This is a genomic window from Halomonas salsilacus, assembly GCF_051216275.1.
Lineage (GTDB): Bacteria > Pseudomonadota > Gammaproteobacteria > Pseudomonadales > Halomonadaceae > Halomonas.
In genome coordinates this window covers 56,471-109,992 of the sequence record NZ_JBPKAQ010000004.1, presented here as the reverse complement: position 1 = coordinate 109,992, position 53,522 = coordinate 56,471, and the positions used below count along the sequence as shown (strand labels likewise).

45 protein-coding genes (1 of these 45 cut by a window edge) are annotated in these 53,522 nt (G+C 67.3%); 24 read left to right on the top strand and 21 right to left on the bottom strand.

The genetic code is table 11. The annotated features are described in order from the left end of the window. Positions 1 to 48 precede the first annotated feature (48 nt). Positions 49 to 1,227, bottom strand: a complete 1,179-nt coding sequence (gene pdxB, locus ACR80S_RS07615) for a 4-phosphoerythronate dehydrogenase PdxB (protein ID WP_435402940.1) — start codon at positions 1,225 to 1,227, stop codon at positions 49 to 51. Positions 1,228 to 1,320: 93 nt separating this feature from the next. On the opposite strand from pdxB, the gene ACR80S_RS07610 reads away from it, so the two are divergent. Further along, a complete protein-coding gene (locus tag ACR80S_RS07610) occupies positions 1,321 to 1,602 on the top strand; it encodes a hypothetical protein (RefSeq protein WP_435399986.1) in 282 nt (93 codons plus the stop codon). A 53-nt stretch (positions 1,603 to 1,655) separates the two neighbouring features. On the opposite strand, the gene ACR80S_RS07605 is transcribed toward ACR80S_RS07610, so the two are convergent. Then, positions 1,656 to 2,003: a glutaredoxin family protein gene (locus ACR80S_RS07605; protein ID WP_435402939.1), complete on the bottom strand. Its 348-nt coding sequence runs from the start codon at positions 2,001 to 2,003 to the stop codon at positions 1,656 to 1,658. Continuing rightward, positions 2,000 to 4,213, bottom strand: coding sequence for a bifunctional 23S rRNA (guanine(2069)-N(7))-methyltransferase RlmK/23S rRNA (guanine(2445)-N(2))-methyltransferase RlmL (rlmKL, locus tag ACR80S_RS07600; RefSeq protein ID WP_435402938.1), 2,214 nt, complete (start codon positions 4,211 to 4,213; stop codon positions 2,000 to 2,002). The genes ACR80S_RS07605 and rlmKL overlap by 4 nt, the downstream gene beginning before the upstream one ends. 244 nt (positions 4,214 to 4,457) lie before the next feature. Here rlmKL and rmf point away from each other — a divergent pair, with 244 nt between their 5' ends. Then, entirely contained in the window at positions 4,458 to 4,664 is a 207-nt protein-coding gene (gene rmf, locus ACR80S_RS07595; RefSeq protein WP_435399989.1) for a ribosome modulation factor, read from the top strand. Positions 4,665 to 4,765: 101 nt separating this feature from the next. Here rmf and ACR80S_RS07590 read toward each other — a convergent pair whose 3' ends face one another. Further along, positions 4,766 to 5,791, bottom strand: coding sequence for a quinone-dependent dihydroorotate dehydrogenase (locus tag ACR80S_RS07590; RefSeq protein ID WP_435399990.1), 1,026 nt, complete (start codon positions 5,789 to 5,791; stop codon positions 4,766 to 4,768). A gap of 91 nt (positions 5,792 to 5,882) precedes the next feature. Between ACR80S_RS07590 and mgtE the strand changes: the two genes are divergently transcribed. Then, positions 5,883 to 7,235 carry a magnesium transporter gene (gene mgtE, locus ACR80S_RS07585; RefSeq protein ID WP_435402937.1) on the top strand — a complete coding sequence of 451 codons (1,353 nt, stop codon included), beginning with the start codon at positions 5,883 to 5,885 and terminating at the stop codon, positions 7,233 to 7,235. A 96-nt stretch (positions 7,236 to 7,331) separates the two neighbouring features. Here mgtE and ACR80S_RS07580 read toward each other — a convergent pair whose 3' ends face one another. The 4 genes from ACR80S_RS07580 to ACR80S_RS07565 form a co-directional block, all read right to left on the bottom strand. Beyond that, complete coding sequence (locus tag ACR80S_RS07580) at positions 7,332 to 12,170, bottom strand: NAD-glutamate dehydrogenase (protein WP_435402936.1); 4,839 nt, start codon at positions 12,168 to 12,170, stop codon at positions 7,332 to 7,334. 180 nt (positions 12,171 to 12,350) lie between these two features. Continuing rightward, positions 12,351 to 13,472 carry a tRNA (uridine(54)-C5)-methyltransferase TrmA gene (gene trmA, locus ACR80S_RS07575; RefSeq protein ID WP_435402935.1) on the bottom strand — a complete coding sequence of 374 codons (1,122 nt, stop codon included), beginning with the start codon at positions 13,470 to 13,472 and terminating at the stop codon, positions 12,351 to 12,353. A gap of 47 nt (positions 13,473 to 13,519) precedes the next feature. Then, positions 13,520 to 14,299 (bottom strand): glutamate racemase, encoded by a 780-nt coding sequence (gene murI, locus ACR80S_RS07570; protein WP_435402934.1) that lies wholly within the window; start codon positions 14,297 to 14,299, stop codon positions 13,520 to 13,522. Between the two features lie 156 nt (positions 14,300 to 14,455). Further along, positions 14,456 to 14,998: a hemerythrin domain-containing protein gene (locus ACR80S_RS07565; RefSeq protein WP_435403023.1), complete on the bottom strand. Its 543-nt coding sequence runs from the start codon at positions 14,996 to 14,998 to the stop codon at positions 14,456 to 14,458. Between the two features lie 183 nt (positions 14,999 to 15,181). Between ACR80S_RS07565 and ACR80S_RS07560 the strand changes: the two genes are divergently transcribed. Next, positions 15,182 to 16,510, top strand: coding sequence for a replication-associated recombination protein A (locus tag ACR80S_RS07560; protein ID WP_435402933.1), 1,329 nt, complete (start codon positions 15,182 to 15,184; stop codon positions 16,508 to 16,510). Between the two features lie 126 nt (positions 16,511 to 16,636). Here ACR80S_RS07560 and lolA read toward each other — a convergent pair whose 3' ends face one another. After that, positions 16,637 to 17,278 carry an outer membrane lipoprotein periplasmic chaperone LolA gene (gene lolA / locus ACR80S_RS07555; RefSeq protein WP_435402932.1) on the bottom strand — a complete coding sequence of 214 codons (642 nt, stop codon included), beginning with the start codon at positions 17,276 to 17,278 and terminating at the stop codon, positions 16,637 to 16,639. 161 nt (positions 17,279 to 17,439) lie between these two features. Continuing rightward, positions 17,440 to 20,616: a DNA translocase FtsK gene (locus tag ACR80S_RS07550; RefSeq protein WP_435402931.1), complete on the bottom strand. Its 3,177-nt coding sequence runs from the start codon at positions 20,614 to 20,616 to the stop codon at positions 17,440 to 17,442. A gap of 151 nt (positions 20,617 to 20,767) precedes the next feature. Here ACR80S_RS07550 and aat point away from each other — a divergent pair, with 151 nt between their 5' ends. The 3 genes from aat to infA all read left to right on the top strand — a co-directional run bounded on the left by aat (position 20,768) and on the right by infA (position 22,621). Then, positions 20,768 to 21,511 carry a leucyl/phenylalanyl-tRNA--protein transferase gene (gene aat / locus ACR80S_RS07545; RefSeq protein ID WP_435402930.1) on the top strand — a complete coding sequence of 248 codons (744 nt, stop codon included), beginning with the start codon at positions 20,768 to 20,770 and terminating at the stop codon, positions 21,509 to 21,511. 28 nt (positions 21,512 to 21,539) lie between these two features. Further along, positions 21,540 to 22,277 (top strand): arginyltransferase, encoded by a 738-nt coding sequence (locus ACR80S_RS07540; RefSeq protein ID WP_435402929.1) that lies wholly within the window; start codon positions 21,540 to 21,542, stop codon positions 22,275 to 22,277. Between the two features lie 125 nt (positions 22,278 to 22,402). Further along, the gene (gene infA, locus ACR80S_RS07535) at positions 22,403 to 22,621 is read left to right on the top strand and encodes a translation initiation factor IF-1 (RefSeq protein ID WP_027961652.1); all 219 of its coding nucleotides are present in this window, start codon (positions 22,403 to 22,405) and stop codon (positions 22,619 to 22,621) included. A gap of 97 nt (positions 22,622 to 22,718) precedes the next feature. Here the strand turns inward: infA and clpA are convergent, their stop codons facing one another. The 3 genes from clpA to ACR80S_RS07520 form a co-directional block, all read right to left on the bottom strand. Next, positions 22,719 to 24,995 (bottom strand): ATP-dependent Clp protease ATP-binding subunit ClpA, encoded by a 2,277-nt coding sequence (gene clpA, locus ACR80S_RS07530; RefSeq protein WP_435400000.1) that lies wholly within the window; start codon positions 24,993 to 24,995, stop codon positions 22,719 to 22,721. A gap of 145 nt (positions 24,996 to 25,140) precedes the next feature. Then, positions 25,141 to 25,464 (bottom strand): ATP-dependent Clp protease adapter ClpS, encoded by a 324-nt coding sequence (gene clpS / locus ACR80S_RS07525; protein ID WP_435400001.1) that lies wholly within the window; start codon positions 25,462 to 25,464, stop codon positions 25,141 to 25,143. Positions 25,465 to 25,664: 200 nt separating this feature from the next. Beyond that, entirely contained in the window at positions 25,665 to 27,902 is a 2,238-nt protein-coding gene (locus ACR80S_RS07520) for an NADP-dependent isocitrate dehydrogenase (protein WP_435402928.1), read from the bottom strand. Between the two features lie 288 nt (positions 27,903 to 28,190). On the opposite strand from ACR80S_RS07520, the gene ACR80S_RS07515 reads away from it, so the two are divergent. The 8 genes from ACR80S_RS07515 (at position 28,191) to ACR80S_RS07480 (ending at position 36,092) form a co-directional block, all read left to right on the top strand. Next, positions 28,191 to 28,793, top strand: coding sequence for a pseudouridine synthase (locus ACR80S_RS07515; RefSeq protein ID WP_435402927.1), 603 nt, complete (start codon positions 28,191 to 28,193; stop codon positions 28,791 to 28,793). Next, positions 28,790 to 29,239, top strand: coding sequence for an NUDIX domain-containing protein (locus ACR80S_RS07510; RefSeq protein ID WP_435402926.1), 450 nt, complete (start codon positions 28,790 to 28,792; stop codon positions 29,237 to 29,239). Before ACR80S_RS07515 ends, ACR80S_RS07510 begins: the two co-directional genes overlap by 4 nt. 73 nt (positions 29,240 to 29,312) lie before the next feature. Then, entirely contained in the window at positions 29,313 to 30,443 is a 1,131-nt protein-coding gene (gene mnmA / locus ACR80S_RS07505) for a tRNA 2-thiouridine(34) synthase MnmA (RefSeq protein ID WP_435402925.1), read from the top strand. After that, positions 30,440 to 31,081 carry a high frequency lysogenization protein HflD gene (gene hflD / locus ACR80S_RS07500; RefSeq protein ID WP_435400006.1) on the top strand — a complete coding sequence of 214 codons (642 nt, stop codon included), beginning with the start codon at positions 30,440 to 30,442 and terminating at the stop codon, positions 31,079 to 31,081. Before mnmA ends, hflD begins: the two co-directional genes overlap by 4 nt. A 61-nt stretch (positions 31,082 to 31,142) precedes the next feature. Then, on the top strand, positions 31,143 to 32,507 hold the full coding sequence (gene purB, locus ACR80S_RS07495; RefSeq protein ID WP_435403022.1) for an adenylosuccinate lyase: 1,365 nt from the start codon (positions 31,143 to 31,145) through the stop codon (positions 32,505 to 32,507). A gap of 2 nt (positions 32,508 to 32,509) precedes the next feature. Further along, positions 32,510 to 33,685 carry a JmjC domain-containing protein gene (locus tag ACR80S_RS07490; RefSeq protein WP_435400102.1) on the top strand — a complete coding sequence of 392 codons (1,176 nt, stop codon included), beginning with the start codon at positions 32,510 to 32,512 and terminating at the stop codon, positions 33,683 to 33,685. A gap of 46 nt (positions 33,686 to 33,731) precedes the next feature. Then, positions 33,732 to 34,169 (top strand): GNAT family N-acetyltransferase, encoded by a 438-nt coding sequence (locus ACR80S_RS07485; protein ID WP_435402924.1) that lies wholly within the window; start codon positions 33,732 to 33,734, stop codon positions 34,167 to 34,169. A gap of 327 nt (positions 34,170 to 34,496) precedes the next feature. Further along, positions 34,497 to 36,092, top strand: coding sequence for an isocitrate lyase (locus tag ACR80S_RS07480; RefSeq protein WP_435400008.1), 1,596 nt, complete (start codon positions 34,497 to 34,499; stop codon positions 36,090 to 36,092). 184 nt (positions 36,093 to 36,276) lie between these two features. Here ACR80S_RS07480 and ACR80S_RS07475 read toward each other — a convergent pair whose 3' ends face one another. Next, positions 36,277 to 36,759, bottom strand: coding sequence for an FKBP-type peptidyl-prolyl cis-trans isomerase (locus ACR80S_RS07475; protein WP_435400009.1), 483 nt, complete (start codon positions 36,757 to 36,759; stop codon positions 36,277 to 36,279). A 255-nt stretch (positions 36,760 to 37,014) separates the two neighbouring features. On the opposite strand from ACR80S_RS07475, the gene ACR80S_RS07470 reads away from it, so the two are divergent. Beyond that, positions 37,015 to 37,296, top strand: a complete 282-nt coding sequence (locus tag ACR80S_RS07470) for a hypothetical protein (RefSeq protein ID WP_435400010.1) — start codon at positions 37,015 to 37,017, stop codon at positions 37,294 to 37,296. 121 nt (positions 37,297 to 37,417) lie between these two features. On the opposite strand, the gene ACR80S_RS07465 is transcribed toward ACR80S_RS07470, so the two are convergent. The 4 genes from ACR80S_RS07465 to ACR80S_RS07450 form a co-directional block, all read right to left on the bottom strand. Further along, positions 37,418 to 37,885 (bottom strand): outer membrane lipoprotein, encoded by a 468-nt coding sequence (locus tag ACR80S_RS07465; protein ID WP_435400011.1) that lies wholly within the window; start codon positions 37,883 to 37,885, stop codon positions 37,418 to 37,420. Positions 37,886 to 38,428: 543 nt separating this feature from the next. Next, positions 38,429 to 39,607 (bottom strand): MFS transporter, encoded by a 1,179-nt coding sequence (locus ACR80S_RS07460; RefSeq protein WP_435400012.1) that lies wholly within the window; start codon positions 39,605 to 39,607, stop codon positions 38,429 to 38,431. A gap of 35 nt (positions 39,608 to 39,642) precedes the next feature. Beyond that, a complete protein-coding gene (locus ACR80S_RS07455; RefSeq protein WP_435400013.1) occupies positions 39,643 to 40,257 on the bottom strand; it encodes a C40 family peptidase in 615 nt (204 codons plus the stop codon). Between the two features lie 224 nt (positions 40,258 to 40,481). After that, on the bottom strand, positions 40,482 to 42,947 hold the full coding sequence (locus ACR80S_RS07450) for a DUF1266 domain-containing protein (RefSeq protein ID WP_435402923.1): 2,466 nt from the start codon (positions 42,945 to 42,947) through the stop codon (positions 40,482 to 40,484). Between the two features lie 240 nt (positions 42,948 to 43,187). Here ACR80S_RS07450 and ACR80S_RS07445 point away from each other — a divergent pair, with 240 nt between their 5' ends. From ACR80S_RS07445 to ACR80S_RS07435, 3 genes are all read left to right on the top strand, one after another. Beyond that, positions 43,188 to 44,633, top strand: coding sequence for an NAD-dependent succinate-semialdehyde dehydrogenase (locus tag ACR80S_RS07445; protein WP_435400015.1), 1,446 nt, complete (start codon positions 43,188 to 43,190; stop codon positions 44,631 to 44,633). Between the two features lie 29 nt (positions 44,634 to 44,662). After that, positions 44,663 to 45,955 carry a 4-aminobutyrate--2-oxoglutarate transaminase gene (gene gabT / locus ACR80S_RS07440; protein ID WP_435400016.1) on the top strand — a complete coding sequence of 431 codons (1,293 nt, stop codon included), beginning with the start codon at positions 44,663 to 44,665 and terminating at the stop codon, positions 45,953 to 45,955. Between the two features lie 119 nt (positions 45,956 to 46,074). Beyond that, complete coding sequence (locus tag ACR80S_RS07435) at positions 46,075 to 46,680, top strand: hypothetical protein (protein WP_435402922.1); 606 nt, start codon at positions 46,075 to 46,077, stop codon at positions 46,678 to 46,680. A gap of 81 nt (positions 46,681 to 46,761) precedes the next feature. On the opposite strand, the gene ACR80S_RS07430 is transcribed toward ACR80S_RS07435, so the two are convergent. Both ACR80S_RS07430 and ACR80S_RS07425 read right to left on the bottom strand, forming a co-directional pair. Beyond that, positions 46,762 to 47,004 carry a GlsB/YeaQ/YmgE family stress response membrane protein gene (locus tag ACR80S_RS07430; RefSeq protein WP_435400018.1) on the bottom strand — a complete coding sequence of 81 codons (243 nt, stop codon included), beginning with the start codon at positions 47,002 to 47,004 and terminating at the stop codon, positions 46,762 to 46,764. Positions 47,005 to 47,080: 76 nt separating this feature from the next. Beyond that, positions 47,081 to 47,632 carry a DUF924 family protein gene (locus ACR80S_RS07425; protein WP_435400019.1) on the bottom strand — a complete coding sequence of 184 codons (552 nt, stop codon included), beginning with the start codon at positions 47,630 to 47,632 and terminating at the stop codon, positions 47,081 to 47,083. Between the two features lie 83 nt (positions 47,633 to 47,715). On the opposite strand from ACR80S_RS07425, the gene ACR80S_RS07420 reads away from it, so the two are divergent. From ACR80S_RS07420 to ACR80S_RS07405, 4 genes are all read left to right on the top strand, one after another. Beyond that, positions 47,716 to 47,904, top strand: coding sequence for a hypothetical protein (locus ACR80S_RS07420; protein WP_435400020.1), 189 nt, complete (start codon positions 47,716 to 47,718; stop codon positions 47,902 to 47,904). A gap of 20 nt (positions 47,905 to 47,924) precedes the next feature. Continuing rightward, positions 47,925 to 49,316 (top strand): YcjX family GTP-binding protein, encoded by a 1,392-nt coding sequence (locus tag ACR80S_RS07415; protein WP_435400021.1) that lies wholly within the window; start codon positions 47,925 to 47,927, stop codon positions 49,314 to 49,316. Continuing rightward, positions 49,313 to 50,368: a TIGR01620 family protein gene (locus ACR80S_RS07410; protein ID WP_435402921.1), complete on the top strand. Its 1,056-nt coding sequence runs from the start codon at positions 49,313 to 49,315 to the stop codon at positions 50,366 to 50,368. Before ACR80S_RS07415 ends, ACR80S_RS07410 begins: the two co-directional genes overlap by 4 nt. 100 nt (positions 50,369 to 50,468) lie before the next feature. Further along, positions 50,469 to 50,912 carry a universal stress protein gene (locus tag ACR80S_RS07405; protein WP_435400023.1) on the top strand — a complete coding sequence of 148 codons (444 nt, stop codon included), beginning with the start codon at positions 50,469 to 50,471 and terminating at the stop codon, positions 50,910 to 50,912. A 20-nt stretch (positions 50,913 to 50,932) separates the two neighbouring features. On the opposite strand, the gene ACR80S_RS07400 is transcribed toward ACR80S_RS07405, so the two are convergent. After that, entirely contained in the window at positions 50,933 to 51,481 is a 549-nt protein-coding gene (locus tag ACR80S_RS07400; protein ID WP_435400024.1) for an NUDIX hydrolase, read from the bottom strand. A gap of 194 nt (positions 51,482 to 51,675) precedes the next feature. Between ACR80S_RS07400 and ACR80S_RS07395 the strand changes: the two genes are divergently transcribed. Beyond that, positions 51,676 to 53,522: the 5' portion of an exoribonuclease II gene (locus ACR80S_RS07395; protein WP_435403021.1), read on the top strand. The gene runs 94 nt beyond the window's last position; only the first 1,847 of its 1,941 coding nucleotides appear in the window; it begins with the start codon at positions 51,676 to 51,678; its stop codon lies beyond the right edge, outside the window.

Genomic DNA, 53,522 nt, shown 5'->3' with positions numbered 1-53,522 from the left:
TGGCGGGCCCGCTTGCGTCTGGGCATCAAAGGGGCAAACGAAGTGAGTTCAGCCTCGGATTACGCGAAAACCCGCACCGCACAGCAGAGCGGCATTTTCGTCGCCAGCGTCCGTCAGGGCCACCTCCAGGGTAGCGAACTCGCGGCGCAGGGGGTACGCCCTGCGGCAGGCGTCGAAGCCTTTCGCCATGCCCTGCCGGCGGCTCTCGCGCAGCAGGCTATCGTGGTCGCGGCGCACGTCATGGACGGCGCGCAGGCAGAGCCTCAGCGCCTCTTCCCCGCCGAGACCCGGGCCCAGCGCGAGGCGGCGCAGGGGCGGGGCCGTCAGCAGCTCGTCGAGGCCCACCCGGGCGGGCAGCCCGTGTTCCCGACACAGTGCCCGGTAGATCATGTGGGTGCCGCGCCGCTTGCCGTCCAGGCTGTGGCCGGCGATATGCGGCGTCGCGATCTCGGTGAGATCGCGCAGGGCGCCGTCGATGGCAGGCTCGTGCTCCCAGACGTCGAGCACTGCGGAAATGTCCCCCTCCCCGGCCAGGCGCTGGCGCAGGGCGGCACCGTCCACGCAGTCGCCGCGGCCGGCGTTGAGCAGCACCGTGCCGGGCGCCAGCTCGGCGATGGCCTCGGCCCCCATCAGGTGATGGGTGGCATGGGGGCCCTCGCGCACCAGGGGGGTGTGCAGGCAGAGCACGTCGCATGCCTCGATCAGGGCATCGAGCCCTACGAAACCGGGCAGGGACTGCCCCGCAGCGCTTTCCGCCACGAGGCTCCCAGCCGCGACCCGGGGCGGGTCGCAGGCCAGGCAGTCGATGCCCATGGCGGCGAGGCGGCCCAGCAGGCGCCCGCCCACGTTGCCGGCGCCCACCACCCCCACTCGACGTTCGGCAAGCCGCCAGCCCTGGCGCTCGGCCAGGGTAGCGAGGCTGCCCAGCACGTAGTCCACCACCGCCTCGGCGTTGCAACCCGGGGCGCTGGCGAAGGCGATGCCGCGTTCCGCCAGCGCCGCGAGATCGACATGGTCGGTGCCGATGGTGCAGGTGCCGACGAAGCGCAGCCGATTGGCCTCGGCGATCAGCGCCGCGTCGACCCGGGTGATGGAGCGCACCACCAGGGCATCGACGTCGCGCAGCGCCGCGGCATCGATCTGGCGTCCGGGCAGACGCACCATCTCGCCCAGGGCACCGAAACAGGACTCGGCGGCGGGCACATCGGCATCCACAAGGATTCGCATGGTCTCTTGTTCCCGTTTCTCAGGCGATTACAATACCCACCAACCTACCACTCCCCCGCCAACGCGGAGAGACGCTGTACGCCAGGAGCCTTGATGATCGTCCGCTGGGAAACCGACCATGACTATGTGCTGGTACACATCCACCAGGACATGTTCGGCGACTGGATCTTCAGCCGCGCCTGGGGACAGATCGGCACCCAGTTCGGGGGCCTTAAGCACCAGCTGGCGGACGACCATGATCAGGCGCTGATGTGGCTAGGCGACGAGGCCACCATCCAGGCCTCCCGGGGATTTCGCAAAGTAATGGAGGTGGAAGACAACAGCCCTCAGGGCCGCCAGGCGGTCAGCCAGCTGTCGCTGCTGGACGCCATCTAGACGCTGTCTCGGGCTCAGTTCAGGTTCAGATTCAGATTCAGATTCGGACCGGATTATCCCAGGTAGCGGCGCCCGCCACGCCTCTGCGCCCCGCGCACCTCGCGGGGCGCCTCCTCGCCCTCCCACTGGCGGCGCAGCGCCTCCCAGGCCTCTTCGTCCAGCCACTCCCGCTCGGCCAGCCAGGCCACCAGCCGCGACGCCTCGAAGCCGCGATCCAGCTCGTGGCCTTCGCCGTCGGCCAGCACCGGGATGCGCACCCCGTAGCGCGCCATGAGGGCCTGGTCCTCGCTGATCTCGACCCGATCGAGTGCCACCGGCTCGCGACAGAGCAGGCCCAGCAGGCCTTCGAGCTGGCTGCACAGGTGGCAGCCCAGGGTGGTGTAGAGCGTCAGCGGGATCATGACGCATCTCCTCCGGTCTCCCGATGCCGAATCAGGAAGACATGGTGAAGATCCGGGTTCCTGGTGAAATCCGGGTCGAAGCTCTTCGCCGAGACCTCCTCCACCGCGAAATGCTCGGCCAGGTCGGCGTCCAGCTTGAAGCGGCGCTGGTTGTTGGAGAACACCAGGGTGCCGCCGCTTGCCAGACGCGCCATCGCCAAACGAACCAGGCGCCCGTGGTCGCGCTGCACGTCGAGGGTCCCCGCCATCTTCTTGGAGTTGGAGAAGGTGGGCGGGTCCATGAAGATCAGGTCGAACTCGGCCCCGGCCGTCTGAAGCCAGCGCAGGCAGTCGTCGCGCACCACCTGGTGACGGCTGGGGTCGAGGCCGTTGAGGGCGAAGTTGTCCCGCGCCCACTCCAGGTAGGTATTGGAGAGATCCACGCTGACGCTATCGCTGGCACCGGTGTCCTCCCCGGCGACGCGGGGCCCCAGCGCCGCCTGCACGGTGGCGGTGGCGGTGTAGCAGAAGAGGTTGAGGAAGCGCTTGCCCGGCGCCATCTCGCCCAGCATCCGGCGCACCGGGCGGTGGTCCAGGAACAGGCCGGTGTCCAGGTAGTCACGCAGGTTGACCCACAGCCGGGCGCGCCCCTCCCGCACCTCGAAGCGCTCGCCGCTGGCGCCCTGTTTCTGGTACTGGGCGCTACCGCTCTGGCGCTCGCGACGCTTGACCACCACCCGCGTCGGGTCGACCTCGAGCACCTCGGGAATCACCGCCAGCGCCTCGAAGAGGCGCTTCTGGGCCTGGCCGGCATCGATGGTGCGGGGGGCGGCATACTCCTGCACGTGGACCCGCTCGCCGTATACGTCCACCGCCAGGGCGTATTCCGGCATGTCGGCGTCATAGAGCCGATAGCAGCTTTCGCCGCTCTGCTTGAGCCATTTCTTCAGGCGCTTGCGGTTCTTCTCCAGACGGTTGGCGAACATCTGTGCCCCCTCGGAGCGGCGAGGGGCGGCGGGCTCCCGGCGGGCATCCCCATCGACCTCGGGCACCTCCATCAGCAGCAGCTTTGCCTCCAGGGGGCCGTTGCGCAGGGCATACTGCCTGTGGGCGCGCAGGCCGATACGGTGGCCGAGGTCCGGATTGCCGGTGAAGACCGCCAGCCGCCAGCCGGGGAAGGCCGCGCGCACCCGCTCCCCCAGCCGCGCATAGAGGCCGACCAGTTCCGGCAGCTCGCCGAGCCGTTCGCCGTAGGGCGGATTGGTGATCACCAGGCCAGTTTCCTCTAAGGCCAGCCCCTCGGGGCGCGACAGCTCGGCCAGGCCCCCGCCGGTGAGCGTGATCAGTGACGGTATGCCGGCGCGCATGGCGTTGGCCTTGGCCGCGGCGAGCGCCGCGGGGCTCTGATCGATGCCGTGGAAGCGCGATCGGCAGCGCTTTCGGCCGATGCTCGCCCGCGCCTCGGCCTCGCGTTTCACTTCGTGCCAGGTCGACTCGTCGTGGCCCGCCCAGCCGTGGAAGCCGAAGCGCTCCCGGGCCAGCCCCGGGGCCACGTCGGCGGCCATCATCGCCGCCTCGATCAGCAGGGTGCCGGCGCCGCACAACGGGTCCACCAGCGGCGACCCCTTCCGGGCAAGGGCCGGCCAGCCGGCGCGCACCAGCAGTGCCGCGGCCAGGTTCTCCTTGAGCGGCGCATGGCCCACGTCGCGACGATAGCCGCGGCGGTGCAGGCTGTCGCCGGAGAGGTCAACGCCGATGATCAAACGCCCGCGGTGCAAATGGGCGTAGAGGCGCAGGTCGGGCGACGCCAGGTCGATGTCGGGGCGCGGCAGTCCCGCGGCCTGCAAGCGATCGACCACCCCATCCTTGACCGTCTGGGCGCCGAAGCGGGTGTGGCGGATCGCCTCGGAACGGCCATGGAAATCCACCGCCAGCGTCGCTCCCGCAGCCAGGTGCCGCGACCAGTCAATGGCGGCCACGGCGGCGCGCAGCTGCTCGGGGGTCTCGATGCCCTCGTCGCGGGCCACGCAGAGCACCATCCGGTTGGCCAGCCGCGACCACAGGCAGGCACGGTAGGCGCCGGCCAGATCGGCCTTGAGGTTCACCCCACCCACCGTGGTCTTGCCGGGCTCGGCGCCCAGGGCAGCGAGTTCTTCGGCGAGCAGCAGTTCCAGCCCCTGGGGGCAGGTGGCCAGGAGATCCAGCGTGGCGTCGTGTCGTGGGGATGTCATCGCGTCGATACCGCTTGGCAGATTCTTGGGGCTCACCGTGTCAGACCGGTGAACGGGTTGTTACAAATCGGGGGTCGACAAGCCCGATCGAAGTGGGCTATCAATACCCAAGTAGCTACTGAAACACGCATGCGTTTCCTGTCATCGGGCTCGATATTCAACTGAAGAGCCCGTGGCATGTTAGGTATGGCCCGAGCCTTGTGTTCGAGCCTGCTAGATCGATACCTTATCAAGAGGTAGTCCAATGAAACGACAGAAACGTGATCGCTTCCAGCGTGCCTATGTTCATGGCTACAAGGCAGGTATTTCGGGTCGCTCTCGCGATGACTGTCCGAGCCAGGACGTCAATCTTCGCGAATACTGGATGAGCGGTTGGCGTGAAGGTCGCGGGGATCAATGGTCCGGTATGACGGGTGTCTCCGGTATCCACAAGAACCCCATGGTGATGTGAGCTCCTCCCTTTTCAGGTTCACACCCACTTTAATTTTAATACATTCTTGATCCGATAGAGCCCGTGGCAATCACCACGGGCTTCTTGCATGTCTCGCCCTATCACCGCACGACGGTCTGTGCCTTCAGGGCCCGAGTGCACTCGCCCACCAGCGCCGGGCCGCGATAGATGAAGCCCGAATAGAGCTGCACCAGGTCGGCGCCGGCCTCGCGCTTGGCGAGCGCCGTCGCGCCGCTGTCGATACCGCCCACGCCGATGATCGGCATCTCGGGCAGCTGGCGGCGCAGTTCGCGGACCACCGCGTTGGAGGCCTCGAACAGCGGGCGGCCGGACAGCCCGCCGGCCTCCTCTGCGTTGGGCAGGCCCGCCACCGCCTCACGGGAGACCGTGGTGTTGGTGGCGATCACCGCGTCGATGCCGTTGCTGGCCAGGCAGTGTGCCACCAGACCGACCTCCCCAGCGTCCATGTCCGGGGCGATCTTCACCGCCAGCGGCACCCGACGGCCGCTGTCGCGGTCGAGACGACTCCCCTCCTCGCGCAGCGCCGAGAGCAGCCCATCGAGCTGCTCGCCGAACTGCAGGTTGCGAAGCCCCGGGGTGTTGGGCGAGGAGATGTTCACGGTGATGTAGTGGGCATGGGCGTGCACCTTGCCGAGACAGGCGAGGTAGTCGTCCACCGCCTTCTCCACCGGGGTGGTCAGGTTCTTGCCGATGTTGATGCCGATCACGCCATCGAAGCGGCTCGCGTTGACCCTCTCGACCAGGTGGTCAACCCCGGCGTTGTTGAAGCCCATGCGGTTGATGATGCCGCCGACCTCGGGCAGCCGGAACATCCGTGGGCGCGGATTGCCCGGCTGGGGCTGCGGGGTCACGGTACCCACCTCCACGAAGCCGAAGCCCAGCGCTCCCAGGGCGTCGAGGTGATCGGCGTTCTTGTCGAGCCCGGCGGCCAGGCCTACCCGGTTGGGAAAGCGCAGCCCCATGAGCTCCACCGGATCCTCCACGCGCCCGCCCCCCAGGCGCCCCGCCAGGCCCAGATGGCCGGCCAGGTCGAGCCCCTTGAGCGCGACGCCGTGGGCGGTCTCGGCATCGAGACGAAAGAGGAGCGAACGGGCAAGCGAATACATGGCATCTCCGGAAGTGGCGGTCGCGGGCGGCGCAGAGTATAACAGCGCCTCAGCCCCGACACGACGCCGCCCCACCGCCAGGGAGACCCAGATGGCCGAGACCACCGAAACCATGGAGGACCGCCTGTCGCGGATCCACCGCGCCATGGGCGAAGAGCGGCTGGACGCCGTCGATGCCGTCATCGCCGATCTGGAGCCCGCCGAGATCGCCCTGCTGCTGGAGTCGCTGCCGCCGGCGGCCCGGGTCCGGCTGTGGCAGCGCGTGCCCGCCGAGGTCGACGGCGAGGTGCTGCTGCACGTCCACGACGAGGTGCGTGGCACCCTGCTCGAGGACATGGACCACGAGGAGATCGTGGCCGCCGCCGCCGCCCTGGACACCACCGACCTGGCGGAGATCTTCGAGGACCTCCCCCAGCAGGTCGCCGAGGACATGCTGCGCTCCATGGACGCCCTGCAGCGTACGCGTCTCGAGGAGACGCTGGCCTTCAACGAGGACAGCGCCGGGCGCCTGATGCGGCTGGATACCATCGCGGTGCGAGCCGACGTCAGCCTGGAAACGGTGGCACGCTTCCTGCGCTGGAAGGAGTCCGTGCCGGACAACACCCATCAGCTGATGGTGGTGGACCGGGACGCCCGCTTCGTCGGCGTGCTGCCCATCGCCCGTCTGGTCAGCCACGACCCGGAGATGGCGGTGGCCGACCTGATGGATCGTGAGGTCGACAGCATCCGGGTCGACATGAAGTCCCGGGACGTGGCCACGCTGTTCCAGACCCACGACCTGGTCTCCGCGCCGGTGGTAGACGAGTTCGGCCTGCTGCTCGGACGCATCGTCATCGACGACATCGTCGACGTCATCCGCGAAGATTCCGAGCAGGCGCTGATGAACATGGCCGGCCTGGACGAGGAGGAGGACCTGTTCGCCCCGATCTTTTCCAGCGCCAAGCGACGCGCGGTGTGGCTGGGCATCAACCTGGTCACCGCCTTCCTGGCGGCCTGGGTGATCGGTCGCTTCGAGGACGCCCTGGACAAGATCGTCGCCCTGGCGGTGCTGATGCCCATCGTGGCCAGCATGGGCGGCATCGCCGGGAGCCAGACCCTGACACTTGCCATCCGCGGCATGGCGCTGGGGCAGATAAGCCGCACCAACAGCAGCTGGCTGCTGCGCAAGGAGGTGGGGATCGCCGCGCTCAACGGGGTGGTCTGGTCGCTGGTGGTGGCGGTGCTGGCGGTGGTGTGGTTCGGCAACGTGGCCATCGGTGCCATCATCGCCGGCGCCCTGGTAATCAACATGCTGGCCGCCGGCATCGCCGGCATTGTCATCCCACTGCTGCTCAAGCGCGCCGGTATCGACCCGGCACTGTCGGGGTCGGTGGTGCTGACCACCGTCACCGACGTGGTCGGCTTCATGGCCTTCCTGGGCATGGCCACTTTCTTCCTGCTGTGAGCCCCTGCCCGACCTGACCCGCCGGCGACGATCCGTTCGAAAGGACGAACCCCGCCGATTGGCGGGGTTCGTCGTTTCGGAAGGCCACGGGCGGGATCAGATCTCCTGGCTGCTCTCCGCCAGGTCCACCAGCTCTCGCACGGCTACGGCAAACTGCGGGAAGCCGCCCTGGACACCGCTGCCCACCTGCTCGAGCAGCTTGCACCAGCGGCTGTGCATGCCGGCGTGCAGCTCCAGCCACTGGTTGACGCGCTCGCCGGCCTCGCGGGCGCCGCCCTCCATGCGCAGCACGCTGACGGTAAGCGCCAGCTGCTGGCGGTCGACATCGTCGCGGAAGGTGTCGCGGGCCTGGGCCTGCCAGCTGTCGCGCACCTTGAGCGCGGTGATCTCACCGATCAGCCACGGCAGCTCCAGCCGGTCGCCGATCTCGTAGTAAACCTCGGACACCCGCTGGGGCTTCTCGTTGGCCTGACGAGCCGCCTGGATGATACCGAGCCCCGCATAGAGGCTGGCGGCCGCTGCGGAGGCACCGGCCAGTGCCTCGGGCACGCCGGCCTCGATCAGCTCGCCGCGACGAGCCTCCCAGGCCTCGAGCTCCTCGCCGCGCAGGCGCTTGCCGATGCCCTCCTGGATCTGGACCAGGCGCGGGGCGAAGTACTCGATGGTGTCGCGGGTATCCATCCCCACCCGGGCACGCAGGAACCAGCGAGTCGCGCGGCGGATCAGGCGCATCAGGTCGAGCATCATGCCGTACTGCACGGCGCTCGGCACCCGATTGTCCAGCGCCTCGATCTGGTGCCACAGGGTGCCAAGCTGGAACACCTCTCGCGCGATCACGTAAGCCCGGGCGATCTCGGCGCGGCCCGCGCCAGTGGCGTCGATCAGCCGACGCACGAAGACGACCCCCATGTGGTCGACCAGGTCGTTGGCCACCTGGGTGGCGACGATCTCGCGCTTGAGGCGGTGCTCATATATCTCGTCGCGGTAGCGCTCCACCAGCACCCCCGGGAAGATCCGCTCCACGTGGCGCTCCATGACCGGATCATCGGGCACCTCGGAGGCGATCAGGTCGCCCTTGAGCACGCTCTTGGCATAGGAGATCAGCACCGAGAGCTCCGGCAGCAGCATGCCCTGCTGGTTGGCGGCTCGCTCCTCGAGGACCTCGTCGACCGGCAGGAACTCCAGTTCCCGGTCGAGCTGCCCGGCGGCCTCCAGCTCGCTGATGAAGCGGCGGAAGGGACCGATCCCTCCCCGCGAGAGAATCTCGGCCAGGTCCAGCGCCTGGGTTTGACGGTAGTTGCCGATCAGCACCAGCTCGGAGATTTCGTCGGTCATCTCGGCAAGCAGCCGATTGCGCTGCTTGTCGGTCATGTCGCCGCGCTTGACCACCTCGTCGATGAGGATCTTGATATTGACCTCATGGTCGGAGCAGTTGACCCCGCCAGCGTTGTCGATGAAGTCGGTATTGACCCGCACGCCCCGGGCCGCTGCCTCCATGCGGCCCCGCTGGGTGAAGCCGAGGTTGCCGCCCTCGCCCACCACCCGGCAGTTGAGCTCGCGGCCGTCGATGCGCAGGGCGTCGTTGGCCTTGTCGCCCACCTGGGCGTCGCTCTCCTCGCTGCCCTTGACGTAGGTGCCGATACCGCCGTTCCAGATCAGGTCGACCTTAGACTTGAGCATGGCGCGAATCAGCTCATTGGGGGAGAGCTTGCTCTCTTCGATCCCGAAGGCGCTCTTCATCTGCGCCGAGATCGGAATCGACTTGGCGCTGCGCTTGAACACCCCGCCACCCTCGGAGATCAGGCCTCTGTCGAAGTCCTCCCAGCTGGAACGCGGCATTTCGAACAGGCGCTGCCGCTCGGCGAAGGTGGCGGCGGCATCCGGCGTGGGGTCGACGAAGATGTGCAGGTGGTTGAAGGCCCCCACCAGGCGGATCCTGTCGGAGAGCAGCATGCCGTTGCCGAAGACGTCACCGCCCATGTCGCCGATGCCCACGACGCTGAACTCGTCCTCCTGGGTGTTCACGCCCAGGTTGCGGAAGTGGCGCTTGACCGACTCCCAGGCCCCCTTGGCGGTGATGCCCATCTTCTTGTGGTCGTAGCCGTTGGCGCCACCGGAGGCGAAGGCATCACCCAGCCAGTGGCCGTACTCGGCGGAGATCTCGTTGGCGATATCGGAGAAGGTGGCGGTGCCCTTGTCCGCCGCCACCACCAGGTAGGGGTCGTCCTCGTCGTGACGCACCACCGCTCGCGGCGGGACCACCTCGCCGCCCTTGAGGTTGTCGGTGACGTCGAGCAGCGCGCGAATGAAGGTCTTGTAGCACTCGATCCCCTCGCGCTGGAAGGCCTCGCGGTCGCCCTCGGGCAGGCGCTTGCAGACGAAGCCACCCTTGGCGCCCACCGGCACGATCACCGCATTCTTGACCTGCTGGGCCTTGACCAGGCCCAGCACCTCGGTGCGGTAGTCCTCCTGGCGGTCGGACCAGCGCAGGCCGCCGCGGGCCACCTTGCCACCGCGCAGGTGAACGCCCTCGAACCGCGGCGAAGAGACGAAGATCTCGAAGACCGGCCTCGGCTTGGGCATGCCGGTGACCTTCGACGGATCCAGCTTGAAGGACATGTAGTCCTTGGGCTGGCCATCCTCGCGGGTCTGGTAGTAGTTGGTACGCAGGGTGGCCTGGATCAGCTCCACGTAGCGGCGCAGCAATTGATCGTCGTTGAGGCTGGCCACGTCGTCGAGCAGGCGCTGGATGCGATCGAGGCACGCCGCCACCTCGCCCTCGGCGGGGTGCTCCTCGGGATCGAAGCGCAGCTCGAACAGGGTCACCAACTCGCGGGTGATCTCCGGCTGGCTGGTGAGGGTATTGGCCATGTACTCCTGGGACACGCCGAAGCGGATCTGCTTCAGGTAGCGCGCATAGGCACGCAGCATGGCCACCTCGCGCCAGGTCAGGTTGGCGCCGATGATCAACCGGTTGAAGCCGTCGTTGTCCGCCTCCCCGGCCCAGATGCGCTGAAACGCCTCGATGAAGGGCTCGCGCATCTCCTGCAGGTTCACCTCGACGCTGGTGTGGTGCTCCAGGTCGAAGTCGTGGATCCAGTAATTGGCATCGGTGGCCTCGATCTCGTAGGGGCGCTCGCCGATCACCCGCAGGCCGAGGTTCTCCATCATCGGCAGCACGTCGGAGAGCGGGATCGGCTTGTCGCGGTGGAACAGCTTGAGGTTGACGCCGCTGCCCTCCTCCTCCACCAGCCGGTAGAGCGACAACGAGAGCGGCGCGCCCTCGTCCAGCTCGCCGATATGCTGCAGGTCATAGACCGCCATGCGGGCGTTGAAGTCGTCACGGTAGCTGGCGGGGAAGGAATCGCGGAACCGATCCATCAGGCGATTGGCCTGCTCCTCGCCGAAGCCCTCGATGCTGGCGCCCTGCAGATCATCACGCCAGTTGCGGGCCAACTGGCCCACCTTGGCCTCGAGCCGCCTGACGTCATACGCCACGGGGCGGTCGCCCTGGAAGCGCAGGATGAACTGGATGCGCGCCAGCACCGACTCGGAGAGGTAGGTATTGAAATCACCGAAGGTGGCATCGAGCTCCTCGCAGAGCAGGTTCTGGATGCGCACGCGCAACTCGGTGGAGAAGACGTCCCGCGGGATGTAGGCCAGGCAGGAGTAGAAACGCCCGGGGCGGTCTTCGCGGATGAACAGCCGCACCCGCCGGCGCTCGCGGATGCTGAGGATCCCCAGCGCGGTCTCGGCGAGCTCCTGGGTATCGATCTGGAAGAGGTCGTCGCGGGGATAGACCTCGAGGATCTGCAACAGCTGCTTGCCGTTGTGGCCCTTGGGATTGAAGCCGGCGATCTCCATCACGGTCTTGAGCTTGCGGCGCAGGATCGGCACGTTGCGCGGTGACTCGTTGTAGACGGTGGCGGTGAACAGGCCCAGGAAGCGATGCTCGCCGATCAGGTTGCCCTGTTGGTCATAGCGGTCGATGGAGATGTAGTCGGGGTAGGTCGGGCGGTGCACCCGGGCGTGGTGGGCGCTCTTGGCGAATGACAGCAGCTCAGGCACCAGCACGAACTCGCCGTTCTCGACGCCGAGCTCGGTGCGAATGCGCTCGCGATAGCGCGGCTGGTCGAGCCGGAAGACCCCCAGTTCGCTGCCCTTGGCCTTGGCGAGCTCCTGCTTGCCCCCCTTCTCGGCGACCTCATAGGCGTCGTAGCCCAGGAAGGTGAAGTTGTCATGCAGCAGCCACTCGAGGAAGTCGATGGCCTCCTGGTGGTCCCCGGGGTCGGTCTGGGGCGGGCAGCCGGCGCGCAGCCCCTCCAGGGCGAGACTGACCTGTTCGCGCATCGGTTCGAAGTCGGTCACCGCGGTGCGCACGTCCACCAGCACCTCATGCAAGCTGGTCTGCAGCTCCGCCAGGATTCTCGGATCGGAGTGGCGATCGATCTCGATCACGATCAGGGATTCACGACCGCTCGAGGCGTCGGGATCGCGGGGCGAGGCGACTCGCTTCAGCCGATCCTGGCCGTCGCGTTCCGTCGCGAGCACGGCATTGTGGATGGCGTGCACGGTGATGCCGCGACGATTGAGCTCGATGCGGACCGAATCCACCAGGAAGGGCATATCCTCGTGTAGCACCGCCACGAAGGTGTGGGGCGACTGCCAGCCGTGCTCCTCGAAATCCGGGTTGAAGACGCGCACCTTGGGGTGGGTCGGATCGAACTCCTGCAGGAAGTGCCAGACCGACAGCGTCGCCCCGTAGAGGTCGTCGAGGCGTCGATCCTCGAGGTCATCGAAGGGCACCGTGGAGTAAAAATAACGGGCGAAGGCCTCCACCCCCGCCGCCTTCCTGTCATCCAGCCGCGCGCTCAATCGCTCGGAGAGTTGCTTGAGAAAGTCCTGTCTGGCGTCTTTGTTCGCAACATGCTGCATCCATCACCTCGTGACCTGGGCCGCGGCTGCGACCGGGAAGTGTTCACCATGGCGTCCACTAAGGACGCCCAGCGGTCAGCTTACGTGACTCTCCGGTCCCCCCGCACCTCGGATGACAGGATGCTCATGGAGCATGTCGGTTGGGCATCGCCACTTGACACCCTTCGACAGGCATCGCGCTCAGTCGCGGCGTTCCAGCAGCACACCGCATTCGCAGTGGTGGGTCCAGGGAAACTGGTCGAACAGGGCGAAACGCGTGATCGCGTGGGTCTCGCCGAGAATCGCCAGATTGTCCGCCAGCGTATCCGGATTACATGAAATATAGACGATGCGGGAATAGTCGCCGAGCTGGCGGCAGCTCGCCTCGTCCAGTCCGGCCCGCGGCGGATCCACCAGCACAGTGGAGAAGTCATAGTCGTCCAGTGCCCACTCGGCGACCCGGCGGCCGCCCTTCTCGCCCTTGAGCGCCGCGGCGAACTCCTCGGCGGACATGCGCCCCACGGTGACATTGTCGATGCCGTTGGCGACCAGGTTATTGCGGGCGCTGGCCACCGAGGTGCGCGAGTTCTCGGTGGCGAGCACGCGGCGGAAGTTCTCGGCCAGCGCCACGGTGAAGTTGCCGTTGCCGCAATAGAGCTCCACCAGGTCGCCGGCCTGACTGCCCCGGGTCACGTCCCGCGCCCAGGCCAGCATGGACCGGCAGATCTCGGCGTTGGGCTGGGTAAAGCTGTTCTCCACCTGCTGATAGACGAACTCGCGCCCCTCGACCGCCAGACGCTCCCAAACGTGGTCGCGCTCCAGCACCAGGCGCTGCTTGCGGGCGCGGCCGATGATCATCACGCCCAGCGCCTCCTGCAGGCGGCGCGCCTCGTCCTCCCACTGTTCGTCGAGCTGGCGGTGGTAGACGAGGGTCACCAGCGCCTCCCCCGCGAGGGTGGTGAGGAACTCGACCTGGAAGAGCTTGCGGCGCAGCAGGGGCACGTCGCGGATGGCGTCGAGCAGCGCCGGCATCAGCGCGTTGATCCGCCGACTGGCCACCGGGTAGTCGTCGAGGCGGATCACCGTCTTCTTGCTGGGGGCCTCGGGGTCCACCTCGGACTCCTGCATGTCGAACATGGCATAGAAGAGATCGTCGCCCTCGTGCCAGAGCCGGAACTCGCAGCGCTGACGGTAGTGGCTCGGCGGCGAGGGGTAGACCTCGAGCGGTGGCGGCGAAAAGCGCGCAAAGTCGTGGGTGATGCGCTCGCGCTTGGCCTCGAGCTGCTGGTCATAGCGGGCGGGATCGACGACGGGAATGGCCAAGAAGCCTCCTTCGATAAGGGACAGGAAACGGGTGGGTAGAGAGGCATTCAGTCCAACGCCAGCAGCTTCGGCGGGGCAAAGTCGAAGCGGGCCAGGCCGGCGGTCAGCCGGGAATCCAGGGCAGTGACCAGACTCTCCCCCGGGCCATGCCGAGGGGCCACGCCACTGACCACCCGGGCAGTGCGCCGGGCAATCGCCTCGCTGGAGTCGATCCAATGGATCTCGCGCGGGGCGGCGGCGGCCAAGAAGTCGCGCAACAGCGGAAAGTGGGTGCAGCCCAGCACCACGGTATCCAGTGCGGGATCCTCCCACAGCGGAGCGAGTGCCTGGCGGATCACCTCGAGGTCCGGGGCGTCTCCGGTCAGCCAGCCTTCCGCCACGCGCACCAGGGCATCGGCGGCGACGCGGGTCACGCGACACTCGGCAGCGTAGGCCTCGATCAGGCCCAGGGTATAGGGACGCGACACCGTGGCGCTGGTCGCCAACAGCCCGAAATGGCCGCTGCGCGACGCGGCCGCGGCGGGCTTGATGGCCGGCACGGTGCCGACCACGGGGATCGACAGCCGGTCGCGCAGGGCATCCAGCGCCAGGGTGCTGGCGGTGTTGCAGGCCACCACCAGAGTCACACAACGGCTGGCCGCGACGGCGGCCTCGCACACCCGCAGGATGCGTGCCACCAGCCAGTCATCCTCGCGCAACCCGTAAGGCAGCATGGCATTGTCGCAGGCATAGGCGAGTGCCGCCCCCGGCAGTTGGCCGCGCAGGGCCGCCACCACGGAGAGCCCGCCCACCCCGGAGTCGAAAACCAGAATCGGCCCGTCATTCATTGCCAACGCCTGCCAGCGCCGAGCAGGGGGTGGCGCTCCGGGCAGCGGGGGGTCATCAACGAAGAGTTGGGGCTTGGCATCGCGAGGCACCGACTGGAAATTGGCGGCATTCTACCCCAGTCGGCGCCCCCTGGCAGCCCGGTGCAGGCAGGCGGGTCAGACGGGGAGCGGCGCCTCGCGCAACTCGGCATAGAGCTCGGGATAGGCCTCCTGGAGACGCTCCAGCTCGGCGGTGGCCCCTTCGGGCAGCGCCTGGGCGAGGCGATCCAGGTCGTCGTCGTTGAAGTGCCCGCGAATCAACGGGAAGAGCAGTTCTCGCTCATCGCGCAGATAGGCACGGTGGGCATCCAGATAGGCCTTGAGGTCGTCGGCGAAGCGATCCATGGGGATCACCGCATCCATCAGGATCATGTCGATATCGCCCGACAACCGCATCAGACGCGCCTTGACCGCCTTGTAGTCGGATGACAGGCGCCCGGTCACCTCGGCGCTCTCGGGGGCGACCTCCTTCAGCCGTTCACTCAACAGCCGTTCCAGGGGCAGGGTGAACCCTTCCATGTAGGCCAGGATGTAGTCGACCACCTCACGCACCAGCTGGAAGTTGGGTCGCTCGCCCGCAGCCAAGGTCTTCTGCTTCAGCTGCAGAACGTGCAACATGCGCGCCATGTTGGCATGATCCAGACGCAGTTGGGTCAGCATGGGCATGTCGGGCCCTCCTGTGTAGTGACATGGGTACGATGACGTGGAGAGAAGGCACACACTCCATTGGATGCGCCATTGAGGACGAGGTTCATCGCCTGCCTGGTCAGCGATGAATCCACTCCAATCTAGCAGCCAGGCCCCGTCCCTGCCTCTGCCCGAGATCAACGTAAGGAGCTTGCCATGGACCTCTTCGCCGACGAGAGCGAGCAAAGCGCCCCCCTGGCCTGGCGCATGCGGCCCCGCACCCTGGCCGACTACGTGGGCCAGCAGGCGCTGGTGGGGCCGGGCAAGCCGCTGGCGCGCATGGTCGAGACAGGCGTGGTGCGTTCGATGATTCTGTGGGGCCCTCCGGGCACCGGCAAGACCACCCTGGCGGAAATCCTGGCCGCCGAGTCCGGCGCCGAACTCGAGCACCTCTCGGCAGTGATGGCCGGCGTCAAGGAGATCCGCGCCGCAGTGGAACGGGCCCGGGCCCGCCAGCAGGCCACCCTGCTGTTTCTCGACGAGATCCACCGCCTCAACAAGAGTCAGCAGGATGCCCTACTGCCCCACGTGGAGTCTGGGTTGCTGACGCTGATCGGCGCCACCACCGAGAATCCTTCCTTCGAGGTCAACTCGGCGCTGCTCTCGCGCGCCCGGGTCCATGTGCTGACGTCGCTTTCCGAGGCGGACCTGGTGGAGGTGCTCAGGCGTGCCCTGTCGGACGAGCCACGCGGACTGGGTGCGCGGCGCCTCCGGATGGACGACGAGATCCTCGCCCTGCTGGCTCGAGCCGCCGCCGGCGATGCTCGCCGGGCGCTGGGCCTGCTGGAGACGGCCTGCGACTTCGCCGAGTCCGACGACCAGGGCGGCGAGGTACTGCGCCGCGAGGCCCTGGCGGACGTTCTGGGCCACCAGGCAAGCGCCTTCGACAAGCAGGGCGACCACTACTACGACCTGCTCTCGGCGATCCACAAGTCGGTGCGCTCCTCGCGCCCGGATGCCGCGCTGCTCTACATCGCCCGCTTCATGCAGGGCGGCGGCGACCCGCTGGACGTGGTCCGCCGCCTGGCGGCCATCGCCTCGGAGGACGTGGGCAACGCCGACCCACGATCCCTGCCGCTGGTGATGGCCGCCTGGGACGCCTACCTGCGCCTGGGCGACTACGAAGGCCAGCGCGCCATCGCCCACGCCGCTATCCACCTGGCGGTGGCGCCCAAGAGCAACGCCATCGACCAGGCCTGGAAGCAGGCCAAGGCCTTCGCGGCGAGCCAACCGCGGCTCGAGGTGCCCGGCTACCTGCGCAACGCCCCGACCAAACTGATGGAAGCCCTTGGCCACGGCCAGGGCTATCGCTATGCCCACCACGAGCCCCATGGTTACCCCGCCGGCAGCGCCCACGACTGCTGGCCGGAGGAGACGCCCCGGGAGCCCTTCTACCGGCCGACCGAGCAGGGCCAGGAGAAGCGCTACGCCGGGCTCATGGCCTGGCGAGAGGCGCTGGACGCCGAGGCAGACAACGGCGCCTAGCGCCAAGTTGCAAGCTGCAAACCCGAAGCATGAACCGATGGTCTATATGACAAGAAACCCCACAGGCACTGTGCCTGCGGGGTTTCTTAAGTCGTGCTACTTGTCACTTGCTGCTGGCCGAAGGCCCTAGTGCGTATCGCGAATCACGTCGGTGCCGTCCGGGAGCTCGAAGGCGAAACGGCTATTGTCGATGGCGTGGTTCCTCTGCGCGTCGCGAAACTCTATGGCGGTGTGCTGGCCAGTGCTGTCGATCATCTGCAGGGTGGCCAGTAGCTCGCCCCGGAAGGTCATCTTCAGCTCCTCGAAGAGGGTATCGGCCGACTTCGGCACCAAGGTGAAGGTCTCGGCGCTGCCCTGCTGCTGGCGGGTCACGTCATAGCTGTCGATCAGGTCGCTGGCGCTGCCGGAGAGCAGCAGGGCCGGGGTGTGAGTGACGCGATGATCCAGGGCCTGGATGGTGGCCTGCTCCAGATCCGGGTCATGCACCATCACCTCCTCGCCGTCGGAGATCACCACCTGCTGATAGGGAGCCGCCACCTCCCAGCGGAACTTGCCCGGGCGGGCGAGCCACATCTGACCGTGGGCTTCCTGCAGGCGCTCACCGCTGGCATCGAGAATCTGCTGCTCGAAGCGGGCCTCATAGGTCTGCAGCGGTTCCAGCATGCGGGTCAGGCGATCGGCCCCTTCGCTGGCCAGGGCCGCAAGCGGCATGGCAAGGGGCGCGACGACAAACAAGGCGACGGCGGCAAGGGTCTTTTTCACTGTCATGATGGTCTTTCTCCCTGGACGGTTCCGACTGGAATCCTGTCACTCGGACTACTGGGACGCCGGCGGGTTGCGGTCCCGCCGGCGCTTTCATGCTGATTGCATGGTTGAAACCGGGGCGTCTCCTGATGGAGACGCCAGCCTGGGTGGCCATAGCATCGTCGCTAGTCGCTTGGCGCCCGCGGTGCCAGCACCTCTCGGGAGCCATTGGTCCCCATGCTGGAGACCACCCCGGCCATCTCCATGGTTTCTACCAGGCGTGCGGCACGGTTGTAACCGATCTTGAAGCGACGCTGCACCGCCGAGATGGAGGCCCGGCGCGAGTCGGTCACGAACTGCACCGCCTCGTCGTAGAGGGCATCCTGCTCGGCGTCGTCGCCGTCACCGCTGCCCTCGGCCTCCAGACCGGTGAGCGCCTCGGCGGACACCCCGCCGGAGAGTATCTCGTCGATGTACTCCGGCTCGCCGCGGCGCTTCCAGTCCTCCACCACCCGGTGCACCTCGTCGTCGTCAACGAAGGCGCCATGGACGCGGGTCGGCAGGCCGGAGCCCGCGGGCAGGTAGAGCATGTCGCCGTGGCCCAGCAGATTCTCCGCGCCACCCTGGTCGAGGATGGTGCGCGAATCGATCCGCGAGGAAACCTGGAAGGCCATCCGCGTGGGAATGTTGGCCTTGATCAGGCCGGTGACCACGTCCACCGAGGGGCGCTGGGTAGCCAGTATAAGGTGGATGCCGGCGGCCCGGGCCTTCTGGGCCAGGCGGGCGATCAACTCCTCGACCTTCTTTCCGACGATCATGAACATGTCGGCAAATTCGTCGATCACCACCACGATGTAGGGCAGCTTCTCGAGCACCGGCGGGGTCTGGTGCATTTCCCAGGGCTGGGGTTCCCAGAGCGGGTCCGCCACCTGGGCACCGGCCTCCTTCGCCTCGTCAAGCTTGGCGTTGAAGCCGGCGATATTGCGCACCCCCATGGTGGCCATCAGCTTGTAGCGCCGCTCCATCTCGGCCACGCACCAGCGCAGGCCGTTGGCGGCCTCCTTCATGTCGGTGACCACTGGCGCCAGCAGGTGCGGGATGCCGTCGTAGACGGAGAGTTCCAGCATCTTGGGATCGACCATGATCAGCCGCAGCTGCTCGGGGGTGGCCTTGAGCAGCATCGAGATCAGCATGGCGTTGACGCCGACCGACTTGCCCGACCCGGTGGTACCGGCCACCAGCAAGTGGGGCATCTTGCCCAGGTTGGCCACCACCGGGGCGCCGCCGATGTCCTGGCCCAGAGCCAGGGTCAGAGCGGAGTCGGCCTGCTGGTAGCGGTCGGAGTCGATCACTTCGCGCAGGCGAATCATCGCCCGATGGGGGTTGGGAATCTCGATGCCCACCGTGGGCCGCCCGGGGATCACTTCCACCACCCGCACGCTCTTGACCATCAGCGAGCGCGCCAGGTCCTTGGCCAGGTTGCTGATCTTGGAGACCTTCACCCCGGCGGCCGGGCGGATCTCGAAGCGGGTGATCACCGGCCCCGGCCAGGTATCCACCACCTCGGCCTTGACGCCATACTCGCGCAGACGCACCTCGAGGAGTTCTGCCATCTCGGCGAGCTGCTCGCCGGTGTAGTTCTGCTGCTGGGGCTCCGGCGGGGTCAGCAGGCGCAGGCTCGGAAGCTCGCCCTCCGGCTCCGGCATGTCGTCAAGGACCGGACGCTGGTTCTGCAGGTGCTCCACGGTCCACAGGCGCATGCCATCCTCGTCGGCGGCCGCTCGGGCCTGGCCGGCGGTGGCCAGGTGCGGTGCTGCATCGGGGCTCGCCGCCACGCCGAGGTCATCCGTCTCGTCCCCGGGGGCCTCCTCGGGCTCCGGCGGCTGCAGGGCGGCGGTGCGGATCGGGTCGCCAGGCAGCACCGGTCGGGGCGATTCGTCGGCCTCCTCGGCCACCGCGGGGTCATCCCAACCGAGGCGCGGCTCCCCCTCATCGGTGCCCTCCCAGTCGGCCTCCTGGCGCGCCGACAGCTCAGGCTCACGGGGCTCACCCTGGCGACCATTGCCAGCGCCGCTGGCCGCTGACGGATGATCCAGGAGCGGCCCGGCGGCGGGGTCGGGAACGGCAGTCTCGGGCGTCGCGGCCGTGGGCGACTCACCACCGGCTGGCGCCGGCCTGGCCGTGCCGGACGCCTCATGGCGACTGGCACGCACGGAGGGGCCCTGCCAGGCGGTGGCAGGCTCGTCATCCTCGGGGAGCATCGGCTCGGGCACCGTCTCCGCCGCCCTGGGCCTGGGCGCCTGGGCAGTGGGCGCCGGGTTAGCCGCGGGGACCGCGGCCCCCACCGTCTTTGCGGTGTCTGCGCCGGTGCCGCCTACCGGCTGGTGTTCGCTGTAGGCCGCCCCCGGTTGCTTGGCAGAGGGCGTCTTCTCGGGCACTTCCCAGGGAATTTCGGTATCACCATCGTTACCGAAGCCGGGCTCGCGGCGGGCGGACGTCTCCACCTCGAACTCAGTGACCCGTGATTGACCGCCGGGCAGCAGGCGCTGCCACCAGCGGCGGCCAGGAGCCACCCTCTCTTCCGCGAGGCCAGACGCCTCGGCCTTGGGCCTAGTCTCAGTCACAGCGGAATACGTTTCCTTGGCTGGCTTCGCCTTGTCCGGCTGGGCCCGCTCCAGCGCGGGGTCGCGTGAGAAGGCGAAGCGCTCCGCCAGCCAACCCCAGAAGCGCATGGCGCGGTAACCCAGCTCATCCATCACCGAGAGCCAGGAAAGCCCGGTCAGCAGCGGCAAGCCGCAGAGCAGCGCCGACAGCGCCAGCAGGCCGCCCCCCCCGGGACCCACCATGGGTACCAAGGCTCCCACCAACCCCTCACCGAGGATGCCCCCCGAGGAGTAAGGGAGCACCGTCTCCGTGGGGGGACGATAGAAGTGCAGGGCGCCGAGGGTAGTGGTGCCGAGCAGCAGCAGCACCAGGCCGCCGCCACGCACCGCCAGCGCCGTGGCATCCCACTCCAGATGAAACCCCTGGCGGGCCCGCAGCAGGCGCCAGGCGGCGAAGCCCAGCATGGCCGGCCACCACAGGGCACTGACGCCGAACAGCGAATAAAGCACGTCGGATAGCCAGGCGCCCACCGGGCCCATCCAGTTCTCGATGCGGGCCTCCGGGCCGCTGCGCGACCAGCCCGCATCACCGGGATCGAAGCTGAACAGGGCCAGCAGCAGGAACACGCAGGCGGCCAGCAGCATGATGGCCACCCCTTCACGCGCGGAGCCCTGCAGCCTCACGCCGAAACGCCTGGCCGTCTCCCTGGCCTGGGCCGCGCTCACTCGACGCGGCGAGGACTTCTTGTTAACACTCAAGTGGTCATCCTCCTTGCGCCACCGCTGGCGTCTTCCAATTGATTGGCGCCAATCATACCGAGCCGCGCCCGCCCATCACAGTGGCCATGACGTCTTGAGCCCTGGCGAGTCGAGCGGCACACTGGCTCCCCCTCCTTCTGGATGCCCGCCGATGCTGCCGTGGCTGCCCGAGCACCCGATTCAATTCCCGCCCGTGACGGCGGCCCTGCGCGCCCCCGACGGCCTGCTGGCCGCAGGGGGGGAGCTCAGCGCCGATTGGCTGCTGGCCGCCTATCGCCGCGGCATCTTCCCCTGGTACAGCGACGATCAACCGATCCTGTGGTGGAGCCCGAACCCGCGCATGGTGCTGTTCCCCGGGGAGCTCAGGGTGCGTCGTAGCCTGGCCAAGCGGCTGCGCCACGCCGGCTTCACGATCACCGCCAACCGCGCCTTCGACGCCGTGATGACCGCCTGCGCCGAGCCACGGGCCGGCCAACCGGGCACCTGGATCACTGACGAGATGCGCGCGGCCTACGGGCGTCTGCATGCCTTGGGGGCGGCGCACTCGGTGGAGGTGTGGCAGGGGGACGAACTCGCCGGTGGCCTCTACGGCGTGGCGATGGGGCCAGTATTCTTCGGCGAGTCGATGTTCACTCGGGTGCCCGATGCCTCCAAGGTGGCCCTGGTGCATCTGGCCCGGGCCATGGCAGCAGGCGGCGGACGGTTGATCGATTGCCAGATGCATACTGCCCACCTTGCCAGCCTGGGCGCCAGGGATATCGCCCGGGAGACGTTCATCGGCTATCTTGAAGCATGGCTGGGGAAGCCGGCGTCGGAGGACCCCGTCGGCCTGCCCTTCACCCCGGCCTGCTGGTCCTTCGCCGTGCCGGGTGAACCCGGCGAAACCGCCCAGTAACCGCGACCCGGATCCGGAGAGAGCCGCCGTGAGCAGCAACACCCCACGCCAGCCCGTCAGGGATCTACGCTTCTTCCTCACCGTGCCCCACGCCTGCAGTTACCTGGCCGGGCGCGAGGCCACCACCCTGTTTCTCGACCCCCAGGAGTCACCCGGACAGGGCGTGTACGACTCACTGGCGCTGCTCGGTTTCCGGCGCAGCGGACGCCATCTCTACCGGCCCCACTGCGAGGGCTGCAATGCCTGCATCTCGGTTCGCCTGCCGGTCGAGGAGTTCGCCCGGAGCCGCAGCCAGCGTCGGTTGGCCCGGCGCAATGCCGACCTCACCCTGCATCTGCGGCCGGCAATCTTCGACCCCGAGCACTACTCGCTGTACTCCCGCTATATCTGCACCCGCCATGCCGACGGTGACATGTACCCGCCGAGCCACGAGCAGTACCGCACCTTTCTGACCCTCGACCAGGAGTACGCTCGGCTCATGGAGTTTCGCCTGGAGGGTCAACTGGTGGCGGTCGCGGCCTACGACCAGCTCGAGCATGGCCTGTCGGCCATCTACACCTTCTTCGCCCCGGACCCCGAACTGGAACGGCGTTCTCTGGGTACCTTCGCGGTGCTCACCCTGGTCGAGCAGGCGCGTCGGCGCGGCCTCCCCCATGTCTATCTGGGCTACTGGATCAGCGAGTGCCGAAAGATGGCCTACAAGCGTGACTTCCAGCCCCTGGAGATGCTCGACGGCCGCCACTGGCGGCGACTGATCAACTCCTGACAGGCCCTAGCCAGCCACGAGAGGCGCCTTGAAGGCGTCATCCTTTGCCTTGCCGGCCGGCATGCGGCACAATATCGCGCTATTCTTCTAGCAGCTGTCTCATCCATCAGCGAGGAACCGCCTATATGGCACGTGAAGACCATATCGAAATGGAAGGCGTCATCGTCGACACCCTTCCCAACACCACCTTCCGCGTCGAGTTGGAGAACGGCCACGTGGTCACGGCGCACATCTCCGGCAAGATGCGCAAGAACTACATCCGCATCCTGACCGGCGACAAGGTCAAGGTAGAGCTGACGCCCTACGACCTGACCAAGGGTCGCATCGTCTACCGCTCCCGCTGAATCGCGGTCGAGCCTCCCCCCCCCCGCCCGACGCCAGCCGCACAGGACAACGCCCCGTCCGTAGACAGGGCGCTGAGTCGTGCTCGGATGACCGCCGTCAGGGCGCGTCGGCCATCTCCGCCTCGGTTGAGAGATGCAGCTCGCCCTCCTCCACGGTGACATGCACGATACCGCCGTGCTCCGACAGCTCGCCGAACAGGATCATCTCGGCCAGCGGCTTCTTGAGTTTCTCCTGGATCAGGCGCGCCATGGGGCGAGCCCCCATATCGGGGTCGTAGCCCTTCTCGGCCAGCCAGTCCCGGGCCGTCAGGTCCACATCCAGCTGCACCCGCTTCTCGTCCAGTTGCGCCTGCAACTCGACCAGGAACTTGTCCACCACGCTGCGCACCACCGAGGCGGGCAGGGAGTGGAACTGGATGATGCCATCCAGGCGGTTGCGAAACTCGGGCGAGAAAGTCTTGCGAATCACCTCCATGGCATCGGTGGAGTGGTCCTGGTGCTGGAAGCCGATGGAGCGACGCGTGGCCTGCTCGACCCCGGCGTTGGAGGTCATGATCAGGATCACGTGGCGGAAATCCGCCTCCCGGCCATTGTTGTCGGTCAGGCGACCGTGGTCCATGACCTGCAGCAGCAGGTTGAAGACCTCGGGGTGCGCCTTCTCGATCTCGTCGAGCAGCAGCACGCAGTGCGGGTGCTTGGTGATCGCCTCGGTGAGCAGGCCACCCTGGTCGTAGCCGACGTAGCCCGGGGGGGCGCCGATCAGCCGCGACACCGTGTGACGCTCCATGTACTCGGACATGTCGAAGCGCACCAGCTCGATCCCCATGATCATCGACAATTGGCGAGCCACCTCGGTCTTGCCCACCCCGGTGGGGCCGGCAAACAGGAAACTGCCCACCGGCTTGTCCGGCGCCTTGAGCCCGGCCCGCGAGAGCTTGATTGCCGCGGAGAGGCTGTCGATCGCCTCGTCCTGGCCAAACACCAGCATCTTGAGGTCGCGATCGAGGTTCTCGAGCAGCTTGCGGTCGGAACTGGAGACGCTCTTCGGCGGAATGCGCGCGATCGAGGCCACCACCGCCTCAACCTGGGCGGTGTCGATGGTATCGATCCGCACCTCCGGGGGCAGCAAACGCTGATGGGCGCCGGCCTCGTCGATCACGTCGATGGCCTTGTCCGGCAAGTGGCGATCGCTGATGTAGCGATCCGCCAGCCGCGCCGCGCTCTCCAGGGCCGCGTCGGTGTACTTGAGCTGGTGGTGCTCCTCAAAGCGCGAACGCAGCCCCTTGAGGATGCGAATGGTGTCCTCCACCGAGGGTGCCGGCACGTCGACCTTCTGGAAGCGACGCGCCAGGGCGCGGTCCTTCTCGAAGATGCCCCGGTACTCCTGGAAGGTGGTGGAGCCGATGCAGCGCAGCTCGCCGGAGGAGAGCATCGGCTTGAGCAGGTTGGAAGCGTCCATCACCCCGCCCGAGGCGGCACCGGCCCCGATCACGGTATGGATCTCATCGATGAACAGGATGGCATTGGGCTGCTTCCGGAGCTCGGAAAGCAGGCCCTTGAGGCGCTTCTCGAAGTCGCCGCGGTACTTGGTGCCAGCCAGCAGCGCGCCCATATCCAGCGAGTAGACCACGGCGTCGCTGATCACCTCGGGCACATCCTCCTCGACGATGCGCTTGGCCAGCCCCTCGGCGATAGCGGTCTTGCCCACGCCGGCCTCGCCCACCAGCAGCGGGTTGTTCTTGCGCCGCCGGGCGAGTATCTGCACCACCCGCTCGAGTTCCTGCTCGCGACCGATCAACGGGTCGATCTTGCCCATTCGGGCCTGTTCGTTGAGGTTGGTGGCAAAGCCGGTGAGCGGGTTGGACCCGCTCTCGCTGCTGCCCTCCTCGCTCTCCTCGGACTCCGATGAGGCCGCCGACGGGTGATGACCATGCCCGGCCACCTTGGAGATGCCGTGAGCGATGTAATTGACGGCATCCACCCGCGCGACGTTCTGCTGTTTCAGGAAGTAGACCGCCTGGCTCTCCTGCTCGGAGAAGATAGCCACCAGCACATTGGCCCCGGTGACCTCGCTCTTCCCGGAGGACTGCACGTGGAAGACCGCGCGCTGGAGCACGCGCTGAAAGCCCAGGGTCGGCTGGGTCTCGCGGTCGGACTGATCATCGGGAATCAGCGGCGTGGTGGAATTGATGAAGTCCTGAAGATCGGAACGCAGCTTGTCGAGGTTGGCCCCGCAGGCCCGCAGCACATCTGCCGCCGAGGCGTTGTCGAGCAGCGCCAGCAGCAGGTGTTCCACCGTCATGAACTCGTGCCGCTTGGAGCGCGCCACGGTGAACGCCGTGTTCAGGGTCAGTTCAAGTTCTTTGCTCAGCATGGCAGTCCCCTTCTTGCCGCCCAGGGCATCGCGTCGGATCTTTCGTCGTCCGGCATCATCAACATCGGGCACAAACGCCGCCGTTGCAAGCCTTGCTGCCAACGACAGGCCATGTCCACCCGTGGCGACCATGTCCGGGGGTGAGTCAGTCCGCCGCCTCGATGTCCGACAGCAGCGGATGCTGACACTCTCTAGCGTATTGATTGACCTGATGGCTTTTGGTTTCCGCGATATCACGGGTGAAGATGCCGCAGGTCGCCTTGCCCTGCGTATGCACCGTTAACATCACCTGCACCGCGGTCTCGCTGTCCATATGGAAGAAAGTCAGCAAGACCTCCACCACGAACTCCATTGGGGTGAAGTCATCGTTGTGCAACACCACCTTGTACATTGGCGGGCGGGCCTGTTCGGGCTCGGCGCTCTGCACCGACAGGTCGCCCTCCTCCTCGGTACCGGGGGGACGGGTCATTCCGCACCAGTTCTCTCTTTGCCACATAGCGGGAGACTACTCGTTTGACGGGCCGGCCATCGGGCGGGTCAGCTCAATTAGACGTCGACGGGCCGGCTGGGTTCATTACACCCCTTAACGCAAAGACCCCTGCCCGTTATCCAGGCAGGGGCCGACTCACTCGGCTGGCAGTACGACCTTCAACTGCGCCGCGGGAGCTATCAGCCCTTGGCGACCAGCGCCAGGGCGTCGTTCAGGGTCTTGCTCGGGCGCATGACCGCCCGGGCGATCTCGGGGTCGGCATGGTAGTAACCCTTGAGGTCCACCGGCTGGCCCTGGACGCCGTTCAGCTCCTCGAGGATGGTCGACTCCTTGGCCTCCAGCGACTCGGCCAGGCGGCCAAACAGCGACTTGAGCTCGGTGTCCTCGTCCTGGGCAGCCAGCGCCTGGGCCCAGTACAGGGCCAGGTAGAAGTGGCTGCCCCGGTTATCCAGCTCGCCGACCTTGCGTGAGGGCGACTTGTTGCACTCGAGGAACTGGCCGGTGGCCCTGTCCAGCGCGTCCGCCAGCAGCGTCGCCCGGGCATTGCCATGCTGTTTGGCGAGGTGCTCCAGGGAGGCGGTCATGGCCAGGAACTCGCCGAGGCTGTCCCAGCGCAGGTGGTTCTCCTCGAGGAGCTGCTGCACGTGCTTGGGCGCCGAGCCACCGGCCCCGGTCTCGAACATGCCGCCACCGGCCATCAGGGGCACGATGGAGAGCATCTTGGCGCTGGTGCCCAGCTCCATGATCGGGAACAGGTCGGTGAGGTAGTCGCGAAGGATGTTGCCGGTCACCGAGATGGTGTCGAGGCCACGTATCACGCGCTCCAGGGTGTAGCGCATGGCCCGGACCTGGGACATGATCTGGAGGTCGAGACCGGTGGTGTCATGATCCTTGAGGTAGGTCTTTACCTTCTTGATCAGTTCGTTCTCGTGCGGGCGGTAGGGATCGAGCCAGAACACCGCCGGCATGCCGGAATCGCGGCAGCGCTCCACCGCTAGCTTGACCCAGTCGCGGATCGGCGCGTCCTTGACCTGGCACATCCGCCAGATGTCGCCCTGCTCGACGTTCTGGGACAGCAGCACCTCGCCGGTCTCCAGGTCGGTGATGTTGGCGACACCGGCCTCCGGCACCTCGAAGGTCTTGTCATGGGAGCCGTACTCCTCCGCCTTCTGCGCCATCAGGCCGACGTTGGGGACGGTGCCCATGGTGGCCGGATCGAAGGCGCCGTGCCACTTGCAGAAGTTGATCATCTCCTGGTAAATGCGAGCAAAGGTGGACTCCGGAATCACCGCCTTGACGTCCTTGAGGCGGCCGTCCGCGCCGTACATCTTGCCACCGGCGCGGATCATGGCCGGCATCGAGGCGTCCACGATCACATCGCTGGGCGAATGGAAGTTGGTGATGCCCCGCGCCGAATCCACCATGGCCAGCTCCGGGCGCTGGTCGTGGCAGGCGTGCAGGTCGCGGATGATCTCCTCATGCTGGCTCACGGGCAGCGTGGCGATCTTGTCGTAGAGGTTCCCGATCCCGTTGTTGACGTCGACCCCCAACTCTTCGAACAGCGCACCGTGCTTCTCGAAGGCCTCCTTGTAGAAGATCTTCACGCAGTGACCGAACACGATCGGGTGCGAGACCTTCATCATCGTCGCCTTGACGTGCAGGGAGAACATCACGCCGGTCTGGCGAGCGTCCTCGATCTCCCGCTCGTAAAACTCGCATAGCGCCTTCTTGCTCATGAACATGCTGTCGATGATCTCGCCATCGAGCAGCGAGACCTTGGGCTTGAGCACCAGGGCCTGGCCGCTGTTGGTGATCAGCTCCATCTTCACGTCGCGGGCGCGATCCAACGTCATCGACTTCTCGCCATGGTAGAAGTCACCGCCGTGCATGTGTGACACGTGGGTGCGGGAGGCCTGGCTCCACTCCCCCATCTGGTGGGGATACTTGCGGGCGTACTCCTTGACGGCCCGGGGCGCGCGGCGGTCGGAGTTACCCTCGCGCAGCACCGGGTTGACGGAACTGCCCTTGGTCTTGTCGTAACGCGCCTTGATCTCCCGCTCTTCGTCGCTGCTTGGCTCGTCCGGGTAGTCCGGCAACGTGTAGCCCTGCCCCTGCAATTCCTTGATCACCGCCCGCAGCTGAGGCATGGAGGCACTGATATTGGGCAGCTTGATGATATTGGCCTCAGGTGTCTTGGCCAGGGCGCCCAGTTCGGCAAGGTGATCCTCGACGCGCTGCTCGTCGGTAAGGTAATCGGGGAACAGGGAGAGAACACGAGCCGCCAGGGAGATGTCCCGGGTCTCTACCTCGATGCCGGCAGCGTCGGTGAAGGCGTCGATGATCGGCAACAGCGAATGGGTCGCCAGCGCAGGCGCTTCGTCGGTGAACGTGTAGATAATCTTCGGCGTTTTTGACATGTTGGCGTTGATCTCTCTGGTTGCTGCGGTAGCAAGAAACGGGATCGCTAGCGCTCGCTCACTATGACAGGAACGGGGTCCCCACGGTGCTCTCCCCATGTTGTGATCCGGCAGGGACGCGCTCGGCATCGACCCGGTGGCGGAGGTTCGGCAGGCCCCACGTTAAAGACGAGGGCGCTCCCGGCGAGCGGAAACACTATACCAGCCCGCCCGATCTGGCGCATGAGCAATAAGGCTGACGCCCCTCTCCCACTGCCATCGTCCCGCGCTTGCCGGTAAGCTGGCGCCATGAGCATCCTCTACCTGCTGCACAAGCCCTACCGCATGCTGTCCCAATTCACCGACCGCGAGTGCGGTGAGGGAGCGCGCCGTGCCACCCTGGCAGACGTCATCGACGTGTCCGGCATCTACCCGGCGGGCCGGCTCGACCATGACTCCGAGGGGCTCCTGCTGCTCAGCGATGACGGCGGGCTGATCCACCGCATCAGCCACCCGCGCTACAAGCAGCCCAAGACCTACCGGGTGCAGGTGGAGGGGGTACCCGATGATGCCGCCCTGCAGGCGCTGCGCACCGGGGTTGAACTGAAGGACGGCATGACGAAACCCGCCCGAGTGCAGCGCCTCGTGGCGAGCGGCCTGCCCGAACGCGACCCGCCGCTGGACCCGAAACGCCACCCGGTCACCACCTGGCTGGAGCTGACCATCAACGAGGGGCGCAACCGTCAGGTGCGGCGCATGACCGCCCATGTCGGTCATCCCACCCTGCGCCTGGTGCGCGTGGCCATCGGCCCCTGGCGACTCGAGGGCCTGGCCCCGGGCGAGTGGCGCCGCGAGTCCCTGCACGCCCCGGCGCCACGGCGCAAACCCAAGGCCCGAGGAGGCAAGCGATGAGCCGCTGGCAGCCCTTTGTGACCGTCTCCTGCGTGATAGAGCGAGCAGGCGCCTTCCTGATGGTGGAAGAAGACCGCGGCGGCCCTCACACCCTGTTCAACCAGCCCGCCGGCCACCTGGAGCCTGGTGAGCGCATCCGCGACGCCGCCCTGCGCGAGGCGGCCGAGGAGACCGCCTGGCACGTCGGTATCACCGACTACCTGGGGATGTACGTCTATCGGGCCCCGGACGGCAAGACCTTCCACAGCCACGCCTTCTTCGGTATGGCGCTGGCGCATCTTGGCAACGACCTGGATCCGGCCATCCACGCCGTGCATTGGCTGACCCTGGAACAACTGGAGGCCCTGGACCGCGAGGGGCGCCTGAGAAGCCCACTGGTCCTGCGTCGCATCCGCGACGCCCTGGCCGGGCGTTTCTACCCCATGGAAGTGCTTCACGAACGCTAGGCGTCTCGGCGCCCAGCGCCTTCTTCATGTATAATTCGCAACCATTTATGATCTATCCAATCCGAGAGCGCCCATGACCGCCACCCCAGGCAAGGTGATCGTCGGCATGTCCGGCGGCGTCGACTCATCCGTGTCCGCCCTGCTGCTGCTGGAGCAGGGGTATCAGGTCGAAGGCCTGTTCATGAAGAACTGGGACGAGGACGACGGCACCGAGTACTGCACCGCCAAGGCCGACCTGGCCGACGCCGAAGCCGTGTGCGAGAAACTCGGCATCCGGCTGCACACCGCCAACTTCGCCGCGGAGTACTGGGACAACGTCTTCGAGCACTTCCTGGCCGAGTACCGTGTCGGGCGAACGCCGAATCCGGATATCCTCTGCAACCGCGAGATCAAGTTCAAGGTGTTCCTCGAGTACGCCGAGTTGCTCGGCGCCGAGAAGATCGCCACCGGCCACTACGTTCGCCAAGGGCAGGTGCACGGCACGACCGACGGCCTCCTGCGACAGCGGCTGCTCAAGGGCCTGGATGTCAACAAGGATCAGAGCTACTTCCTGCATGCCGTGCCCGAGGCTGCCATCGCCCGCACCCTGTTCCCGGTGGGCGAACTGGAGAAGCCCGAGGTGCGCGCCATCGCAGAGCGACACGACCTGGTCACCGCCCGCAAGAAGGATTCCACCGGCATCTGCTTTATCGGCGAACGTCGCTTCCGCGACTTCCTGCAGCAGTACCTGCCGGCCCAGCCCGGCGTGATCGAGACGTCGGAGGGCGAGGTGATCGGCGAGCACATGGGCCTGATGTACTACACCCTGGGCCAGCGCCAGGGGCTCGGCATCGGCGGATTGGCCAACCACCCCGAGGACCCCTGGTACGTGGCCGCCAAGGATCTCGAACGCAACGTACTGATCGCCGTGCAGGGCAAACACCATCCGCTGCTCTATACGGATTCGCTGGCCACGGAGGCCATGGATTGGGTCGCCGGCGATCCGCCGGCCAGGGAAGCGCGACTCACCGCCAGGACCCGCTATCGCCAGTCCGACGTGCCCTGCCGCATCCACACCCTCGCGGATGGCGGCGTCGAGGTGCTGTTCGATGATCCCCAGCGCGCCGTCACCCCCGGGCAGTCGCTGGTGCTCTACGATGGCGAGATCTGCCTAGGTGGCGGTGTGATCCGCGACGCCTGGAACGCCAAGGAGCGTGCCGCATGACCGCCTCGACGCCGATCCACCGCATCCCCGATGACCCCACCACCCGCCAGGCCCTGGCCCTGGCCGGCGTCTTCCAGTCCGCCAGCCTGGTCGACGAGCTGGCCCGCACCGGTCAGGTCGACCCGCGCGCCTGGGAGACGCTGATCCGTGCCACTCTGGACACCGACCCGGCGAGCTTCGAGGCGATCTATGGCGGCCACCCCAACAACCTGCGCCGCGGCCTCGATGTGCTCGAGGCCCTGGTGGGCCGCAAGCAGGCCAACCCCGGGGTGCTGCGCTACGGATTCTCGCTGCTGCTGCTGATGAACCAACTGCGCACCAACGACGCCATGATGGACGACCTCGGCAATCGACTGGTGCGCATCCAGGGCCAGGCCGAGCACTTCGGCGAAACCCACGAGAACGTCATCGCCAGCCTGGGCGAGGCCTATCAGGAGACGCTCTCGACGCTCAAGACCCGCATCATGGTGCAGGGTGACCCCTCGCTGCTGCAGCAGCGCATGATGCCCGAGCGGGTCCGCGCCATCCTGCTCGGCGGCATCCGTTTCGCCCTTCTCTGGCACCAGCAGGGCGGCCGGCGCTGGAAGCTGGTCATCCAGCGCGGCGCCCTCAAGAAGGCCCTGGATCAGCTGGCCTGATACGCACCCTACTCATTTTTCTTCACCGCTCTCATCGACCCGGAAACCGACCATGCACGCCCTGCCCCTCTCCGCCCTTACCGCCCTCTCCCCCGTCGACGGCCGCTACACCGGCAAGGCTGCCGCCCTGCGCGAACACTTCAGCGAGTTCGGCCTGATCCGCGCCCGCGTGATCGTCGAGATCCGCTGGCTGCAGCGGCTCGCCGAGCTTGCCGGGGTTACCGAGGTGCCGCCCCTCTCCGCCGAGGCCACCGCCTTTCTTGAGGCGCAGATCCGCGATTTTTCTCTTGAGGATGCCGAGCGCATCAAGGAGATCGAGCGCACCACCAACCACGACGTCAAGGCGGTGGAGTACTTCCTCAAGGAGCAGATCGCCGGCCAGCCGGAGCTGCATGCCATCACCGAGTTCGTGCATTTCGCCTGCACCAGCGAGGACATCAACAACCTCTCCCACGGCGTGATGCTCACCGACGGCCTCAGGAGTCTGCTGCCGGTGATGCAGCGGGTGGCCGACGACATCGCCGCCCTGGCCCATGCCCACGCCGCGCTGCCGATGCTCTCGCGCACCCACGGCCAGACGGCGAGCCCTACTACACTAGGCAAGGAGATGGCCAACGTTGCCTATCGCCTGCGCCGCCAACTGAAGCAGATCCAGGGCGTCGAGATCCTCGGCAAGATCAACGGCGCGGTGGGCAACTACAACGCCCACCTGACCACCTATCCGGAGGTGGACTGGGAGGGCAACGCCCGCTCCTTCGTCGAGGGCCTGGGGCTGACCTTCAACCCCTACACCACCCAGATCGAGCCCCACGACTACATCGCCGAGCTGTTCGACGCCATCAGCCGCTTCAACACCATCCTGATCGACTTCGATCGCGACGTGTGGGGCTACATCTCGCTGGGCTACTTCAAGCAGCGGACCGTCGAGGGCGAGATCGGCTCCTCGACCATGCCCCACAAGGTCAACCCCATCGACTTCGAGAATTCCGAGGGCAACCTGGGGCTCGCCAACGCCATCCTCGGCCACCTGGCCCAGAAGCTGCCGATCTCCCGCTGGCAGCGCGATCTCACCGACTCCACGGTGCTGCGTAACCTCGGCGTCGGCCTTGCCTACGGCCTGATCGCCTATGAGGCATCTCTCAAGGGTATCGGCAAGCTCGAGGCTAACCCGGCTCGCATCGCCGAGGACCTGGACGCCAGCTGGGAGGTGCTCGCCGAGCCGATCCAGTCCGTGATGCGCCGCTACGGCATCGAGAAGCCCTACGAGAAGCTCAAGGAACTGACCCGCGGCAAGCGCATCGACCAGGCCGGCTTTGCCGCCTTTATCGATACCCTGGAATTGCCCAATGCCGTCAAGCAGGACTTGAAGGCATTGAGCCCGGCGACCTATATCGGCAACGCCGAAGCCCAGGCGCGCCGGCTGTGAGCATGCCTTCCAACACCCCGCTGCCCATGCTTGGCGGCCTGACCGCCGCCGAGTTCCTGGGCGACTACTGGCAGCAGAAACCGCTGGTCATCCGCGGCGCATTTCCCGACTTCGCATGCCCGCTGGAACCGGACGAGCTGGCGGGGCTCGCCTGCGAGGAGGGCATCGAGGCCCGCCTGGTGGAAGAGCACGGCGCCGAAGGCCCCTGGCAGGTCAGCCACGGCCCCTTCGATGAGCGTACCTTCGCCAGGCTACCCGAACGGGACTGGACCCTGCTGGTCCAGGCCGTGGACCACTATGTGCCCGAGGTGGCCGAGCTGCTCGAGGCCTTCGACTTCCTGCCCCGCTGGCGACTCGACGACATCATGATCAGCTATGCCCCGCCGGGCGGCAGCGTCGGTCCCCATGTGGACCAGTACGACGTCTTCCTGCTTCAGGGGAGTGGCCAGCGCCGCTGGCAGCTGGGCGGCAAGGTCGGCGACGACGCCCCCATCATCGACGGCATCGACCTGCGCATCCTCGAGCGCTTCGAGGTCGAGGATGACGACGACTGGGTGATGGAGCCGGGCGACATGCTCTACCTGCCCCCCGGCTGGGCTCACCACGGCGTCAGCCAGTCAGACGACTGCCTGACCCTGTCGGTGGGCTTCCGTGCCCCCTCCGCCGACGAGGCGATCACCTCCTTTGCCGACTACCTGGGCGAGCAGCTACCGCCCTCGCGGCGCTACGCCGATGCCGGCATGGCACCTCCGGCGGATCCCACCGAACTCGATGACGATGCCGTGGCGCGAATGCGTGGGCTGATCCTCGAGACCCTCGACGACCCCGCCCGGCTGGCCCAATGGTTCGGCCGGGTGATGACCCAGCCCAAATACGTCGACCAGCTGGTGGCAAGCGAGCACCCCACCGACCCTGCCGAGCTTGTGGCGGCCCTGCAGGCCGGTGAGGCGCTGATACGCAGCCCCGGCTCCCGCTTCGCCTGGCGAAGCCTGAACGACGAGCGCACCACGCTGTTCGCGGACGGCGACGGCGCCGACTGCCCGCTGGCACTGGCCCGTGCCCTGGCCGGCGACACACCGCTGGACACGGAACTGCTGAAACACGAGGGCGCTGCCGAACTGCTGGCCGCCCTGCTCGACGCCGGCAGCCTGACCTGGGAGGTTGAGCCCGATGAGTGACCGGCATGTTGCCGGACCCGCCCCGGGCCGCATAGAGGCAGAATAGATGACGAAGAACGCCCTGATCATCCATGAAGGTGGCTGGGAAGCCCTCGGCGAAGCAGCCAGCGAGATCCGCCGGCTCGTCTTCATAGAAGAGCAGCGGGTGCCCCTCGCCGAGGAGTGGGACGGCCGCGACGGCGACAGCCGCCATTTCCTGGCCCTGCTGGACGGCGCCCCGGTGGGTACCGCGCGGCTGCTACCCGACGCCCATATCGGCCGGGTCGCGGTGCTGGCGGAAGCCCGCGAGTCGGGAATAGGCGCGGCGCTGATGGCGGCCGCCATCGAGACGGCCCGCCGCGAGCGCTATCCCGATGTGGAACTGGCCGCCCAGACCCACGCCCTGGCCTTCTACGAGCGCCTGGGCTTCATCGCCTTCGGTAACGAGTTCCTCGACGCCGGTATTCCGCACCGCAATATGCGCCTCGATCTCCGCAAACCCTGACCCCGTCACATCCCCTTCAAACGAAAAATGACTACATGGCCAGGACCTTTACGGCCCTCCCTGTAGTCGAGTTACAACGCCTTCTTCCCCTAAGAGCCCATTGTTGAAGCCCATGGGCATGGGCCATAGTGCTTGCCAGGGCGAAAGACGAAACGACTGTTTGACCCCGGACCCACCCCCGCTTTCATACATTCGTTTCAAATTTGTCAGGGTTCGACCAAGGCCGCAGAGACAAGCCGGCGGCGATGAACGAACCTGAATCCACTTCGCAGGTGCAGCATTAGCCGCTACCGGCAAGCCAATGACCCGATCCGAGGAGAACGGCCCATGTCATACCAGGACGATATCAAGGCACTGACCCAGCTTCGCGAGGCCCAGCGCGGCAAGTGGGCAGCCATCAGCCCCGAGAACGCTGCCCGCATGCGTGCCCAGAACCGTTTCAAGACCGGCCTGGACATCGCCAAGTACACCGCCAAGATCATGCGCGACGACATGGCCGCCTACGACGCCGACACCGCCCAATACACCCAATCCCTGGGCTGCTGGCACGGTTTCATCGGCCAGCAGAAGTTGATCTCCATCAAGAAGCACTTCGGCACCACCCAGCGTCGCTACCTCTACCTCTCCGGCTGGATGGTCGCCGCCCTGCGCTCCGAGTTCGGCCCGCTGCCCGACCAGTCCATGCACGAGAAGACCACCGTGGCCGGCCTGATCGAGGAGCTCTACACCTTCCTGCGCCAGGCTGACGCCTGGGAGCTCAACCACCTGTTCCGCGCCATGGAAGAGGCCAATGAGGCCGGTAACAGCGCCAAGGCGGCCGAGATCGTGAAGCAGATCGATAACCACGAGACCCATGTGGTGCCGATCATCGCCGACATCGACGCCGGTTTCGGCAACGCCGAGGCGACTTACCTGCTGGCCAAGAAGATGATCGAAGCCGGCGCCTGCTGCATCCAGCTCGAGAACCAGGTCTCCGACGAGAAGCAGTGCGGCCACCAGGACGGCAAGGTCACCGTGCCCCACGAGGACTTCCTGGCCAAGATCAACGCCGTGCGCTATGCGTTCCTGGAACTGGGCGTGGATGATGGTGTCATCGTCGCCCGCACCGACTCCCTGGGCGCCGGCCTGACCCAGAAGATCGCCGTGACCAACGAGCCTGGCGACCTGGGCGACCAGTACAACAGCTTCCTCGACGGGGAAGAGATCGACTCCGCCTCCGACATCGACAACGGCGACGTGGTGATCAAGCAGAACGGCAAGCTGGTCAAGGTCAAGCGCCTCGCCTCCGGCCTCTATCAGTTCAAGCCGGGCACCGGCGAGGATCGTGTGATACTGGACTGCATCACCAGCCTGCAGAACGGCGCCGACCTGCTGTGGATCGAGACCGAAAAGCCCCACGTCGGCCAGATCGCCGCCATGGTCAACCGCATTCGCGAGGTCTGCCCGGACGCCAAGCTGGTCTACAACAACTCGCCCTCCTTCAACTGGACCCTCAACTTCCGCCAGCAGGTGTTCGACGCCTGGGAGAAGGAAGGCAAGGACGTGTCGGCCTACGAGCGCGCCAAGCTGATGAGCGCCGAGTACGACGACACCGAGTTGGGTCAACTGGCCGACGAGTGGACCCGCAACTTCCAGCGCGATGGCGCCCGTGAGGCCGGCATCTTCCACCACCTGATCACCCTGCCGACCTACCACACTGCGGCCCTGTCCACCGACAGCCTGGCCAAGGGCTACTTCGGCGACCAGGGCATGCTGGCCTACGTGGAAGGCGTCCAGCGCCGCGAGATCCGCGAGGGCATCGCCACCGTCAAGCACCAGGACATGGCCGGTTCCAACATCGGGGACGACCACAAGGAGTTCTTCCACGGCGAGGCGGCACTCAAGGCCGGTGGCAAGGACAACACCATGAACCAGTTCGGCTGATCCCGCATCGGCTGATCATGGCATTGCGGTAATACTGGAACTTGGGGAGGCTTGCAGCCTCCCCTTTTTTTGTGCGCCTGAGCCTAGTGCGCCGGATCTCTTGTGCATCCAAAAAGAAGGGGCAGCCGTGAGGCTGCCCCTTCTTTTCGTGTCGGCTTGTATTGTCAGCTATCGAGCAAGGCGCTCAGTGCTGATGGCCGCCTTCACCGTGCACGTGGCCGTGCTCGACCTCCTCGTCGCTGGCCTCGCGCACCGAGGCGATCTCGACGGCGAAGTTGAGGGTCTGCCCGGCCAGCGGATGGTTGCCATCGACAGTGACGGTGTCGCCCTCGATCTTGGTCACGGTGACCATCAGCGGACCGCCCTGGGTCTGGGCCTGGAACTGCATGCCTGGCTCGATGCCCTCCACGCCCTGGAAGGCGTCACGGGGGACTTCCTGCACCAGTTGCTCCTGCTTCTCGCCATAGCCTTCGCCCGGCGCGACCACGGCGCTGAGGGAGTCGCCTGCCTGGCGACCTTCCAGTTCCTTCTCGAGGCCCGGGATGATGTTGCCGGCGCCGTGAAGATAGGTCAGCGGCTCACGGCCTTCCGAGCTGTCCAGCACTTCACCTGCATCGTTGGTCAGGGTGTAGTGGAACGCGACAACGGAGTTCTGCGCAATCTGCATTAAAGAACCTTTCGGTGAGTGCATGTCCCGATATGGTAACGCGTGAAATGGGGGGCTGTCAGGGGCATGGGAGATTTTCAGGATCGCAAACCCGATCCTGAAAGGTGTTCACGCCCGGGACTGAAGCGGGGGTATGAGACACAAGGAAGCCGTCAGGGGATGACCTATGGACGGTTGCGCCGGAGTGCGCCCGCGGCTAACCTAGCCGGCGCCCTTTTGATACCCCTCTTCCATTCCTTGCCTGGAGATCTGTACATGACCCAAGTTGTAATCTGGCTGATCGCCTTCGTGGCGATTCTCTTCCTCACCATCAACCGCTGGAATAACGTCAGTCCTGCGCTGGATCGCGCGCTGCCCGACCTGCTCAAGAGCCATGGTGACAACCGGACCCTGTGGGGGCTAGCGATTGCCGTCCTGGGAGCCACCGTACTGGTACGCCCGGTGGACATCCTGCTCACCGTGCTGCTGATCGTGATCATCGGCCTGATCGGCTGGAAGCTTGGCGGCTGGGCGATGAACAAGGTCGACCTCCACTGAGCCCTCGCCGGCTCAGCACCGGCGCCTGAATGCAGCACCTCAACAGCAGAAGGCCCGTGGAGCAATCCGCGAGCTTTCTGCTTTCTGCTTTCAGGTCAGCGCTACCGGTTAGCGTGAGGACTCAGTAGGGCGCCACGGTCACGTTGGCACCGCTGCCGATCAGGCGTACCCGCTGGCCGGTCTGGAAGCGCTGATCGGCCTTCTGCACGACCACCACCCGCTGGCCGTCATCGCGCCGGATCTCCATCTCCAGCGCGTCGACGCGGTTGGCGGCCTCCTCGATGCGCGAACCGCCCACGGCACCACCGATCACGCCGGCGGCGGTGGCCAGGTCGCGGCCGGAGCCGCCGCCTACCTGACGGCCCAGCAGGCCGCCGATGACGGCACCACCGCCGGTGCCGATGATGCCTCCGGCGCGGCTGTCGGCCTGGATCTGCACCACACGAACGGCCTCGATGGTACCGAAGGCGACGGTCTGGGAGGACCCCGCCTGGCTGCCCGTATAGACGTTGCCGCCCATGGGAGCCGTGTTGGCGCAGCCGGCCAGGGACAGGGCGCCGATGGCGAGGATGGGAAGAAGTCGCTTCATGAAAAACCTCCTTAGAAAGCTGGCGGACCGCGCCGGTCGGGAGCAAGCCCCGTAACGGCCCGAGTGGATAGCTAGATTAGTGAACACCGTTTTCGAACTGGATTCAATGCCAACCCTGTCTAATGCTTTGACCCTAGCTGGTTGCCGAAGTGCGGCTCATTCTAGCTCGAAATCGCTCAAGGAATGTGAAAGTCCCCCTCAGGCTGTGCCAGAAGGGCTGGCTCACAGGTAAGAACCAGAAAATGATCCTCCTCGCGTGAGGTTACTACCCCTGGCTCCCTGCCCTGCCGGCGATGTAGTCGGGCTACAGCTGGCGCTTCGTCCAATGGGGCATTCAAGGGCGATCGACAGTCCCTGCAGCATGCGCTGGAAGTCGTCGACACCCTGGATTCCCGTCTGGGCTGCACCCTAAACGAGGCCTGGGCCGTAGTCCGCGCCGGGGAGAACCGCGAGGTGGCCGCCCAGGAGGACTGATCCTGGGTCTGATACGCAAAGAACCCCCAGGCTGCCGATCATACGCCCTCTGCCATCGGCAGGGGGTTGTCATGCCGGCTGTTGGTGCCAGAGCCAGGCGGCTATCCCCAGGGTAATGCCCAGCACCAGCCAGGAGCCCACCGCCACCCCGGGCCAGTCCCCCGCCCGCCAGAACGGCTCGAGCCAGAAGGCGCCAAGGCTCGCGCCGCTGTAGTAGAAGACCAGATAGAGCGCCGAGGCGCTTCCCCTCGCCTTCCCGGCATGGCGCCCCACCCAGCTCGAGGCCATGGCGTGGGCCAGGAAGAAGCCGAAGGCGTTGATGGTCAGGCCGAGCACGATGAGCGTCAATGAGCCCGCCAGGGTCACCAGGGTACCGACCATCAGGATCAGAATACCCAGCATCATGCAGGCGGGCAGCGACAGGCGCCGCGCCAGCCGGCCCGAGAGCGACGAGCCCAGGGTGCCACCCAGGTAAGTCAGGAAGACCAACCCCAGCACGCTCGGCCCCAGCTCGAAGGGCGCCTCGGCCAGGCGAAAGGTCAGATAGCTGTACTGGTTGATGAAGATAAGGAAGTTGAGTCCGCCCAGCAGGTAGGCGGCCAGCAGTAGCGGGTTGCGCAGGTGCCCGGCAAGGTCGTCCAGTGCACCTCGCAGTTCGAAGGGACGCGGGGTGAAGCCTCTGGACGCCGGCAGCAGCTTCCAGAACACGGCCAGCCCGGCCAGGGTGATCGTCCCGACCGCCAGGAAGCTGGCCGAACTCCCTGCCGCCTCACCCACGACCCCGCCTACCAGGCGGCCACTGATGCCGCCCAGGGTGTTGGCGCCGATGTAGAGTCCGACCGCCGGGAGCATCGCCGAAGGCTCGAACTCATCCCCCATCCAGGCGATGGCCACCGCAGGCAGCCCCCCCAGCACGAAGCCCTGCAGCCCCCGCAGCACCAGCAAGGCCTCAAAGCTGGGCGCCAGCGCCAGGCCCAGCGAAAGCGCGCCGGCCGCCAGCAGCGTCAGGCGCATGATGGCCGCGCGACCGATGGCATCCGATAGCGGCCCGAAGATCAGCAGCGAGGCCGCCAGGGCCAGGGTCGCCACCGACATCACCAGCCCCACCGCCAGGGTGGAGATACCGTAGGCCTCGCGCAGTTCGGGCAGCAGCGGCTGGGGAGCGTATAGGTTGATGAACACCAGGAAGGAGCCCAGGCTGAGCGCCAGGGTTGCGCGCCACCAGGCGCGGGTTCGGGTCTGGATCATGCGATCGGCGCTCGCGATCTGGAGAGCGGCGCAACTCAGCCCTGTCCGCTGACCTGCGCGCGCTGGGCCAGGTGGGTGGGTTCCAGGGTGCGACGCGCCTGCCAGTAGTGGCGCTGCCAGTAACGATTGTCGAGCCGGGAGATCATCACTCCGCGGGAGCTGGAGGCGTGCAGGAAGCGCCCCTCCCCCAGGTAGATGCCGACGTGGTCGTAGCGGCCGGGCGGGCGAAAGAAGACCAGGTCGCCGGGCACAAGCTCGCCACGCGACACCGGCTGGCCCTGGTGGACCTGTTCGCCGGTGGTGCGGGGCAGCGAGAGGCGGAAGGTTTCCTCGAAAACATTCTGCACCAGGGCCGAACAGTCGACCCCCTGGAAAGAGGTGCCACCGATGCGATAGGGGGTGCCCACCCAGCGCTCATGCTGGGCCAGCAGGGCCTGCTGTATCAGCGCAGGGGGCGGGTTGCCCAGGCTGCGCGCCTCGAGAATAGGGTTATCCACCGGCGACATGGCCGCTCCCCAGTCGCCGGATAACCCGGGCAGCTGGCGGGCAAAGTAAGACTCATCCGCGTCGCGAGGAGCGGAGGCACAGCCGGCAAGCACGGCCAGCGACAGGACAACACCCAGGGCGCGGCACGACGATGTGTCAACCATTCCAGCGGTGACCTCTCTCCGGAGCCGCGCCCCGGCCGCGCGCAAACACTACGCCAGGCGTCGGGGGGAGTCATCGCTGTGGCAGTGGTGCCGGCAACCGGTATCACTGCCATAGCGGCCTGTCGGCGGCTCGCTGTGGCACATGGCTCCCGACAGGTGGAGCCTCGTTTAGACAAACCGACTATAAACCAGCCCCGGGCGGGTGGCGAGCCCTGCAGCAAGCCTCAGTGCAGGCTGCGTGAATCTCCCGGCAGGGTGTCGACATGCATCGGCGCCCAGTGGCGGAGGCGTGCCCCGGGAAACTCCAGGCTCGCCCAGGGGCCCGCCAGGGGCGGGGCGGCGGTCAGCCAGGCGACCAGGGCCTGGCGAAAGCCGGCGAGAAAGCTCTCCCTCTCCGGGGTCTCACCCATGAAGAAGGAGAAACCGGCATAGAGCCCTCGGGCATAGGCCTCCCACCCCGAGTAGTGAGTCGCCGCCAGGCCATGGGCGCGCTCCAGCACCGACACGAAGGCGCCCTCCTCCAACCAGCCGAGCTGGCGAGCGGCGATGGCCAGGTCCACCACCTGGGCCAGGTCCCAGGCAGCCATGTCGGTCTCGTTGCAGCCGTCCTCGTTGTCCCGCACCCGCTGCAGGCGCAGCAGGTGAGTGCGTTCCTCATCGCTGCACTCGCCGGACTCCAGGGTGGCGATCTCGGAGCCGAGCCGGGCGGCGTTGAGGGTATAGGGCGCGTAGTTGATCAGGTACTCCTGACGGTCGCCGGACTCGAGCAGGAACTCCAGGAACTCGCCCAGTTCCTCGGCCCCCTGGAGGCCGTAGTGGCCGTCGACCCACTCGCGAATCGACCCGCACTCACGTTCGCTCTCCGGGTGGGGCAGGCTCCAGGCCGCGCTGTTGAGCGGCCCGACCAGCGCCATGGAAGTGAACACGCTGAGGCTGGGCCGGGGGCCCGGCTCCTGCCATTCGCCCGCACGCCAGTCGAGCCAGTGGAGCAGGCTGCCGGGGTCCTCCTGGTGCCAGCGGATCTCGAGGGCCAGGGAGGGCTGGTCCTCCTCCGGCAGCAGCCCCTCCCAGTTCGCCCAGGCCTCCATCAGGCGGCGGGCGTCCGGATAGAAGCGGCACAGGGAGGCGCGCAGGGCATCGGCCAGGGACGCCAGGCCCTCGGCGTCGAACCTCTCGCTATCCATGGCCATCTGCAGATAAAAGGCATACTTCTCGGCCATGTGGATGGTGGCCGCATGGCGGCTGCCGCGACGCAGGGCATCGCGCTGGACCAACCCTTCGGGGTCGGCGTGGCCAAAGGAGGTTTCCATCGGCGGCAAGGCGCCATGGGCGGCATCCGCGGCCAGCTGGTTAAGATGGTGAGCCTGGGCCGGCAGCCAGTAGCGCGTGAGCGCCTCGACCCCCTCGTCGGGGTGCAGGTCGAGGGTCTCGGCCAGGTACTGGCGAGCATCGTCGCGGCGCGCCTCGGATACCGGCCCCGCGGGTCCCTGGCGCGCCGCCAATTCGGGCTCACGCACCGCGGCCAGCGCCAGAACCCAGTGCCGGGGGTCGGACCGCCAGGCCCGTACGGCCCGCTGGGAGCGCTCCAGCAGGTCTTGCCCCACCAGCCCCTGCAGCGCCGGACGCCAGGGGCTGACCGGGGACTGGCGCAGCAGCCTCCAGTCGGCCTCTAAGGCGGGCAGCAGATTGCGTCCCTCGAAGAGACTCCTGCCACGCTGATAGGCTCGAGCCAGGGCCGACCAGTCGCTGTAGCGATGCAACACCAGATCGGCGCCGTGCAGGGCAAAATCGGTGGCCTCGCGGCCGCTGAGCCAGCCCAGGCAGGCCCCGGCCCAGGCCAGGTCGACCAGCCGCAGCCAGTCCCAGGCGGCCCACTCCAGCGGCTCGCCGTGCTCCACGAACTCGAGCAGCACCCGGCCATAGCGCTGCTCGTCCTCCTCGAGCTTGTAAAGCCAGGCGTACCGGCTCGCCGGGTCGCTCTCCAGCAACCGCGTGGCGTCCAGGTCCCAGCCCTGGCGATCCCCCTGGGCGCCCAGCCACAGCAGGGCGCGCACCAGGTCATCGCGCCCCTGGATCTGCCAGGCGTCGACCAGCCACTCGGCCAGACCCGACCAGTCCTCCTCGCCGGCAGGCACCCTCATCACCGGCGCGAAGCCGGCACGCAGCCGCCACACCTGCGCCGCCGCCTCGGCAGGCCACAGTGGCGGCAGGGCGTCATGGATCGCCAGCCATTCGCCGAGGTGCTCCCAGGTGATGCCGTCGCCCTCATGCTCGAGGGCGGCCAATGCCTCGCAGGCCTCGGCAAAGCCGTCATCGCCACGCACCCAGCCCTCGGCGCTGCGCGCCCGGCGCAGTGCCGCCAGCCAGGCATCCAGGTCGCGGTGATGGGCGCTGATCTCGGCGGCCAGGTGGTGGGCCCAAGCCCGGCTAGTGGCCTCGTCGAGCCAGCCGGCGGCACCGGCCAGGGCCACCAGTTCCAGGGCCGCCAGCAGGCGGGCAGGATCGGCCATGCTGCCCCCCGCACCGAAGGACTCCACCAGACGCCAGCCAAGCTCGCCACGGTCCGCCACGCCCAGCCCCTGCAGGCGCTCCAGGGCGGCCTGCGGCTCTACGCTCAGCGGGTCGGGGTCGAAGGCCCAGTCACACAGCACCAGCTGCTGGGCCCACCAGGCATTCAGCGGATCGATCAAGGCTCACCTCGGCATAGTCGGGAAGGACGGCAGCGGTCGCAGGCGATTTCGGCACCCTCTTGCCAAGCGCCCCGCTTTTTCAGGCGAAACAGTGTAGCGGAAAGCGCCGCCGCCGCCGATGGGTCTCGCCTCTCCTTTTGGCTCGAAGCCCGGACTTGCCGGTGCCTCGCCAAGGCTTGGCGAAACGTTTCAAATAATGCACACTGCGTAAAATATGATGACACCCTCCATGGAGGCACCATGCCACTCCTGCCCGACATCCTGATCCCCAAGGCCTTCATCGCCGGCGAATGGCGTGATGCCGAGGCTCGCTTCGCCGTCACCGACCCCGCCAGCGGCGAGAACCTCGCCGAAGTGCCCGACCTGACCGCCGACGACGCCCGCGACGCCGTGGCCGCTGCGGATGCCGCCTGGCCGGCCTGGCGAAAACGCACCGCCAAGGAGCGCGCCGGCCTCTTGCGGGCCTGGTACGACGCCATCATGGCCCATCAGGAGGAACTCGCCCGGTTGATGACCCTGGAGCAGGGCAAGCCGCTGGCCGAGTCCCGCGGCGAAGTCGCCTACGGCGCCTCCTTCGTGGAATTCTACGCCGAGGAGGCCAAGCGCGTGGCCGGCGAAACCCTGCCCAGCCACGGCGTCGACAAGCGCATCCTGGTGTTCCGCGAGCCCATCGGCGTGGTGGCCGCCATTACCCCCTGGAACTTCCCGCTGGCGATGATCACCCGCAAGTGCGCCCCGGCCCTGGCCGCCGGCTGTCCGGTGGTGATCAAACCCGCCGAGGCCACCCCGCTAACCGCCCTGGCCGTGGCGCGGCTGGCCGAGCTGGTCGGCTTCCCCGCCGGGGTGATCAACGTGGTCACCGCGAGCCGCCCGGCGGCGATCGGCGAGGTGCTGACCACCGATCCCCGGGTGCGCAAGATTTCCTTCACCGGCTCCACCCCGGTGGGCAAGAGGCTGCTGGCCCAGTGTGCCGGCACCGTCAAGAAGGCCTCCATGGAGTTGGGCGGCAACGCCCCCTTCATCGTCTTCGATGACGCCGACCTGGACGCCGCCGTGGAAGGGGCCGTGGCCTCCAAGTACCGCAACTCCGGCCAGACCTGCGTGTGCACCAACCGCCTATTGGTCCAGGCCGGGGTCTACGATGCCTTCATCGAGAAGCTGGCCGTCCGGGTCGCCGAGCTCAAGGTCGGCAGCGGCCTCGAGGAGGGCGTGATGCAGGGCCCGCTGATCAACGCCGCGGCGGTGGAGAAGGTCGAGGCTCACATCGCCGATGCCCTGGAAAAGGGGGGGCGCCTGGTATGCGGCGGCAAGCCTCACGCCCTGGGCGGGACCTTCTTCGAACCCACCGTGATTGCCGATGTCACCGAGAAGATGTTGGTCGCCCGGGAGGAGACGTTCGGGCCCCTCGCGCCGGTCTTCCGCTTCGAGACGGATGAGCAAGCCATCACCATGGCCAACGCCACGGAGTTCGGCCTGGCCGCCTACTTCTACGCCCGCGACTACCGGCGTATCTGGCATGTGATGGAGGGCCTGGAATATGGCATGGTGGCAGTCAACGAAGGGATCCTCTCCACCGAGCTGGCCCCTTTCGGCGGCGTCAAGGAGTCCGGACTGGGGCGCGAGGGATCCCACCACGGCCTGGATGAATTCACTGAACTAAAATACGTGTGCATCGGCGGCCTCTGAGCGTCGCCGACCATCCAACAGGAGGCATCATGACCAACGCTGAACTCAACGATCTCAAGAAGCGCTATGTCGCCAACGGCGCGGCCAGCCCCGCCACCCAGTTTGCCGATCACGCCGAGAACGCCCTGATCTGGGACGCCGATGGCAATCGCATCATCGACTTCGCCGGCGGCATCGGCGTGCTCAATATCGGCCATCGCCATCCCAAGGTAGTCGAGGCCGTCAAGGCACAGCTCGACAAGGTAATGCACACCTGCCAGACCGTGATGCCCTACGAGGGCTACGTGAAGGTGGCCGAGAAGCTCAGCCAGATCAGCCCGGTACGCGGCCATGCCAAGGTAATGCTGGCTAACTCCGGCGCCGAGGCACTGGAGAATGCGGTCAAGATCGCCCGTGCCGCCACCGGCAAGAACAACGTGATCTGCTTCGACGGCGGCTACCATGGCCGTACCTTCATGACCATGGCCATGAACGGCAAGGTCGCCCCCTATGCCGCCGACTTCGGCAGCATGCCGGGCAACGTCTTCCGCGCCCCTTATCCGGTGCCCTACCACGGCGTCAGCGAAGACGAGGCCCTGCGCGGTCTGAAGATGACACTCAAGACCGACGCCAACCCCCGCGACACCGCGGCCATCGTGATCGAGCCAGTGCTCGGTGAGGGCGGCTTCTATCCCGCCTCGGCCAGCTTCCTCAAGGCGATCCGCGAGATCTGCGACGAGCACGGCATGCTGATGATCGTCGATGAGGTGCAGTCCGGCTTCGGCCGGACCGGCAAGATGTTCGCCATCGAGCACAGCGGCGTCGAGCCCGACATCATCACCATGGCCAAGAGCATGGCCGACGGCATGCCGATCTCCGCCGTGGTGGGCACCGACGTGCACATGGACGCCTCCGGCCCCAACTCGCTGGGCGGCACCTACACCGGCAGCCCGGTCTCCTGCGCCGCCACCCTGGCCGTGCTGGAGGTGTTCGAGGAGGAGAACATCCTCGAGAAGAGCCAGGCGCTGGGCGAGAAGCTGGGCAAGCGCTTCGCCAAGTGGCAGCAGGCCTTCGACTGCGTGGACAACGGCCGCCACCTGGGCTCCATGGCCGCGCTGGACCTGGTCTCCGACAAGGGCAGCCACACCCCGAATGCCGACCTGGCGGCGGCGCTGTGCAAGCGCGCCCGCGAGAAGGGGCTGGTGCTGCTCTCCTGCGGCCTCTACGGCAACACCATCCGCTTCCTGATGCCCGTCACCATCGAGGACGAGGTGCTCGAGGAGGGCCTGGATATCGTCGAGGCCTCCCTCAAGGAGCTGGTGGGCCAGCCCGCCACCGCCTGATCGGCGCCTCGCTCGCCTGACCTCACCGCCCGGCCCTGCGCCGGGCGGTGCTCGTTTCAGCCCCTTGCCAGACCGCGGCCGAGCCGGGAAGATGGCGGCGTCTACCCCGAGGCCATCCCGTGATACTGCGAACCCTTGCCCTGCTGCGCTACCTGCAGGGCGCCAGCCACACCGCCCAGGAGGCCCAGGCCACCGTCCAGCAGGCCTGCGACTACCGCTGGCTGCGCGGTGAGCTTCACCACGGTGTCATCACCGATCCGACCACCGCCCTGGCCGACGACACCCCCGCCGTGGCCATCACCCTGGCCTACCCCGCCACCCGGGCGCGCCTGGCCGGCGGCCGCTGGCCCGAGAACCTGCGGGAGCGCGAGCGCTGCTTTGTCGAAGGTGCCCACGCCTGCCGTGCCGCCGGCGCCCCACCCTATCGCCCCCTGGAGAGTCTCTCCCGGGGGCTGGCCTATGGTGCTGCCTCGGTGCTCACCGATTCCGCCCGCCTGCAGTACCTGATCGACCAGCGCGCCCTGCGCCTCGTCTGGCGGCGGCCCGGGCACCTGCCCGAGGCCCTCGCCCGGCGCCTGACCGCCGGGAGCGCCGCCACCCCCGGCGTTTTCCTGCTGGAGGTCAGGGTGCCCGCCCGGCGCGACGAGATGGCACTACGCGGCGTCTGGCTCGACCAGGCGCTGGATCGCTATCGGCGCATCCTGCCACGCCCCGCCGGCCACTGAGCACTTCCTGCTGAGCCCTGCTTGAAACGACGGCGCCCGGCAGAAGCCGGGCGCCGTGATCGCATGATGCCAAACGGTAAATCAGGCCTTTCTGACCTTCGAGATCACCCACAGCAACAGCACGGCGCCGACGATGGCGGTCACCAGCGAACCGACGAAGCCGCCGGCCTGCAGCCCCAGCAGGCTGAACAGGAAGCCGCCGATCACCGCACCCACCACGCCGACGCCGATATTGCCGAGGATGCCGAAGCCGCCCCCGCGCATGATGTGGCCGGCAATCCAGCCCGCCAAGCCGCCGATGATCAACCAGGCAATCAGTCCCATGAAGCTCTCCTTGTCTAAGGTCAATTGGCGCCGAACCGCTCGACGCCAACGGGTATGACAGCGCGCGCAAATCGGCTCAGAACGATGAACCCGGCTGTTCGAGATAAGCCAGCTCCTCCGGGGTCGAAGTGCGACCCAGTATGGCATTTCGATGCGGGTAGCGCCCGAAACAGGCGATGATGTCGCGATGGCTGTGCTCGACGCGCAGGTTCTCCTCCAGCCCAGGCTGGTCGAAGAGCCCCAGCGCCTCGTCGTGGATCGCCAGGGACTCGCTGTGCATCCAGGGCATGTAGAGGAAAGCACGCCACGGCACGTCCAGGTGGCGATCGATGCGGCTGGCCACGGCTTCCTGGGCCAGTACCAGCGCCACCGGGTCCTGGGCGAAGGCCAGCGGCGTCTCCCGGTGGATATTGCGCGAGAATTGGTCGAGCACGATCACCTCGGCCAGCCGCCCCCGTGCCGAGAACCGCCAGGACCACAGCTCACCCCGCCCGGCGGCCTCGAGCAGCTCGCCGAAGCGCGCCGCGATCTCGGCATCCAGGCGGGGATCCTGGCGAAACCACTGGGTCGGCTCCAGCTCATCGAACCAGAAGCGGATCACCTTATCGGCATCGGGCAACCCAGCCATGCGCTTCCTCCCTGTCGGCCCTGCGGAGACACCCCGACACCTGATACCATTCCCCGCAGCACACGGCAACCCGAGGAGCGCGCATGTCGCCCCAGCACTTCATGGAGATGGCCTCCTTCAGCTTCAATCTGGTGGGGATGGTGGTCTGTATCGGCGGCCTGACCCTGGCCCACCGCACCCGGCATCGCGTGCCCGGCTACCTGCTGGCCGGCGCAGGCTTCATGATCGCGGCGAGCCCGCTTCTCTACGCCATGTTCGCCGGCCCCCGCTGAGCGCCGAGGAGGCCCTGCCCATGCGCCAGCCCCTGGCACGCGAACTCCACGACCTGCTCGAGCGCGGCCGCGACCGCCAGTTGCGCCTGGCGGTCACCGGCTTGTCTCGCTCCGGCAAGACCGCCTTCCTCACCTCGTTGGTCAACCAGCTGCGCCATGTCGGCCTGGAGGCCAGGCTCGACCTGCTGCCTGCGGCCCGACAGGGGCGCCTGCTGGGTGTCCGGCGGGTCAATCAGCAGGACCTGGGCGTGCCGCGTTTTCCCTACGATCAGGCCATGGCCGCCCTGGCCGAGACGCCACCGCGCTGGCCGGAGCCTACCCACGGCATCAGCGAACTGCGCCTGGCGCTGCGCTATCGGCCGGCGAAGCGTGGCTGGTTTACCGGCGAGACCCGCCAGCTCACCCTGGACCTCTTCGACTATCCGGGCGAGTGGCTGCTCGATTTGCCGCTGCTGGCCCACGATTACCCCAGTTGGTGTCGCAGCCAGCAGGCCCTGGCGGGGGAGCAGCGGCGCGCCCATTTCGACGACTGGCACGCCGCCGTGGAGGCCCTGGACCCCGCCGGCGAGGCCGATGAGGCCCGCCTGGCCCAGATCGCCGAGCGCTACGCCGAGGGGCTGCGCGCCGCCCGGGAGGCGGGCTTTGCCGACCTGCAGCCGGGACGCTTCCTGCTGCCGGGCGATCTCGCAGGCGCCCCGGTGCTGCAGTTCTTCCCACTGCCCGGCGTGGCCGAGGTCGACCCGGCCGCGTTGGCCACCCTGCCGCCCGAGAGCAACTACGCCACCCTGGCGCGACGCTTCCAGTACTACCAGCAGCACATCGTGAGGCCCTTCTACCGCGACCACTTTCGCCGCTTCGACCGCCAGATCGTGCTGGTGGACCTGCTCGGCGCGCTGAATGCTGGCCCCGAACGCTTTCAAGATCTCTCGAGAGCCCTTTCCAACCTCATGCAGAGCTTCGATTACGGCCAGCGCAGCCTGCTGTCGCGGCTCTTCGCGCCGCGCATCGACCGGCTGGCTATCGCCGCCACCAAGGCCGACCACGTCACCCCGGAGCAGCATCCACGGCTGGTGGCACTGCTCGAGGCGCTGCTGGCCGACCCCCTCAAGGACCTGCGCTTCGCCAGCGTGCCGGTGCGCGCCCTGTCGCTGGCGGCCATCCGCGCAAGCGAAGCCCGCGAGGTGGAGCATCGCGGTAAGCGCACTCCCGCCCTGCGCGCCACCGGGCTCGATGGCGAATCGCTGCTGCTGTTTCCCGGCGAGGTGCCGGAGCGCCTGCCCGACGCGGCCTTCTGGGCCCGCCAGGGCTTCACCTACCCGAGCTTTCGGCCGCTGCCCCTGGAGGGTGGCGCCCTGCCCCATATCCGCATGGATACCGCCCTGGACTGGCTGATCGGAGACAAGCTGCAATGACCCCGCCCCGCGACCCGCGTCCGGGCCAGCGCTTTTCACCAGAGGCTAATGAGGCGGCCGACGGAGAGACGCCCTTCCCCCCTGACCCTCGCCCCGCCGAGGCCTTTGACGCCGAGCTGGCCAGCCGCCCCCTGGCTGAGGAGCCGCCGGGACCCGGCGAGCGGGCCCTGGAGGCAAGCCTGGCTCCGCCGCGTCGGCGCCGCTGGGGACTGCTCGCCCTGCTGGGTGGCACCCTGGGTCTGGGCGCAGTGGAGGCCAGCAGCACCCTCTATGCCGCCAGCCTGGGCGGCAACTGGCTGGCCGGCGCCTGGAGCCTGCTGCTTCTGCTCGCCCTAATGCTGGGCGGCTCGGCGCTGGTCCGCGAGCTGTGGCGGCTGCGACGGCTGCGCCGCCACGACCGGCTGCGTGAACGCCTCAGCGTGCTGCCCGACGCCACTCCCGGGGAAGGCCAGGCCACCGCCGAATCGCTGCGCCGCGCCCTGGCCCTGGATGACGACCACCCCCACTGGCAGGGCTTCCTGGCCGCTCGTCAGGCCCACCACGACGGCCATGACATCCAGCTGCTGCTCGACCACCACCTACTGGCGCCCCGGGACCGCGAGGCAAGCCGGCTGATCTCACGGATGTCCGGCGAGACGGCGATCATGGTGGCGGTCAGCCCGCTGACCCTGGTGGACATGGCGCTGGTGGCCTGGCGCAGCCTGGCGATGATCGACCGCCTGTGTCGCCTTTACGGCCTGGAGCTGAGCTACCCGGGAAGGATCCGCCTGTTGCGCAGCGTGCTCTACCAGATGGCCTTCGCCGGCGCCACCGAGATGGCCACTGATGCCGGCATGCAGATGCTCTCCATGAACCTGGCCGGACGGCTCTCGACCCGCGCCGCCCAGGGCATGGGCGTCGGCCTGCTCAGCGCCCGACTGGGGTTGCGCACCCAGCGGCTCACGCGCCCGTTGCCCTTCCCTGAGGAGAGCCGCCCACGCCTGGGCGATCTGCGCCGCGAGCTCTGGCAGCAGCTGCGCCGGCTGGAGGCGAACGGCGAACGCGACCCTTGAGGCATGTCAATTTCCGCAACCTCCAGGCTGCGGATGCATGACCTTGGCGCCGAAACCCGCTAGGCTCGAATTAACCCCGATTCATACAAGGAGTCTGTCCATGTTCACCTCCATCCTGGTCCCCGTCGATGGTTCCGAGCACGCCCAGAAGGCCCTCTCCGTGGCCTGCCAGCTCGTCCGTCAGGAAGAGGGCTGCACCCTGCATCTGGTGCATATCCCGGAAGAACTCGCCCACGAGACCACCCTGGTCTGGGGCATCGGCGCCATCGCCATCGAGGCCAGCCGCGAGGAGCGCGAGGAAGCCGGCAAGCAGGTGATCGTCCGTGCCGCCGAGGCCGCCCGCGAGCAGGGTGCCACCAACATCGAGACCGTGATCGGTCAGGGCGATCCGGCCCGCACCATCCTCAGCGAGGCGCGCAAGCGCGGCATCGATGCCATCGTCATGGGCAGCCGCGGCCTCAGCGACCTGCAGGGCTTCGTGGTCGGCAGTGTCTCCCACAAGGTGGCCCATGCCGCCGAGTGCACCGTCATCACCGTGCGCTGAAACGCGCCACACCTCACGCACTACCCCGCCGTGGCCGCCATCGGCAGCAGATGGCGCGCCACATGCTCCAGCATGCGGGTCTCGCGATGGATCGACAGCCCCATGCTGGCCTCCCTGGCCGCCATCACCCCGCGGTTGTGATCGATGGCCTCGTCCAGCCTGACCCAGCGCGGCTCCATGCCGTTGTCGCGCTCGTACGCCTCCAGACGCGTCTCCCCCAGCCGCCGATCGGCACGACAGTGATAGAAGTAGGAGTTCATGTGCATCAGGTCGTACTGCGGCTTGTAGTGGGGCCGGAACTCCTCGACCCAGCCGTAGGGGGATACCACCTCGACACCGCTCGCACCGGTCTCCTCGGCAAGCTCGCGATGCAGTCCCTCGAGCAACTCCTCATGGTCATCCACGCCGCCGCCCGGGAAGCTGAAGTCGTTGTAGCGACGGGTATAGAGCAGCAGGATCTCCTCGCCATCCAGGACGATGCCGCGTGCGGCACGGCGGCGATGGACCCGCTCCTGCGGGACATCGAGGCAAATAAGCTCGGGGTGAACGATGCGCTCGAGCAGCTGCATGGGGTAACTCCGTTATGAGGGGCGACAAGGCGCGCAAACTACACCGCGCGGCCCTATCGAGCAATCGGCGCCACGCCACGGCTCTCTAGGAGTGATGCAACCCGCTGATTCTGCGTGGCACGCCCCCGCCGCGTTTGGCCCCGGGCGAGGGAGTCCGTATAGTGGCTCCCCTACCCCGCCACACGTTCGTGATCATGCTGCAGAACAACGCCCTGCTTGCCCAACTCAAGCAACAGATTCGCTCCAGCACCCCCCGCGTCGAGGGGGTGATCAAGGCCACCCAGAAGGGTTTCGGCTTTCTCGAAACCGACGAGGGTGAGTCCTACTTCGTACCGCCCCCCGCCATGAAGCAGGTGCTGCACGGCGATCGCGTCGGCGCGGTCCTCCACGAGGAGGGAGACAAGAAGCGCGTCGAACCCGACACCCTGATCGAACAGGGGCTCGACCGCTTCGTCGCCCGGGTGCAGAAGCGCGAGGGCCGTCTGGCCGTGGTGCCCGACCACCCCCTGATCAACAACGCCCTCAAGGCGCGCATCAAGCGCAGTCTGGATGAAGCCAGCGTCGGGGACGGCGACTGGATCGTCGCGCGGCTGGTGCGTCACCCCCTCAAGACCGACGATCGCAGCTTCCTCGCCCAGATCGACGAGCTGGTGGCCAAGGCCGACGACCCCGCTGTGCCCTGGCGCGTTACCCTTGCTCGCCACGCCCTGGAGCAGGAGTGCCCGGAGGCCGGAGATGACTGGCCGCTGCTCGACGAGGGGCTCACCCGCGAGGACCTCAACGCCGAGCCCTTCTTCACCATCGACGGCGAGAAGACCCGCGACATGGACGACGCCCTGCGCATCATGCCCCGCGAGGACGGCGGCTGGGACCTGAGCGTCGCCATCGCCGATCCCACCGCCTACGTGTCGGAGGGTCATGCGGCCGACCTGGAGGCACGCACTCGCGCCTTCACCGTCTACCTGCCGGGCCAGAACGTCACCATGCTGCCCGAGCAGCTGGCCGACGACCTCTGCTCGCTGTGGGAGGGCAAGGAGCGGCCGGTGCTGGCCTGCACCCTCACCGTGCACGCCGATGGCAGCCTGGGCCACTACCGCTTCTTTGCCGCCACGGCGACCTCCCATGCCAAGCTGGCCTACGACCGCATCTCGGACTGGCTGGAGGGCCAGGGCGACTGGACCCCAGCGGACGAGATCGCCGAGCAGCTCAAGGCGCTGAGGGCAATGACCGAGGCGCGCAGCGCCTGGCGCGCCGAGCACGCCCTGGTGTTCAGGGACACCCCCGACTACGTCTTCGACCTGGACGAGGCCGGCAACGTGCTGGGCGTGCGCACCGAGGAGCGGCGCATCGCCAACCGCATGATCGAGGAGTCGATGATCGCGGCCAACGCCTGCTGCGCCCACCTGCTCGCCGAGCACGTGGGCCACGGCATCTTCAACGTGCATCGTGCCTTCGAGCCCGAAAAAGCCGAGGCCGCCCAAGAGTTCCTGGCCAGCCAGGACATCCAGGTGGAGCGCGAGCAGCTCACCGAGCTGTCCCGCTACACCGAGCTGAAGCGCGAGCTCGAGGGTCGCGATGACGCCTGGCTGGATGTCCGCCTGCGCCGATTCCAGGGATTCACCAGCATGTCGGCGAAGCCCGGCCCGCACTTCGGCCTGGGGCTGGCCGCCTACGCCACCTGGACCTCGCCGATCCGCAAGTACGGCGACATGGTCAACCACCGTCTGATCAAGCGGGTGCTCAAGGGCGAGCAGGCGCCGGCCGAGGCCAGCCTTGCGCTTACCGAGCAGCTCACCGAGCGCCGCCGGCTGAATCGCATGGCCGAGCGCGACGTCAAGGACTGGCTCTACGTGCGCTACCTGGGCCCGGCCGCCGAGGCCCAGGAGGCCTTCGACGCCGAGATCATCGCCATCAACCGTGGCGGCATGCGCGTGCGCCTGACCGCCAACGGTGCCACCGCCTTCATCCCGGCGCCGCTGATGCACAACGACCGCACCAAGGTGGCGATCGACGACAAGGAGGGGCGTATCCAGATCGAGGG

Excerpts from the sequence above, each read along its gene's own strand:
- pdxB (WP_435402940.1), bottom strand. The coding sequence starts at position 1,227 with ATGCGAATCCTTGTGGATGCCGATGTGCCCGCCGCCGAGTCCTGTTTC.
- ACR80S_RS07610 (WP_435399986.1), top strand. The coding sequence starts at position 1,321 with ATGATCGTCCGCTGGGAAACCGACCATGACTATGTGCTGGTACACATC.
- ACR80S_RS07605 (WP_435402939.1), bottom strand. The coding sequence starts at position 2,003 with ATGATCCCGCTGACGCTCTACACCACCCTGGGCTGCCACCTGTGCAGC.
- rlmKL (WP_435402938.1), bottom strand. The coding sequence starts at position 4,213 with ATGACATCCCCACGACACGACGCCACGCTGGATCTCCTGGCCACCTGC.
- rmf (WP_435399989.1), top strand. The coding sequence starts at position 4,458 with ATGAAACGACAGAAACGTGATCGCTTCCAGCGTGCCTATGTTCATGGC.
- ACR80S_RS07590 (WP_435399990.1), bottom strand. The coding sequence starts at position 5,791 with ATGTATTCGCTTGCCCGTTCGCTCCTCTTTCGTCTCGATGCCGAGACC.
- mgtE (WP_435402937.1), top strand. The coding sequence starts at position 5,883 with ATGGCCGAGACCACCGAAACCATGGAGGACCGCCTGTCGCGGATCCAC.
- ACR80S_RS07580 (WP_435402936.1), bottom strand. The coding sequence starts at position 12,170 with ATGCAGCATGTTGCGAACAAAGACGCCAGACAGGACTTTCTCAAGCAA.
- murI (WP_435402934.1), bottom strand. The coding sequence starts at position 14,299 with ATGAATGACGGGCCGATTCTGGTTTTCGACTCCGGGGTGGGCGGGCTC.
- ACR80S_RS07565 (WP_435403023.1), bottom strand. The coding sequence starts at position 14,998 with ATGCTGACCCAACTGCGTCTGGATCATGCCAACATGGCGCGCATGTTG.
- ACR80S_RS07560 (WP_435402933.1), top strand. The coding sequence starts at position 15,182 with ATGGACCTCTTCGCCGACGAGAGCGAGCAAAGCGCCCCCCTGGCCTGG.
- lolA (WP_435402932.1), bottom strand. The coding sequence starts at position 17,278 with ATGACAGTGAAAAAGACCCTTGCCGCCGTCGCCTTGTTTGTCGTCGCG.
- aat (WP_435402930.1), top strand. The coding sequence starts at position 20,768 with ATGCTGCCGTGGCTGCCCGAGCACCCGATTCAATTCCCGCCCGTGACG.
- infA (WP_027961652.1), top strand. The coding sequence starts at position 22,403 with ATGGCACGTGAAGACCATATCGAAATGGAAGGCGTCATCGTCGACACC.
- clpA (WP_435400000.1), bottom strand. The coding sequence starts at position 24,995 with ATGCTGAGCAAAGAACTTGAACTGACCCTGAACACGGCGTTCACCGTG.
- clpS (WP_435400001.1), bottom strand. The coding sequence starts at position 25,464 with ATGACCCGTCCCCCCGGTACCGAGGAGGAGGGCGACCTGTCGGTGCAG.
- ACR80S_RS07520 (WP_435402928.1), bottom strand. The coding sequence starts at position 27,902 with ATGTCAAAAACGCCGAAGATTATCTACACGTTCACCGACGAAGCGCCT.
- ACR80S_RS07515 (WP_435402927.1), top strand. The coding sequence starts at position 28,191 with ATGAGCATCCTCTACCTGCTGCACAAGCCCTACCGCATGCTGTCCCAA.
- ACR80S_RS07510 (WP_435402926.1), top strand. The coding sequence starts at position 28,790 with ATGAGCCGCTGGCAGCCCTTTGTGACCGTCTCCTGCGTGATAGAGCGA.
- mnmA (WP_435402925.1), top strand. The coding sequence starts at position 29,313 with ATGACCGCCACCCCAGGCAAGGTGATCGTCGGCATGTCCGGCGGCGTC.
- hflD (WP_435400006.1), top strand. The coding sequence starts at position 30,440 with ATGACCGCCTCGACGCCGATCCACCGCATCCCCGATGACCCCACCACC.
- ACR80S_RS07490 (WP_435400102.1), top strand. The coding sequence starts at position 32,510 with ATGCCTTCCAACACCCCGCTGCCCATGCTTGGCGGCCTGACCGCCGCC.
- ACR80S_RS07485 (WP_435402924.1), top strand. The coding sequence starts at position 33,732 with ATGACGAAGAACGCCCTGATCATCCATGAAGGTGGCTGGGAAGCCCTC.
- ACR80S_RS07480 (WP_435400008.1), top strand. The coding sequence starts at position 34,497 with ATGTCATACCAGGACGATATCAAGGCACTGACCCAGCTTCGCGAGGCC.
- ACR80S_RS07475 (WP_435400009.1), bottom strand. The coding sequence starts at position 36,759 with ATGCAGATTGCGCAGAACTCCGTTGTCGCGTTCCACTACACCCTGACC.
- ACR80S_RS07470 (WP_435400010.1), top strand. The coding sequence starts at position 37,015 with ATGACCCAAGTTGTAATCTGGCTGATCGCCTTCGTGGCGATTCTCTTC.
- ACR80S_RS07465 (WP_435400011.1), bottom strand. The coding sequence starts at position 37,885 with ATGAAGCGACTTCTTCCCATCCTCGCCATCGGCGCCCTGTCCCTGGCC.
- ACR80S_RS07460 (WP_435400012.1), bottom strand. The coding sequence starts at position 39,607 with ATGATCCAGACCCGAACCCGCGCCTGGTGGCGCGCAACCCTGGCGCTC.
- ACR80S_RS07455 (WP_435400013.1), bottom strand. The coding sequence starts at position 40,257 with ATGGTTGACACATCGTCGTGCCGCGCCCTGGGTGTTGTCCTGTCGCTG.
- ACR80S_RS07445 (WP_435400015.1), top strand. The coding sequence starts at position 43,188 with ATGCCACTCCTGCCCGACATCCTGATCCCCAAGGCCTTCATCGCCGGC.
- gabT (WP_435400016.1), top strand. The coding sequence starts at position 44,663 with ATGACCAACGCTGAACTCAACGATCTCAAGAAGCGCTATGTCGCCAAC.
- ACR80S_RS07430 (WP_435400018.1), bottom strand. The coding sequence starts at position 47,004 with ATGGGACTGATTGCCTGGTTGATCATCGGCGGCTTGGCGGGCTGGATT.
- ACR80S_RS07425 (WP_435400019.1), bottom strand. The coding sequence starts at position 47,632 with ATGGCTGGGTTGCCCGATGCCGATAAGGTGATCCGCTTCTGGTTCGAT.
- ACR80S_RS07420 (WP_435400020.1), top strand. The coding sequence starts at position 47,716 with ATGTCGCCCCAGCACTTCATGGAGATGGCCTCCTTCAGCTTCAATCTG.
- ACR80S_RS07415 (WP_435400021.1), top strand. The coding sequence starts at position 47,925 with ATGCGCCAGCCCCTGGCACGCGAACTCCACGACCTGCTCGAGCGCGGC.
- ACR80S_RS07410 (WP_435402921.1), top strand. The coding sequence starts at position 49,313 with ATGACCCCGCCCCGCGACCCGCGTCCGGGCCAGCGCTTTTCACCAGAG.
- ACR80S_RS07405 (WP_435400023.1), top strand. The coding sequence starts at position 50,469 with ATGTTCACCTCCATCCTGGTCCCCGTCGATGGTTCCGAGCACGCCCAG.
- ACR80S_RS07400 (WP_435400024.1), bottom strand. The coding sequence starts at position 51,481 with ATGCAGCTGCTCGAGCGCATCGTTCACCCCGAGCTTATTTGCCTCGAT.